General features: G+C 64.2%; 53 protein-coding genes (2 of these 53 running past the window's edge). 28 read left to right on the forward strand and 25 right to left on the reverse strand.

Annotated elements, in window-relative coordinates:
• Positions 1 to 774: the 3' portion of a type VI secretion system contractile sheath domain-containing protein gene (locus AC1DS5_RS11965; protein ID WP_477718482.1), read on the forward strand. The gene continues 291 nt to the left of window position 1, outside the view; 774 of the gene's 1065 nt are visible here — the last part of the coding sequence; its start codon lies beyond the left edge, outside the window; it ends in the stop codon at positions 772 to 774.
• On the opposite strand, the gene queG is transcribed toward AC1DS5_RS11965, so the two are convergent.
• Entirely contained in the window at positions 769 to 1818 is a 1050-nt protein-coding gene (gene queG, locus AC1DS5_RS11970) for a tRNA epoxyqueuosine(34) reductase QueG (RefSeq protein ID WP_477718625.1), read from the reverse strand. The genes AC1DS5_RS11965 and queG overlap by 6 nt on opposite strands.
• A 27-nt stretch (positions 1819 to 1845) precedes the next feature.
• On the opposite strand from queG, the gene tsaE reads away from it, so the two are divergent.
• From tsaE to AC1DS5_RS11985, 3 genes are all read left to right on the forward strand, one after another.
• Entirely contained in the window at positions 1846 to 2343 is a 498-nt protein-coding gene (gene tsaE, locus AC1DS5_RS11975) for a tRNA (adenosine(37)-N6)-threonylcarbamoyltransferase complex ATPase subunit type 1 TsaE (RefSeq protein WP_477718483.1), read from the forward strand.
• Complete coding sequence (locus AC1DS5_RS11980; protein ID WP_477718484.1) at positions 2340 to 3755, forward strand: N-acetylmuramoyl-L-alanine amidase; 1416 nt, start codon at positions 2340 to 2342, stop codon at positions 3753 to 3755. The genes tsaE and AC1DS5_RS11980 overlap by 4 nt, the downstream gene beginning before the upstream one ends.
• Before the next feature lie 196 nt (positions 3756 to 3951).
• On the forward strand, positions 3952 to 4167 hold the full coding sequence (locus AC1DS5_RS11985) for a glycine zipper 2TM domain-containing protein (protein WP_477718485.1): 216 nt from the start codon (positions 3952 to 3954) through the stop codon (positions 4165 to 4167).
• 237 nt (positions 4168 to 4404) lie between these two features.
• On the opposite strand, the gene AC1DS5_RS11990 is transcribed toward AC1DS5_RS11985, so the two are convergent.
• Together AC1DS5_RS11990 and AC1DS5_RS11995 are read right to left on the reverse strand one after the other, a co-directional pair.
• Positions 4405 to 5889, reverse strand: coding sequence for a PhoX family protein (locus AC1DS5_RS11990; RefSeq protein WP_477718486.1), 1485 nt, complete (start codon positions 5887 to 5889; stop codon positions 4405 to 4407).
• A 537-nt stretch (positions 5890 to 6426) separates the two neighbouring features.
• Positions 6427 to 7455, reverse strand: a complete 1029-nt coding sequence (locus AC1DS5_RS11995; protein ID WP_477718487.1) for a PfkB family carbohydrate kinase — start codon at positions 7453 to 7455, stop codon at positions 6427 to 6429.
• 150 nt (positions 7456 to 7605) lie between these two features.
• Between AC1DS5_RS11995 and AC1DS5_RS12000 the strand changes: the two genes are divergently transcribed.
• From AC1DS5_RS12000 to AC1DS5_RS12020, 5 genes are all read left to right on the forward strand, one after another.
• Positions 7606 to 8607 carry a substrate-binding domain-containing protein gene (locus tag AC1DS5_RS12000; RefSeq protein WP_477718488.1) on the forward strand — a complete coding sequence of 334 codons (1002 nt, stop codon included), beginning with the start codon at positions 7606 to 7608 and terminating at the stop codon, positions 8605 to 8607.
• Positions 8608 to 8693: 86 nt separating this feature from the next.
• Positions 8694 to 9650 (forward strand): ABC transporter permease, encoded by a 957-nt coding sequence (locus AC1DS5_RS12005; protein WP_477718489.1) that lies wholly within the window; start codon positions 8694 to 8696, stop codon positions 9648 to 9650.
• The gene (locus AC1DS5_RS12010) at positions 9650 to 10483 is read left to right on the forward strand and encodes an ATP-binding cassette domain-containing protein (protein ID WP_477718490.1); all 834 of its coding nucleotides are present in this window, start codon (positions 9650 to 9652) and stop codon (positions 10481 to 10483) included. The genes AC1DS5_RS12005 and AC1DS5_RS12010 overlap by 1 nt, the downstream gene beginning before the upstream one ends.
• A 38-nt stretch (positions 10484 to 10521) precedes the next feature.
• Entirely contained in the window at positions 10522 to 10974 is a 453-nt protein-coding gene (locus tag AC1DS5_RS12015) for an RbsD/FucU family protein (protein WP_477718491.1), read from the forward strand.
• Positions 10971 to 12215 carry an ROK family transcriptional regulator gene (locus AC1DS5_RS12020; protein ID WP_477718492.1) on the forward strand — a complete coding sequence of 415 codons (1245 nt, stop codon included), beginning with the start codon at positions 10971 to 10973 and terminating at the stop codon, positions 12213 to 12215. Before AC1DS5_RS12015 ends, AC1DS5_RS12020 begins: the two co-directional genes overlap by 4 nt.
• Before the next feature lie 21 nt (positions 12216 to 12236).
• Here AC1DS5_RS12020 and AC1DS5_RS12025 read toward each other — a convergent pair whose 3' ends face one another.
• Positions 12237 to 12884, reverse strand: a complete 648-nt coding sequence (locus tag AC1DS5_RS12025; RefSeq protein WP_477718493.1) for a VTT domain-containing protein — start codon at positions 12882 to 12884, stop codon at positions 12237 to 12239.
• A gap of 77 nt (positions 12885 to 12961) precedes the next feature.
• Entirely contained in the window at positions 12962 to 13618 is a 657-nt protein-coding gene (locus AC1DS5_RS12030; protein WP_477718494.1) for a hypothetical protein, read from the reverse strand.
• 228 nt (positions 13619 to 13846) lie between these two features.
• On the opposite strand from AC1DS5_RS12030, the gene mutL reads away from it, so the two are divergent.
• The 6 genes from mutL (at position 13847) to AC1DS5_RS12060 (ending at position 21535) form a co-directional block, all read left to right on the forward strand.
• Positions 13847 to 15793 (forward strand): DNA mismatch repair endonuclease MutL, encoded by a 1947-nt coding sequence (gene mutL, locus AC1DS5_RS12035; protein ID WP_477718495.1) that lies wholly within the window; start codon positions 13847 to 13849, stop codon positions 15791 to 15793.
• 32 nt (positions 15794 to 15825) lie between these two features.
• Positions 15826 to 16683, forward strand: a complete 858-nt coding sequence (locus tag AC1DS5_RS12040) for an alpha/beta hydrolase (RefSeq protein ID WP_477718496.1) — start codon at positions 15826 to 15828, stop codon at positions 16681 to 16683.
• Positions 16684 to 16818: 135 nt separating this feature from the next.
• Positions 16819 to 18072: a multidrug effflux MFS transporter gene (locus AC1DS5_RS12045; RefSeq protein WP_477718497.1), complete on the forward strand. Its 1254-nt coding sequence runs from the start codon at positions 16819 to 16821 to the stop codon at positions 18070 to 18072.
• Positions 18069 to 19070 carry a tRNA (adenosine(37)-N6)-dimethylallyltransferase MiaA gene (miaA, locus tag AC1DS5_RS12050; protein WP_477718498.1) on the forward strand — a complete coding sequence of 334 codons (1002 nt, stop codon included), beginning with the start codon at positions 18069 to 18071 and terminating at the stop codon, positions 19068 to 19070. Before AC1DS5_RS12045 ends, miaA begins: the two co-directional genes overlap by 4 nt.
• A 98-nt stretch (positions 19071 to 19168) precedes the next feature.
• A complete protein-coding gene (locus AC1DS5_RS12055) occupies positions 19169 to 20629 on the forward strand; it encodes a mechanosensitive ion channel (protein ID WP_477718499.1) in 1461 nt (486 codons plus the stop codon).
• Positions 20630 to 20890: 261 nt separating this feature from the next.
• A complete protein-coding gene (locus AC1DS5_RS12060; protein WP_477718500.1) occupies positions 20891 to 21535 on the forward strand; it encodes an ABC transporter ATP-binding protein in 645 nt (214 codons plus the stop codon).
• 101 nt (positions 21536 to 21636) lie between these two features.
• Here the strand turns inward: AC1DS5_RS12060 and AC1DS5_RS12065 are convergent, their stop codons facing one another.
• The 4 genes from AC1DS5_RS12065 to AC1DS5_RS12080 form a co-directional block, all read right to left on the reverse strand.
• Complete coding sequence (locus tag AC1DS5_RS12065) at positions 21637 to 22611, reverse strand: threo-3-hydroxy-L-aspartate ammonia-lyase (protein ID WP_477718501.1); 975 nt, start codon at positions 22609 to 22611, stop codon at positions 21637 to 21639.
• Between the two features lie 116 nt (positions 22612 to 22727).
• Positions 22728 to 23852 (reverse strand): 2-aminoethylphosphonate--pyruvate transaminase, encoded by a 1125-nt coding sequence (locus tag AC1DS5_RS12070; RefSeq protein ID WP_477718502.1) that lies wholly within the window; start codon positions 23850 to 23852, stop codon positions 22728 to 22730.
• 68 nt (positions 23853 to 23920) lie between these two features.
• Positions 23921 to 25651, reverse strand: coding sequence for a putative 2-aminoethylphosphonate ABC transporter permease subunit (locus AC1DS5_RS12075; RefSeq protein ID WP_477718503.1), 1731 nt, complete (start codon positions 25649 to 25651; stop codon positions 23921 to 23923).
• The gene (locus AC1DS5_RS12080; protein ID WP_477718626.1) at positions 25648 to 26790 is read right to left on the reverse strand and encodes a putative 2-aminoethylphosphonate ABC transporter ATP-binding protein; all 1143 of its coding nucleotides are present in this window, start codon (positions 26788 to 26790) and stop codon (positions 25648 to 25650) included. Before AC1DS5_RS12080 ends, AC1DS5_RS12075 begins: the two co-directional genes overlap by 4 nt.
• A 210-nt stretch (positions 26791 to 27000) precedes the next feature.
• Between AC1DS5_RS12080 and AC1DS5_RS12085 the strand changes: the two genes are divergently transcribed.
• The 7 genes from AC1DS5_RS12085 (at position 27001) to AC1DS5_RS12115 (ending at position 37089) form a co-directional block, all read left to right on the forward strand.
• On the forward strand, positions 27001 to 27795 hold the full coding sequence (locus AC1DS5_RS12085; RefSeq protein ID WP_477718504.1) for a phosphonate utilization associated transcriptional regulator: 795 nt from the start codon (positions 27001 to 27003) through the stop codon (positions 27793 to 27795).
• Positions 27792 to 29018, forward strand: coding sequence for a phosphonoacetate hydrolase (phnA, locus tag AC1DS5_RS12090; protein ID WP_477718505.1), 1227 nt, complete (start codon positions 27792 to 27794; stop codon positions 29016 to 29018). Before AC1DS5_RS12085 ends, phnA begins: the two co-directional genes overlap by 4 nt.
• A 51-nt stretch (positions 29019 to 29069) precedes the next feature.
• Positions 29070 to 30536 (forward strand): phosphonoacetaldehyde dehydrogenase, encoded by a 1467-nt coding sequence (gene phnY / locus AC1DS5_RS12095; protein ID WP_477718506.1) that lies wholly within the window; start codon positions 29070 to 29072, stop codon positions 30534 to 30536.
• A gap of 142 nt (positions 30537 to 30678) precedes the next feature.
• Positions 30679 to 31806 (forward strand): alanine dehydrogenase, encoded by a 1128-nt coding sequence (gene ald, locus AC1DS5_RS12100; RefSeq protein WP_477718507.1) that lies wholly within the window; start codon positions 30679 to 30681, stop codon positions 31804 to 31806.
• A 3-nt stretch (positions 31807 to 31809) separates the two neighbouring features.
• Positions 31810 to 33207, forward strand: coding sequence for an FAD-dependent oxidoreductase (locus AC1DS5_RS12105; RefSeq protein ID WP_477718508.1), 1398 nt, complete (start codon positions 31810 to 31812; stop codon positions 33205 to 33207).
• 191 nt (positions 33208 to 33398) lie between these two features.
• On the forward strand, positions 33399 to 34400 hold the full coding sequence (phnD, locus tag AC1DS5_RS12110; RefSeq protein ID WP_477718509.1) for a phosphate/phosphite/phosphonate ABC transporter substrate-binding protein: 1002 nt from the start codon (positions 33399 to 33401) through the stop codon (positions 34398 to 34400).
• A 46-nt stretch (positions 34401 to 34446) separates the two neighbouring features.
• Complete coding sequence (locus AC1DS5_RS12115; RefSeq protein ID WP_477718510.1) at positions 34447 to 37089, forward strand: ABC transporter permease; 2643 nt, start codon at positions 34447 to 34449, stop codon at positions 37087 to 37089.
• Positions 37090 to 37195: 106 nt separating this feature from the next.
• Here AC1DS5_RS12115 and AC1DS5_RS12120 read toward each other — a convergent pair whose 3' ends face one another.
• Positions 37196 to 37339, reverse strand: a complete 144-nt coding sequence (locus tag AC1DS5_RS12120; RefSeq protein ID WP_477718511.1) for a hypothetical protein — start codon at positions 37337 to 37339, stop codon at positions 37196 to 37198.
• On the opposite strand from AC1DS5_RS12120, the gene AC1DS5_RS12125 reads away from it, so the two are divergent.
• A complete protein-coding gene (locus AC1DS5_RS12125; protein ID WP_477718512.1) occupies positions 37338 to 37553 on the forward strand; it encodes a hypothetical protein in 216 nt (71 codons plus the stop codon). The genes AC1DS5_RS12120 and AC1DS5_RS12125 overlap by 2 nt on opposite strands.
• Before the next feature lie 112 nt (positions 37554 to 37665).
• Positions 37666 to 37920, forward strand: coding sequence for a hypothetical protein (locus AC1DS5_RS12130; protein ID WP_477718513.1), 255 nt, complete (start codon positions 37666 to 37668; stop codon positions 37918 to 37920).
• 132 nt (positions 37921 to 38052) lie between these two features.
• On the opposite strand, the gene AC1DS5_RS12135 is transcribed toward AC1DS5_RS12130, so the two are convergent.
• Positions 38053 to 38490, reverse strand: coding sequence for a universal stress protein (locus AC1DS5_RS12135; protein WP_477718514.1), 438 nt, complete (start codon positions 38488 to 38490; stop codon positions 38053 to 38055).
• A gap of 118 nt (positions 38491 to 38608) precedes the next feature.
• Here AC1DS5_RS12135 and AC1DS5_RS12140 point away from each other — a divergent pair, with 118 nt between their 5' ends.
• On the forward strand, positions 38609 to 39706 hold the full coding sequence (locus AC1DS5_RS12140) for a lipocalin-like domain-containing protein (protein WP_477718515.1): 1098 nt from the start codon (positions 38609 to 38611) through the stop codon (positions 39704 to 39706).
• A gap of 16 nt (positions 39707 to 39722) precedes the next feature.
• Here the strand turns inward: AC1DS5_RS12140 and AC1DS5_RS12145 are convergent, their stop codons facing one another.
• The 5 genes from AC1DS5_RS12145 to AC1DS5_RS12165 form a co-directional block, all read right to left on the reverse strand.
• Positions 39723 to 40283: an RBBP9/YdeN family alpha/beta hydrolase gene (locus tag AC1DS5_RS12145; RefSeq protein ID WP_477718516.1), complete on the reverse strand. Its 561-nt coding sequence runs from the start codon at positions 40281 to 40283 to the stop codon at positions 39723 to 39725.
• Positions 40284 to 40478: 195 nt separating this feature from the next.
• On the reverse strand, positions 40479 to 40766 hold the full coding sequence (locus AC1DS5_RS12150; RefSeq protein WP_477718517.1) for a DUF1330 domain-containing protein: 288 nt from the start codon (positions 40764 to 40766) through the stop codon (positions 40479 to 40481).
• 203 nt (positions 40767 to 40969) lie between these two features.
• Entirely contained in the window at positions 40970 to 41398 is a 429-nt protein-coding gene (locus AC1DS5_RS12155; RefSeq protein ID WP_477718518.1) for a hypothetical protein, read from the reverse strand.
• Between the two features lie 106 nt (positions 41399 to 41504).
• Entirely contained in the window at positions 41505 to 41891 is a 387-nt protein-coding gene (locus tag AC1DS5_RS12160; protein WP_477718519.1) for a RidA family protein, read from the reverse strand.
• 246 nt (positions 41892 to 42137) lie between these two features.
• A complete protein-coding gene (locus AC1DS5_RS12165; protein WP_477718520.1) occupies positions 42138 to 42368 on the reverse strand; it encodes a hypothetical protein in 231 nt (76 codons plus the stop codon).
• Positions 42369 to 42528: 160 nt separating this feature from the next.
• On the opposite strand from AC1DS5_RS12165, the gene AC1DS5_RS12170 reads away from it, so the two are divergent.
• Entirely contained in the window at positions 42529 to 43437 is a 909-nt protein-coding gene (locus AC1DS5_RS12170; RefSeq protein WP_477718521.1) for a LysR family transcriptional regulator, read from the forward strand.
• Between the two features lie 29 nt (positions 43438 to 43466).
• On the opposite strand, the gene AC1DS5_RS12175 is transcribed toward AC1DS5_RS12170, so the two are convergent.
• From AC1DS5_RS12175 to AC1DS5_RS12190, 4 genes are all read right to left on the reverse strand, one after another.
• Positions 43467 to 45035, reverse strand: a complete 1569-nt coding sequence (locus AC1DS5_RS12175) for a DHA2 family efflux MFS transporter permease subunit (protein ID WP_477718522.1) — start codon at positions 45033 to 45035, stop codon at positions 43467 to 43469.
• A 105-nt stretch (positions 45036 to 45140) separates the two neighbouring features.
• Positions 45141 to 46532 (reverse strand): EmrA/EmrK family multidrug efflux transporter periplasmic adaptor subunit, encoded by a 1392-nt coding sequence (locus AC1DS5_RS12180; RefSeq protein ID WP_477718523.1) that lies wholly within the window; start codon positions 46530 to 46532, stop codon positions 45141 to 45143.
• Between the two features lie 96 nt (positions 46533 to 46628).
• Positions 46629 to 48068, reverse strand: coding sequence for an efflux transporter outer membrane subunit (locus AC1DS5_RS12185; protein WP_477718627.1), 1440 nt, complete (start codon positions 48066 to 48068; stop codon positions 46629 to 46631).
• A 91-nt stretch (positions 48069 to 48159) separates the two neighbouring features.
• Positions 48160 to 48702, reverse strand: coding sequence for a MarR family winged helix-turn-helix transcriptional regulator (locus AC1DS5_RS12190; protein ID WP_477718524.1), 543 nt, complete (start codon positions 48700 to 48702; stop codon positions 48160 to 48162).
• Between the two features lie 77 nt (positions 48703 to 48779).
• On the opposite strand from AC1DS5_RS12190, the gene AC1DS5_RS12195 reads away from it, so the two are divergent.
• Entirely contained in the window at positions 48780 to 50576 is a 1797-nt protein-coding gene (locus tag AC1DS5_RS12195) for an ABC transporter transmembrane domain-containing protein (RefSeq protein WP_477718525.1), read from the forward strand.
• A 146-nt stretch (positions 50577 to 50722) separates the two neighbouring features.
• Positions 50723 to 52039, forward strand: a complete 1317-nt coding sequence (locus AC1DS5_RS12200; protein ID WP_477718526.1) for a Glu/Leu/Phe/Val family dehydrogenase — start codon at positions 50723 to 50725, stop codon at positions 52037 to 52039.
• Positions 52040 to 52312: 273 nt separating this feature from the next.
• Here AC1DS5_RS12200 and AC1DS5_RS12205 read toward each other — a convergent pair whose 3' ends face one another.
• The 5 genes in view from AC1DS5_RS12205 to AC1DS5_RS12225 are tightly spaced (at most 39 nt apart) and all read right to left on the reverse strand, a layout consistent with a single transcriptional unit that may run on beyond the window.
• Positions 52313 to 52837: a DUF1178 family protein gene (locus tag AC1DS5_RS12205; RefSeq protein WP_477718527.1), complete on the reverse strand. Its 525-nt coding sequence runs from the start codon at positions 52835 to 52837 to the stop codon at positions 52313 to 52315.
• Positions 52838 to 52858: 21 nt separating this feature from the next.
• Positions 52859 to 53473, reverse strand: a complete 615-nt coding sequence (locus AC1DS5_RS12210; protein ID WP_477718528.1) for an NUDIX domain-containing protein — start codon at positions 53471 to 53473, stop codon at positions 52859 to 52861.
• 39 nt (positions 53474 to 53512) lie between these two features.
• Positions 53513 to 53815, reverse strand: a complete 303-nt coding sequence (locus AC1DS5_RS12215) for a DUF2818 family protein (protein WP_477718529.1) — start codon at positions 53813 to 53815, stop codon at positions 53513 to 53515.
• Between the two features lie 10 nt (positions 53816 to 53825).
• Positions 53826 to 55328, reverse strand: coding sequence for an NADH-quinone oxidoreductase subunit NuoN (gene nuoN, locus AC1DS5_RS12220; protein WP_477718530.1), 1503 nt, complete (start codon positions 55326 to 55328; stop codon positions 53826 to 53828).
• A 13-nt stretch (positions 55329 to 55341) separates the two neighbouring features.
• Positions 55342 to 56436: the 3' portion of an NADH-quinone oxidoreductase subunit M gene (locus AC1DS5_RS12225; protein WP_477718531.1), read on the reverse strand. The gene runs 381 nt beyond the window's last position; the window shows 1095 of its 1476 coding nt (coding positions 382-1476); its start codon lies beyond the right edge, outside the window; it ends in the stop codon at positions 55342 to 55344.

Genomic DNA, 56436 nt, shown 5'->3' on the forward strand with positions numbered 1-56436 from the left:
TCGCTTCTGCTGCTGGACACCAGCAAACCGGAACTTTTGCAGGATCTGGGCCGCACGGGATTCATCGGTGACAGCCTTTTATTCAAGCGGATTCACCAAACCCAGTCGGGCACGTACGGGGGCCAACCCGCCAGCCTGTTGGTCAGCCTGCATGAATTCGGCAACGGTGCGGACGACCTTGTGCTGCTGTCGCGCCTGGCCCGGCTGGCGGCACAAACCCACACACCGCTGATTGCGCAGTCACCGTCCGCGCTGGCCAAAGAACCCGTTCGGCTGGGCTGCGAAGAAACGCGCTTCATTGCCCTGGTGAGGCCAAGACCGGCGGACGGCCACGCAGCTTGCTGGCTGACCGCGCTTGTTGCCAATGCCTTTTCGGTGCATGGCTGGCCTGTGGCACTCCAGGAAACCTCCCAGCTCAACCTTCTGGAGACACAACCCACGCAGCTGCCGCCGGGAGCCTCGCTGCCGCACCTGCTGGCTGCAACATGTTTTGCCCGGCATGTTCAGGCCATCCTGCGGCACAAAATCGGCAGCTTTCTGACCCGCAGCAACGTCGAAGCGTTTTTGCAAACCTGGCTTTCGCAATACGTGCTGCTGGACGACGACGCGCCACAGCAGGTCTGGGCCAGCATACCCTTGCAAGAGGCGCGCATTGTGCTGACCGACATGCCGGGCCATCCCGGCTCGTATCAAGCCACCTTGTTCATACGTCCCCGCTACGGGCTAACACCTCTTGCAGAGCCCATCCAGTTGCACATCACGCTGGCGTCATAGCGGGGCGAGCGCCCAGGCCACATGTTCACGCACCAACGCGCTGGGATGGTCTACACGGCTTTGGAGACCGCTCCGAATGGCTGTGGCGCCCGCATTCGCATGCAGCGCATTGCCCATGGCCACCGCCACATTGCGCAGCCAGCGCTCGTGCCCGATCCGCCGGATGACGCTGCCTTCGGTAAAGCGCAAGAATTCTTCCTCGGTCCAGGAAAACAGGGTCACAAGCTGCTGCCCCGTCAAACCCTGGCGCTCGTCAAAATCAGGCAGGGCGCTGCGTTGCGCGAACTTGTTCCAGGGGCAAATCAGCTGGCAATCGTCGCAGCCGTAGATGCGGTTACCCATCAAGGGGCGCAGTTCCAGCGGAATGGATCCGGCGTGTTCTATGGTCAGGTAGGAAATGCAGCGCCGGGCGTCGAGCTTGTACGGCGCAATGATGGCCCGCGTGGGGCAGATGTCGATGCAGGCGCTGCAGGTGCCGCAATGCGGTGCGACCGGTGCGCTGGGCGGCAGTGCCAGGTCCACATAGATTTCGCCAAGAAAAAACATCGAGCCCGCCTCGCGGTTGAGCAGCAGTGTGTGCTTGCCGCGCCAGCCCTGGCCGCTGCGGGCAGCCAGCTCAGCCTCCAGTACCGGCGCCGAGTCAGTGAAGGCGCGGTGGCCGAGTTTTTCGACGTGCGCGGCAATCCGCTCGCCGAGTTTTTGCAGGCGGGCACGCATGATCTTGTGGTAGTCGCGGCCCCGGGCATACACCGAGACGATACCTTCGGTGGGCCGCCCGAGCCGGCTGAACTCGATGGCCTGCCATTCACCCGGCACCGCCGACGTGGCGGCCGGTAAATAATCCATGCGTGCCGTGATGACGCTCACGGTACCGGGAATCAGTTCAGCCGGCCGCGCCCGTTTCAGCCCGTGCGCTTGCATGTAATGCATGTCACCATGAAAGCCTGCGGCCAGCCAGGCTGATAATCCAGGTTCCGCTGATGACAAATCGACACCGGCCACGCCAATTTGCGAAAATCCAAGCTCGCGCGCCCAAGTCTGAATTTGATTTACAAATTGATGATTGAATTGATGACTGTTCAGGTCCACCCGCTGATTGTAAAAAACATTGTCTGGCAGGACGAGGCCGCAACCCTTGTCTTTGCGCAGGCATTGGCGCGGCAACCGGCGATCGGGCAGGCGCTGATTGAGCTGCAAGGCGACCTCGGGGCAGGCAAAACCACGTTTGTGCGCCACCTGCTGGGGGCCCTCGGTGTCAAGGGCCGCATCAAAAGCCCCACCTATGCCGTGGTGGAGCCCTACACCTTGCCCTCTTCCGGCATGAATCCCTCGGGCCTGTCGATCTGGCACTTTGACTTTTACCGCTTCAATGATCCGCGGGAATGGGAAGAAGCCGGTTTCCGCGACATCTTTGCCAGCCCCGGGCTCAAGCTGGTCGAGTGGCCCGAGAAAGCGGGCGTCCATTTGCCGCCGCCCGACCTGCTGCTCAAGATGGAGGTGCTGAGTGACACGTCCCGTTCAGTCACAGCGACAGCTCACAGCGCCATCGGCGCAAAACTGCTGGCATGATGAATAAAAGCGGTCGCCACTTCAACCGGCGCAGCGCCTTGCAGCTGGGCGGCGTGGTTTTGTTGCTGGGCGCGCAGCACATCGCCCGCGGCGCCACCATCGTCGCCGTGCGCGTCTGGCCGGCCAAAGACTACACCCGGGTCACCATCGAGTCCGACGGTGAAATCAAGGCCCGGCAGTTCTTTGTGGCCGAGCCGCCGCGCCTGGCCGTTGACATTGAAGGCATAGACCTGATTCCGGCCCTGCGCGAGCTGGTGGCCAAGGTGAAATCGGACGACCCCAATATTTCAGGAATTCGTGTCGGACAAAACGCACCAGGCGTGGTGCGGCTGGTGATTGACCTGAAGCAGGCCATGCTGCCGCAGGTCTTCACGCTGCCGCCCGTGGCGGCTTACCAGCACCGGCTGGTGCTGGACCTGTACCCGGCGCAGGCCATCGACCCACTGGAGGCCCTGATCGCCGAGCGACTGGCCGACAAACAGGCCGGCGCCGGCTCATCCACGAGCGCAGCCCCCGACCCGCTGGGCGAGTTGATCGCCCGTCAGACCGGACGAGCCCCATCGGGCGCAGTGGCCGGTGGCGACAAGCCATCGGGCAGCCCACCGCTGGCTGGCTCTGCAGACGACCGCTTGCCCTTGCCCGCCGCCCGGCCGCCTGGCGACATGGCGGCCGCTGGCAAGGGGCGGACCGAAGGCAAGACAGACCGGCTCGTCATCGTGGCGCTGGACCCGGGACATGGCGGCGAGGACCCCGGCGCGGTCGGGCCCGGCGGCACGCGCGAGAAAGATGTGGTGCTGCAAATCGCGCATCGCCTGCGCGACCGCATCAACCAGCAACCGAACATGCGCGCCTACCTCACGCGCGATGCCGATTTTTTTGTGCCGCTGCACATCCGCGTGCAAAAAGCGCGCCGCGTGCAGGCCGATCTTTTCATCAGCATCCATGCGGACGCCTTCTTTACCGCCCGCCCGCAAGGCGCCAGCGTGTTTGCCTTGAGTGACAAGGGCGCCTCCAGCAGCGCCGCGCGCTGGCTGGCCGAGAAGGAAAATTCCGCCGACCTCGTGGGCGGCGTCAATGTGAAGGCCCGGGACGTGCAGGTCCAGAAGGCCCTGCTGGACATGAGCACCACCGCGCAGATCAATGACAGCCTCAAGCTGGGCAGCGCCATGCTGGGCGAGATCGGCCATGTCGGCAGGCTGCACAAGCCGCGGGTCGAGCAAGCCGGTTTCGCGGTGCTCAAGGCGCCCGACATTCCCAGCGTGCTGGTAGAAACCGCCTTCATCAGCAATCCGGAGGAAGAAGCCCGGCTGCGCAGCGATGACTACCAGATCCAGCTCGCGGATGCGCTGATGCGCGGCATCAGCCGCTACTTTGCCAGGAACCCGCCACTGGCGCGGAGTCGCGCGCTGTAATCCGTCCCCACAGACGACCTGGCCGGGGGTTTGTGCAGTCCCAACCGACAGCCAGCGACGCCCCTCTCCTACAGCTCCAGACCCTTCGCCGCCCTACATTGAAGGTACAGGCAAACGCCAAGGCAAAGCAAAGCAACGTGAAGAGACATGGATGTCGGTCGTGAAAGAGCCTGAAACTCTTAACAAAGGTATCTCTATGAATGCGAAACTCTTGATGTCGGCGGTAGCGGCTTGCCTGATTGCCCTGACCGGTTGCGGAACCAATCCCACCAATGCCCAAATCGGTACCGCCACGGGTGCAGTCATTGGCGGCGTAGCCGGCAGTGCCGTGACCGGCGGAAGCACGATCGGAACAGTGGGCGGCGCTGCCGCAGGTGCGTTGATCGGTAACGAGATCGGCAAAAACCGCTAAATAACAAGCCGTTGCCCTGTTGACGCGCTGTTGCGGGGTAAGCCGGCCCGCCTGCAAGCACCTGATGAACGGGGCAGATGGGCGGGCCAGTTCAGAGCGGATGGATCAGCGGGTTGAGGATCCTCTCGCTGCCATATACACAAAAGACACAAAGACAAGACCCAAAGACACAAAGACACAAAGGCGGCTCCTGAATTTCAGCGAGTCGCCTTCTTCTTGTTTGCCAATCGACCAGCTTTACAGCGTGCCGCGCGCCCATGGTCCCCAGATCGCAAAGGTAATACCCGGTGTCTGGATGTTGACGAACAGCGTCTGTCCCTTGGCATCGAAACAGGCGCCTGCGAATTCGCGATCGCGGTAGTCTTCCGGCACAACTTTCTTGCCGGAGCTGGTGATGTCCTGCGGCGTCAGGATGACATTGTTTTTCGCAAAAATGTAGCTTGCGCCGTTTGACATCAGGCCCATCAGACGATCGCCGAATCCGAACTCGTCCGCCACGCCACCACCGTCTTCGCACAACAGCACGCCGCCGCGAGGGCTGACGGTGATGTTGTCGGGGTTGTTGCCCGCAATAGCACTGCCGGACACGAAAACCGCCTTCAAACGCATCGTCGCCAGATCGAGCTCCCACACTGCACCCTCACCGCGTCCTGGCCGGCCGCCGGCATCCCTGCCCGTCGAGGTATCGACGAAATACATCTTGCGGTTGAAGTACCACGCACCTTCGCCGCGGCTCATACGCAGCGCGCCCTGGTCCCAGGCCTGCACAAAGGGGCCGGCAGCGAGGCCGGACGCATCCGGCACAAGGTACACCTGCGGGTCGGCGTCCGGATACTGGATGTTGACCCATTCCAGCTCGTACGTGTCACCCAGCGTTGCAACAATCAGGCTCGTTTTTGGTTGGCCTTTGACGCGCGCCGCCTGCAAAGTGCCGCCCTGCGCCAGAGCCCCCGGCTGCATGCTGGTATTGCGCGGGATAAAACGATACAGGCCCGACTTGTTGCGGTCATCCTGCGTCAGGTAAACAATGCTGGTGGCGGGATCGACTGCGACCGCTTCATGGCTGAAACGGCCCATTTCAACAATCGGCTGGCCTGTTGTCTGTGACGGGTCGGCTGTGACTTCGAAAACATAGCCGTGCTTTCTTCCGCCCACTGAAGTACGGTCCGCGATGGTTTCCTCGCAGGTCAGCCAGGTGCCCCATGGCGTGACGCCACCGGCACAGTTGACCAGCGTACCGCCAAGGCTCGGCACGGTGAGGGCCGGTTCCGAGGTGCCGTGCCGGAAAGTGATGTTGGTGGTTCCGCCTTGAACCTGGCTGCGGTCATACTGCGCGCCCGCACCGATGACTTCTGCGCCCTCACCCAGCTCGTGATTACGGATCAGCACGATTTCGGGGCCCTTTGGCCCGTTACGTTCTGCGACGACAGCCATACCGTCATGGCCGCGTGGCGTCGGCTGCCCGTTGGCCATCAGATCACCCGTCCATGACAGGCTGCGATAGCTGAATCCGGCGGGAAGCTGGAGCAGTTCCAACCCGGTACTCAGGTCCCTGCTTGGACGAATCGGACCATAAGGGCCGACGATCGATGATGGCGCTGGCTGCGCGGCGTCGGCGCGTTGTGCTGCAAAGGCCTGCAGCGTTGCGACGAACGGGATAGCGACAGCGGCCGTGCCGCCCTTCAAAAGACTGCGACGCGACGCATTGATGGTGTCTTCCATACGTTTCTCTCCGGGGTGTTTTTGGGACAATTCCCGATTCGATAAAAACACAGGCAGATGAAGTTGCTGTGACAGCATTGGCACCTCGCTGGCACCTCTTGTCAATGAAAGATCAACGCAAGATCAACGGAAGCACCCTGGCGCAATTGACAGTCACAATCGCTAAACGGACCACCGACGGACGACGGGATCGCGGCATCTGACCGTAGCGCTGCCCGCGAACCACCCCATTGATGAAAATCCCGTCATAGGGACATTGCCCGGGTTGACGCGCCCGGGTTATTTCTCACCCGCAGGCAAGGCCGGATTCACACAGGATTGCCGGAAACTTCAGCTTGCCGCACTGGCGTTGCGTCTGGCTTTCCACGCGCCATACAACACAAACAAGCCCGGAATCAAAATCATGGCCCAGATGATCTTGCCAGGTGCGTCTTCACAAACGGCACATTACCGAAAAAATAACCCGCCGTGACAATGGCGCCCACGCAGAGCGCCCCTCCCGCGATGTCGTACAGCGTGAATTCGCGGCGCGGCACATCAGGACCAGGCGCCGGGTAAGCCAAACGCGCAGGGCGCCTGCTTGACCCTGGCCTGCACTTGTACCCGTGTCGGCGGTACACAGCCGCGGCGCATGACGCAAAGGCTGGCGCTGGCAAGGGCATGCGCGAGCAGCCTGCGGCCCGCCGCGTCGTCCAGCGGCGCCCGCACAGCGGCAGCCGCAGCCAAGCCTCGCCCCATCTCATCTGGCGTTAGCAATGCGGCCAGCATGCCGGCTAGAAAGCAGTCGCCGGCACCCACGGTATCGACCACCTCCAGCGGTCGGGATTCGCGCGCCCGCCACTGCTGGCCGTCGCGCGTGAGCAGGCAGGCGCCCTGCGCACCGAGCGTCAGCACCAGCAGGCGGGCCGACGTCGCGTCCAGCAGGTGCTGGGCGCGCGCCAGCGCATCTCCTCCTGGCGTTGCGAGGTGCTCAAGGTCTTCGTCGCTGACCTTGAGCACGTCGGCCTGCTGCATCACGGCCTGGACATGGCGCCGGTACGCCTCCAGGTCCGGCATCACCGAGGGGCGCAGGTTGGCATCCACCACCACCAGCGTGCCCGCTTCACGCTGCGTGYGCAGCCAAGGCAGGTAGTGCTGGGCATCCTCCGGCGCCAGCGCCAGCGCCCCGGTGCAGACCATCTGCAGCGCCGGCGCTTGCCGGCACGACTGGATCAGCCGTTCCGCCGAGATCGCACGGTCCGCCACACCCTCACGGTAAAAGGCATAGTCGGGGTGACCCTTGTCGTCCACCCCCACCAGCGCCAGCGAGGTGCTTTGCATCACCGGCTGCGGATGGGCCAGCTGCACGCCGTCGCTGACGAGGGCCGCCGCCAGTTGGCGGCCGAAGCGGTCTCCCGACAGGGGGTTGAGGTAAAGCGTGCCAATGTCCTGTCTGGCCAGCGCCCGCGTCAGGTTGAAGACCGCGCCGCCAATGCAGGGCTCGTAGCGCCCGTCGGGCTGCAGGATCAAATCGATGAGCGCTTCGCCGGCCGTGGCCACCTGCGGAGTTTTATCAGGGTTTTCCATAATTAGAGGGTTTTCCATAACTAAAACAACTTGATTTAGTAACTACAGCGCCACTATAGTTCCCTCAAGCCCATTGGTAATGGGTACTTTCCCCCGGTCGCAAGCCCTGACCCCGACCATAGACATCAAATCAAGCCGGAGACAACTCGCATGAAACCAGCCATCGCCCGTACCGCCACCCGTCTCGCGCTGTCCAGCCTCGCGCTGGTCGCAGCCTCCGCATTCGCTGCGGGCGAGCCGGTGATCGGACTGATCACCAAAACCGAAACCAATCCCTTCTTTGTCAAAATGAAAGAAGGGGCCGAGGCCGAGGCCAAAAAACTCGGTGCCAAGCTGCTGACCGCGGCCGGAAAATCCGACGGCGACACCGCAGGCCAGATCACCGCCCTTGAAAACATGGCAGCTGCCGGTGCCAAGACCATTTTGATCACCGCCAGTGGCGATGCCATCGCCCCCACCGTCAAGAAACTGCAGGCCAAGGGCGTGCAGGTGATCGCGCTGGACAGCCCCTTTGCCGGCGCCGACGCGCTGTTTGCCACCGACAACTACCAGGCCGGCGTCCTGGTGGGTCAGTACGCCAGGGCGGCACTGGCCGGAAAACCCGCCCGGATTGTCACGCTCGACCTGCTGCCCGGCCATCCGGTGGGCGCGCAGCGGCACAACGGCTTCATGAAGGGTTTTGGCCTGCCCGCGGCAGACGCCAAGTCCAACGAACTGTCGCGGGACCCTGCCGTGGTGTGCATGGCCGACAGCTTTGGCGACCGGGCCAAGAGCCAGACCGCGATGGAAAACTGCCTGCAGAAAAATCCCGACATCAACGTGGTCTACACCATCAACGAGCCCGCCGCTGCTGGCGCGTTCAACGCACTGAAGAAGGCCGGCAAGGAAAAAGGCGTGCTGATCCTGTCCGTTGACGGCGGCTGCCAGGGCATCAAGGACCTGGCGGCCGGCATGATCACCGCCACCTCGCAGCAATACCCGCTGAAGATGGCGGCACTGGGCGTGGAGGCGGGCGTGAAATACGCCAAGGGCGGCCAGAAGTCCTCGGGCTACACCGACACCGGCGTCACCCTGATCGCGGCCAGGCCGGTCAGCGGCGTGGACAGCAAGGACATCAAGACGGGCATGGACCTTTGCTGGGGCGCCAAATGACCCGGCAATTGCCCGAAGCAGATCTTGGGTTGGCGGGACCGCCTGAGCGCACCCCCGTTCCTTCCATCACTTCGAGGGGCTCACCGATGAATTCAACTTCACGCCACATCCCGTGGGGGGCTCTCGGCCCCTGGCTGGCCCTGCTGGCCACCTGCATCTTTTTTACCACCCAGTCAGACCGCTTCCTGACCGGTGAAAACCTGTCCCTGGTGCTGCAGCAGGTGATGGTTGTGGGCATCCTGGCCATCGGCCAGACCCTGATCATCCTGACTGCCGGCATCGACTTGTCCTGCGGCATGGTCATGGCACTGGGCAGCATGATCATGACCAAGTTCGCGGTGAACTACGGCATCAACCCCTATCTGGCCATTGTCTGCGGGCTGGCGGTCACCACCGGCTTTGGACTCATCAACGGCCTGCTGGTCACCCGCGTCAAGCTGCCCCCTTTCATCGTGACGCTGGGCACCCTGAACATCGCGTTTGCCATCACCCAGATTTACTCCAACGCGCAAATCATTTCCAATCTCCCGGATGAAATGACCGCCCTGGGCAACACCTTCAGCCTGGGCAGCACCGAAGTCAGTCTCGGGACGGTCACGATGATTGCCCTGTACGCCCTCGCATGGTTCGTGCTGCGGGACACCGCACCGGGCCGCCACCTGTACGCCGTGGGCAACAACGCTGAAGCCGCGCGCCTGACCGGCATCCGGGTCGACCGCGTGCTGGTGACCGTGTATGCGCTGGCGGGGTTTTTTTACGGCATCGCCGCCCTGTTGTCGGTCGCGCGCACCGGCGTGGGCGACCCCAACGCCGGGCAGACCGAAAACCTGGATGCCATCACCGCCGTGGTGCTGGGCGGCACCAGCCTGTTTGGCGGGCGCGGCATCATCCTGGGCTCGCTGGTGGGTGCGGTGATTGTGGGCGTGTTCCGCAATGGCCTGACGCTGATGGGCGTCGCCTCCGTTTATCAAACGCTGATCACCGGCATCCTGGTGATCCTTGCAGTTGCTGCTGACCAAATGTCGCGCAAGGGGCCCCGCTGATGAATACCACCACATCACCCAACCAATTCACCAGCCATTCACCCGACGCCTCCGCGCCCCTGGTGATGCAGGCCAAGGGACTGGTCAAGCGCTACGGCCAGGTGACTGCACTGGACGGCACCGACTTTGAGCTGCGCGCCGGTGAAATCCTGGCGGTGATCGGCGACAACGGCGCCGGCAAGTCCTCCCTGATCAAGGCCTTGTCGGGGGCGACCGTGCCCGATGAAGGCGAGTTGCTGCTGGACGGCAAACCGGTGCGCTTCAAGTCCCCCATCGATGCACGCCGGGCCGGCATAGAGACCGTCTACCAGGACCTGGCCGTTGCCCCGGCCATGAGCATTGCCGAAAACCTGTTCCTCGGCCGCGAGCTCATCAAGACCAAAGGCCTTGGCAAGCTGCTGCACCTGCTCGACAAGAAGCAGATGCTGGAGCAGGCCATTGCCCGCATGCAGGAGCTCAAGGTCGGAATTCGCTCGATGACGCAAGCGGTCGAGACACTCTCCGGCGGCCAGCGCCAGTGCGTGGCCGTGGCGCGCGCCGCTGCCTTCGCGCAGCATGTGGTGATCATGGACGAGCCCACGGCCGCGCTGGGCGTGAAGGAAGGCAACATGGTGCTGCAGCTGATTCGCCGCGTGCGCGACAAGGGCCTGCCCGTGATCCTGATCAGCCACAACATGCCGCATGTATTCGAGGTGGCGGACCGCATCCATATCCAGCGCCTGGGCCGGCGTGCGGCCGTCGTCAACCCCAAAACCATCAGCATGAGCGATACCGTCGCCGTGATGACCGGCGCCAAGACGGCCGAAGAACTACCGCAGGCCGCGCTGGCCTGAACGCCTGTTCGCACTCAACGTGACCATGAGATTGCCCCATGCTTAAAGGCATCGACCCCCTCCTCACCCCCGAGTTGCTCAAGCTGCTGGCCGAAATGGGCCACGACGATGCGCTCGTGCTGGCCGACGCCAACTTCACCGCGATGAGCCTGGGAGAAGGCAAGCCCGTGCTACGCCTGCCCGGCCACGGCATGGCGCGGACGGCGCAGGCCGTGATCTCCCTGCTGCCCCTGGCCGAAGATGTGGACCACCCGGTGGCCTACATGCAGGTCAGTGGTACCGAGGCACCTTACTGCTCGGGATTGCAGCGCGAGGTGCTGGCGCAGCTGGCGCCGAACCTGCTGGCGCATCAGCAGGCCGAAGCCATCGAACGCCATGCCTTCTATGACCGGGTGCGCCGGGCCTATGCCATCGTGGTGACAGGTGAGCTGCAGCCCTTTGGCAACTTCATCCTGCGCAAGGGCGTGATCGGCGAGAATCTGCGGCCATGACACGAGCCAGCGCTTCACCCGCCCCCGGAGCCATTTCCCCTGCGCCGCCGCGCTTGCTGCGTCCGCGCGGCTCCAATCAGGTGGGCATGCGCCAGTTCAACGAGCGCGTGGTGCTGCAGGCCCTGCGCCTGCACGGGAGCCTGCCCAAAGCCGACCTGGCCCGCCTGACCGGCCTGACCGCCCAGACCATAGGGCTGATCACGGCCCGGCTCGAGGAAGACGGCCTGTTGATCCGTCAGGACCGCGTGCGTGGACGGATCGGCCAGCCGTCGGTGCCCCTGGCGCTGAATCCGGACGGCGCCTTTTCTGTCGGTATCAAGATAGGCCGGCGCAGCACCGACTCCCTGCTGGTGGACTTCACCGGCAAAGTCCGGCAGCGGCTGTCGGTGACCTACCCTTTTCCCGAGGCCGGTACGCTGATTCCCACCATAGGCCAGCACCTGCGCACCCTGCGCGAGCAGCTCGGTCCGCTGACCCCGCGCCTGGTCGGGGTCGGCGTCGCCGCACCGTTCCAGTTCGGCGGCTGGCACCGGATGCTGGGGCTGTCGGACGACCAGTCGGACGCCTGGAACCGCATCGACCTGGGCACTGAAGTCCAGGCCATGGCCGACCTGCCGGTGAACTTTGCCAAGGACACATCGGCCGCCTGCGTGGCCGAACTGGTGGCCGGCCGCGGACGCGACCTGAAGAGTTTTCTGTACCTGTTTGTGGACACCTTTGTTGGCGGGGGCTTGGTCATCAACTCCCACCCCCATGCCGGTATCCATGGCAACGCCGGTGCCGTGGCCTCGCTACCCCTGCAGGTGGCGCAGGGGCCCGACGCGCCGCCCCAACTGATCAGCCAGGCCTCGCTGTGGGAGCTGGAGCAGCGCCTGGTGGCACACGGGCTGGACCCGGCCGCGGCCTACGACGAGCGGGCCCTGCTGCCCCCGTTTGACCAGGAGACCAGCGCCTGGGTGGCCAGTGCCGCGAATGCGCTGGCCCACTGCGTGGTCAGCGCCACGGCCTTCCTGGACATTGATGCCGTGGTGATGGACGGCTCGTTCTGCCGGCCCCTGTTGCTGCAGCTGATCGAGCGCACCCGTGAAGCCTTGGGCCGCTACAACTGGGAAGGCCTGTGGCCAGCCACGGTGATCGCCGGCGACATGGGCCCGGACGCCCGCGCGCTGGGCGGCGCCCTGCTGCCATTGCACGCCAACTTTGCACCCGATCCGGACCTGTTTCTCAAGGTCGGCGGCTGAGCCGGGCCGAGCCGGGGTGCCTCAGGCCTGCGACGCCTGGCGGCGGGCCTTCCACGCGCCATACAACACAAACAAGCCCGGAATCAGAATCATGGCCCAGATGATCTTGTCCAGGTGCGTCTTCACAAACGGCACATTACCGAAAAAATAACCCGCTGTGACAATGCCCCCCACCCAGAGCGCCCCTCCCGTGATGTCGTACAGCGTGAATTTGCTGCGCGTCATCTGCGACACACCGGCCACGAAAGGGGCAAAAGTCCGCAGAAAAGGCATGAAGCGCGCTGCAATGATGGTGATGCCGCCATAGCGCTCGTAGAAGGCGTGCGCCTGGTTGAAGGCTTTTTTGTTGAAGAATTTTGAATCTTCCCACTGGAACACCTTGGGCCCGAAGTAATGGCCGATGGTGTAGTTGGACTGGTTGCCCAACACCGCTGCCGCAAACAGCAGCCCCAGCGTCAGCGGATAGCTCATCAGGCCCACGCCGCACATCGCGCCCACCACAAACAGCAGCGAGTCGCCGGGCAAAAACGGCATGACCACTACGCCGGTTTCCACAAAAATAATCAGGAATAACAGGGCGTAGACCCATGCACCGTAGCTGGTGACAAAGACTTCCAGATGCTTGTCGACGTGAAGGATGAAATCGATGAGAAAGGTAACTAGTTCCATGCCGGGGATTTTGACAGGTATGAAACCGTCCCCACGGGGGGGGGTCGGCGCAGCCGGCTGGTGCCGGAACCCGTGCTTCAGCGGCCGCCCGCTCGCGTCATGACATGCGTCAGGCCCTTGCCGGGTACATAGATATAGCCATAGCTCAGGCCGCTGCTGGTTTTCCAGCCGTACTGCACGGCGCCAGGCACGCCCTCATACGTGCATGAGAGTTTTTCAATTTCGACCGTCGAGGTCTCGTTGCGCACGCCTCGCGGCGAAAAATAGCTGGTGTTGTAGCGGCGCGTCTGGCCTTGCGCCCACACCCCGACCGGAAACTTGCCTTCGTTGACGGCGTTGCCAAAACGCTGGTCGTACACGCGGCCAATGGCCGTGCGGTCGGGCGTCAGCGCAAAGCGCTCGTGCGCACGCGGCACCTTGCGCTCGTAGATTTCATATACCGTGCCGCCCTGGCCCTCCCATGACATTGGCCCTTTGAGCGCGGCTTCACCCTTGCCCAGCGAGCCGTCCGGCAGCTCGTCCACAAAAGGATACGCCCGGTCGACCGGCGCAAAAACCAGTTCGCGGGTTTCTGTCATCGGGTTGCCGGTGAGCAGCTCCACGGGCAAAAAACGCTCCTTAACACTTTCGTCGTGCACGCACACGGGCGCCTGGGCGCTTTGCGCCAGGGCCGCCGTGCCGGCAAGCAGGAGCAGGGGGATCAAGGCGGTGGGAACAAGTAATTTTGACAACATGGCTTCCTTTGGATTCTTGGAGTTAGCAGGCAGGTTTGGCAGGACTGCAAACTGCGTTAGGGTGCAGGCAACAGAATATTACAACTTGCGCAAACAAGCCCTTGATGCCCAGCCCTTGGTTCCTTGGTTCCTTGGTTCCTTGGTTCCTTGGTTCCTCGGTCCTTGGTTATTACCAGGCTCTGCAGCCTTTCCCATCGAAAAAAAGGTGACCCTCTAAAATCCCAGGCAATGAGCACTCCGACCCCCCGCCGCCCCATTCGCGAACTCCCCGACGAGCTGATCAGCCAAATTGCGGCGGGCGAAGTGGTCGAACGGCCTGCCTCTGTGGTGCGCGAGCTGGTAGACAACGCGCTGGATGCCGGAGCCACGCAGGTGACGGTGCGGCTGCTGGCGGGCGGCGTGCGGCTGATTCTGGTGGAAGACGACGGCCAGGGCATTCCGCGCGAGGAATTGCCGGTCGCCCTCAGGCGCCACGCCACCAGCAAGATCGCCTCGCTGCAAGACCTGGAAGCCGTCGGCACCATGGGCTTTCGCGGCGAGGCGCTGGCGGCCATCAATTCGATTGCCGACATGAGCCTGCTGTCGAGAACGCCCGATGGCGCCACCGGGAATGCTGGCGAGGCCGCCCATGCCTGGCAGCTCGATGGCCGCACCGGCGAGTTGAAGCCGGCCGCGCGCTCCCGGGGCACCAGCGTGGAGGTGCGCGAGCTCTTTTACGCCACCCCGGCGCGCCGCAAGTTTCTGAAAACCGACGCCACCGAACTGGCCCATTGCATTGAAGCCGTGCGCCGCCATGCGCTGGTGCGGCCCGACGTTGGCTTTGCCATCTGGCACGAGGGCAAGCTGGTCGAACAATGGCGCGCCTGCCACGGCGAGCCGGCCGCGGCCCACGCGCAGCGTCTGGCCGATGTGCTGGGCAGCGACTTTGTCGAGCAATCCGTCGCAGTCCATTACGAAAGCGCGGCGCGGCGGGCCGACGGGCTGCCCGCGGTGCGCGTGTGGGGCCGCGCCGGCATTCCGGATGCCGCGCGCTCGCGGGCCGACCAGCAGTTTGCCTATGTCAATGGCCGCTATGTACGCGACAAGGTGCTGACCCATGCGGCGCGCAGCGCCTATGAAGACGTGCTGCACGGCCATCGCCAGCCGGTGTATGCGCTGTATGTCGAGATGGACCCGGCCCGCGTCGACGTGAACGTGCATCCCACCAAAATCGAAGTGCGCTTTCGCGACAGCCGCGAGGTGCATCAGGCGGTGCGCCACGCGACCGAAAACGCGCTGGCCGCGCCACGCTCGGCTGCTGCGGCCGGCCCCGACGGCGCTGCGGCCGAAGCGGCCTTCCCGCCGGTTTCCGGCGAATCTTCAGCATCAGGCTTCGGTAGTCCCGGTTTTGCCCAGAAATCGTGGGCACAACCAGCTATCAATTTCGCAGCGAACGGCGGCAGCCGTGCGTCGGACTTCGAAGCCATGTGGCCCGCGCCAATGCAGCCGGGCGGCCCAGCGGCAAGCAACAGCTTTTCACCCTCGCCGGCCAGCCCCCCTGCCGCCTATTCTGCTGGCCCGGTAGATACCCTGCCGCCCGGCGACTGGCCGCTGGGCCGCGCCATCGCCCAGCTGCAGGGCATTTACGTGCTGGCCGAGAACGCGCAGGGCCTGGTCATTGTGGACATGCACGCGGCCCACGAGCGCATCGTCTACGAGCGGCTGAAAAACCAGATGGACAGCAGCGAAGGCGCCCGCATCGCCAGCCAGCCGCTGCTGATTCCGGCCACCTTTGCCGCCAGCCCACAGGAAGTGGCCACCGCCGAAGCCTGCATCGAAACGCTGGCCACCCTGGGCCTGGAAATCACGCCGTTTTCCCCCAGGACCCTGGCTGTGCGTGCGGTGCCGACCAGCCTGGCGCAGGGGGACGCTGTGGAGCTGGCCCGCAGCGTGCTGGCCGAGCTGGCCCAGCACGACGCCAGCACCGTGATCCAGCGGGCCCAAAATGAGCTGCTCTCCACCATGGCCTGCCACGGCGCCGTGCGGGCCAACCGCAAGCTCACGACGGACGAAATGAATGCCCTGCTGCGCCAGATGGAAGCCACCGAGCGCTCCGACCAGTGCAACCACGGTCGACCCACCTGGCGGCAGGTGAGCATCCGGGAGCTGGACGCCCTGTTTCTGCGCGGGCGCTGAACTTTCCGACCGCCAACGTATCAGTTACCTTCATGAAACGCTGGCACCTCTTCGCTACCTTCTGCACGGCGCTGGCGTTGATGGTCGGCTGCGCCACGCTCGACGAAAAGCAGCGCGACTGGATTTTCCAGCCCAGCGACCGTACCTGGAGCGGAGGCGCCGCAGCCGCCGAAGGCATGGAGGACGTCTGGATCAAATTCAACTCCAGGATCAACGACCAGAACATCCGCCTTCATGGGCTGTGGCTGCCCGCCGACACGGACAGGGACAGGCCGGCAGCCGGCGAAGCACCGGTCATGCTTTACCTGCACGGCGCGCGTTACAACGTCACCGGCTCCGCCCCGCGCGTGCGGCGCATGCAGGAACTGGGCTTTTCGGTGTTGGCCATCGACTACCGCGGCTTTGGCAAAAGCACCCACGAGCTGCCTTCCGAGGCATCGGCCTACGAAGACGCCCGCGCCGCCTGGGACTGGCTGGCGCAAAAGTACCCGAACCGGCCCCGCTATATCTTCGGCCACTCGCTGGGCGGGCCCATTGCCATCAACCTGGCCAACGAAGTCACCGATGAAAGCGGCACGATCGTTGAAGGCACCTTCACCTCGATTGCCGACGTGGTGAGCAGTTCCAAATGGGGCTGGATGCCGCTGTCCCTGCTGATCACCCAGCGCTTTGAAGCCGTGCGCAAAGTGGGGCAGATCGGTTCGCCCCTGCTGGTGGTCCACGGTGGGGAAGACCGCCTGATCCTGCCCGACCTGGGGCGCAAGCTGTTTGACGCAGCGGCCGAGCCCAAGCTGTTCATGCTGGTCGAGGGCGGCTCGCACCACAACACCAACCTGGTCGGCCAGCCGCAATACCGGCAGGCGCTGGCACAGCTTTTCCATCTGCAATAAGCTGGCCGGCCGCAAAGTGCCCCCCGCCCCGGTATGGCTGCGGCACATAGGGGCCGAGCGTAGGGCCGCGTGCGCGGTGGAGCGTACGGCGGGCAATCTGATACCCTCAGACGGATGTCCGCCCCCTCCCGAAAAATGTCTTCAGATGCTGCGTCGCCCACTGCCGCCAGCCCTGTAGCGTCGCCGTCCATGTCGGCCGGCCTGATCGTGCTGATTTTGTCGATGCTGCTGGGCATTCAGCCGGTCACCACCGACCTGTACCTGCCCGCCCTGCCGGCGCTGACCGAAGGCTTTGGCGCCCCGATGTCGCAGGCGCAGCTCACGCTGAGTGCGCTGCTGCTGGCTTTCGGCGTCTCGCAGCTGATCTGGGGCCCGCTGTCCGACCGCTTCGGCCGGCGCCCCATCCTGTTGTGGGGCCTGGCCACTTACACGCTGGCCTCGATCGGCAGCACGCTGGCGCCTTCCATGGCGCTGCTGATCGTCTGGCGTGTTGTGCAGGGCGCGGCCATGGGCGCTGTCGTGATGTGCGCGCGCGCCATCATCCGGGACCTGTACCAGCCGCAGGAAGGCGCCCGCATCATGTCCAAGGGCCTGAGCGGCCTGGGTGTGCTGGCCTGCGTCAGCGCGCCGCTGGGCGGCCTGCTGTCGGAGTTTGGGGGCTGGCGCGTCGCGCTGATGGCCGTGGCCGTATTTGGCGCCTGCACCCTGACGCTGGTCGCCCTGCGCTTTGAAGAAACCCTGCGGCAGAAAAACCCACGGGCGCTGCATCCCGCCGCGCTGCGCCACACGTGGATGCATATCCTCGGCAACCCCACCTTTATGGTGTTTTCGGCGCTGTCCGCCGCCTCGTATGGCGGGCTGTTCACCTTTCTCGCCACGTCCTCATTTGTTTTCATCAAGGTGCTGGGGCTGAGCAAAACGCAGTACGGCCTGGTGATGTTTTCCATGTGCTTTTGCTACCTGACGGGCACCTTTATCTGCCGCCGTCTGCTGCCGCGTTTTGGCGTGCGCAAGTCGGTGGCGATTGCGGCAGGCCTGAGCCTGGCGGGCGGCACGCTGATGGGCGTCTTTGCCTGGGCCGGCCTGCACAACGTCTGGGCCATCATGCTGCCCTACTACCTCTTCATGCTGGCCCACGGCGTGCACCAGCCCTGCGGCCAGAGCGGCGCGGTGGGGCCCTTCCCGCATGCGGCAGGCGCAGCCTCGGCCATGAACGGCTTCCTGATGATGGTGGTGGCTTTTGGCATGGGCGGCTGGCTGGGCACACACATGGATGGCACCGTCCTGCCGCTGACCAACGGCGTGTGGTTCTGGAGCATCCTGATTGCCGCCAGCGCCTGGACCGTGGTGCAGAAATACGGAGAGCCTGCCCATGAGGCCGCCGCATGAACGAAGTGAAAAGCGTGGGGGCCACATACATTGCTCTCGCCGGGCCAACAGCCTCCGGCAAAACGGCCGCCGCCATGGCCATTGCGCGGCAGCATGACGTCGAGATCATCAGCGTCGATTCGGCGCTGGTCTACCGCGGCATGGACATCGGCACAGCCAAACCCACGGTCGATGAACTCGCGGCCGTGCCGCATCACCTGATCAATATCCGCGACCCCCTGCAGGCCTACAGCGCCGCCGAGTTTGTGGCCGATGCCCGGCACCTGATCAACGACATCGCCGCGCGCGGCAAGCTGCCGCTGCTGGTGGGCGGCACCATGCTGTATTTCAAGGCACTCTTTGACGGCCTGGACGACATGCCCAAGGCCGACCCGGCGGTGCGCGCCGAACTGGCCAGCGAAGCCGCCGCCAAAGGCTGGCCTGCGCTGCATGCCGAGCTCGCAACCGTTGACCCGGTCACCGCCGCCCGGCTGGCCCCCCATGACTCACAGCGTATCTCGCGCGCGCTGGAAGTGTTCCGGGTGTCCGGGCAGCCGCTGTCATTCTTTCATCGGCAAAACGCCGCAAAAACCATAGTTGATGGCGGCCGGGACGAGAAGACTGCACTCCTTGTTTCCCTTGAACCACAAGAGCGCAGCTGGCTGCACCACCGCATTGCCGAGCGCTTTGACGTCATGCTGGCGGCCGGTTTTCTCGAGGAAGTCAAAGCCCTGCGCGCGCGCGGCGACCTGACGCCGGATTTGCCGTCCATGCGCTGCGTCGGCTACCGCCAGGCCTGGGAATTGCTGGACGCGCAGGAGGCGCGCAGCCCCGGCGGCAGCTTCCCGATGAACGAGCTGCGCGACAAGGGCATCTTTGCCACGCGCCAGCTGGCCAAGCGCCAGATCACCTGGCTGCGCTCCATGCCGCAGCGCCACATCATCGCCTGCGATACCGACCAGGCGCTGCCGCTGGTTCTGCAGGCAGTGGCTCAACACATCGAAAAGTCCAGCCGATAGCCGGCTTGCTTGTGGTGACCGCCGGTGCCAGAATGGGGCGCGCGTCCGGCGCGCGAGTCTTGCCTGCCTCAAGTAATAACAAACAAGGAGAGCGCATCATGGACCTGTCAACCTTCGTCACCTCGCTGCAAGCCAGCCTGGGCGCGAATCTCCCCAAAGTCCTCGGCGCTGTCGCCATCCTGGCCCTGGGCTGGCTGCTGGCTGTTGCGGCGCGCGCGGGCATGCGCAGGCTGCTGCGGCTGCTCAAGGTCAATACCCGCGTCGAGGAAAGCACGGGCGTGCAACTCGATGCTGAATCGCCGGTGGCAGTGGGCGTGTTCTGGCTGATCCTGCTGGCCACCCTGGTCGCCGTGCTCAATGTGCTGGACCTCTCGCTCCTGACCAACCCCTTCGCCGCCATGATGGGCGACATCATCGGCTACCTGCCCAAGCTGCTCGCCGGGGCCGTGCTGTCATTGGTCACCTGGCTGCTCGCCACCGTGCTGCGCGCGCTGGCTGCCCGGGCGCTTGCCGCCACGACACTCGATGAAAAGCTCTCCACCGAGGCCGGCATGGCGCCTATGAGCCGGAACGTGGGCAATGTGCTGTTCTGGCTGGTGATTCTCATGCTGTTGCCGGCCATCCTGAACGCCTTCCAGCTCAATGCCCTGCTCGAACCAGTGATCGGCATGCTCAACAAGCTGCTGGCCATGGTGCCCAACGCGTTCGCAGCCTTGCTGATCGGCGGCGTGGGCTACATCGTGGCCCGCGTGCTGCGCGGCCTGGTGACCAACCTGCTGGCAGCGGCCGGCGCCGACAGCCTGAACCAGCGGGTCGGGCTCGACAGCTCCATTCGCCTGTCGGCCCTGGCGGGCACACTGGTCTTTATCTTCGTGTTCGTGCCCTCGCTGATCGCTGCGCTCGACGCGCTCAAGATCGATGCCGTGTCGCGTCCGGCCTCGCAAATGCTCGACCTGATGTTTGCCGCAGTGCCGCACATCGTGGCGGCGGCCGTGATCCTGCTGCTGACCTGGTACATCGCGCGCTTCGCTTCGCGCCTGCTGGCCAGCCTGATGGAAAGCGCCGGGGTCGACAACCTGCCGCAAAAAATGGGCATACAGCATGTGCTGTCGGGTGCCGCCCGGCCCTCGCGCCTGGCGTCAGCGCTCCTGATGTTCTTTGCCATGCTGTTCGCCGCCACCGAGGCCGCCAGCCAGCTCGGTTTCGGCCAGATGCGGAACATGGTGTCCTCCTTCATCGGGTTTGCTGCGGATGTGCTGCTGGGCGGCGCCATCCTGGCCGTCGGTTTCTGGATTTCCAACCTGGCCTATGACGCCATCCACAAGGCCGGCGGCAAACACGCGGCCGGCCTCGCAGAGATTGCCCGCATTGGCATCCTGGGCCTGGTGCTCGCCATGGGGCTGCGCGCCATGGGCCTTGCCAACGAAATCGTGCAACTGGCCTTCGGCCTGACGCTGGGCGCGGTGGCCGTTGCCGTGGCGCTGTCGTTCGGGCTGGGCGGCCGCGAGGCCGCAGGCAAGCTGGCAATGCGCTGGCTGGAGCGCTGGCACAAGGATTAGCCCCCACGTTCGCTCACTTCGTGTAGCTCTCTGYCCCCCRAGGGGGCGCTGCGCCTGCGGCCCGGCGAAGCCGGTTCCGCGGCCCCTGTTGGTGGAAGCGCTCTCACCCCGGTTCACTGCGCTTAGCCCCCACGTTCGCTCACTTCGTGTAGCTCTCTGTCCCCCGAGGGGGCGCTGCGCCTGCGGCCCGGCGAAGCCGGTTCCGCGGCCCCKGYTGGTGGAAGMGCTCTCACCCCGGTTCACTGCGGGTAGCATAGGGCGATGCTGCAGGTCCGCAATCTCGCCAAACGGTATGTTGAAACCCCGGTGTTCACCGGCGTTTCGTTCGATGTCGCGCCCGGTGAGTTTGTCGCCGTCATCGGCGAGTCGGGCGTGGGCAAGTCCACGCTGCTGAACTGCATGGCCGGGCTGGACACCTGGGATGAGGGCTCGGTGTGGCTCAATGGCACGGATCTGGGCACGCTGACCGATGACCAGCGCGCGCTGCTGCGCCGCAAGCACGTGGGTTTTGTGTTCCAGGCCTTTCATGTGCTGCCGCACCTGGACGTGGCGCAAAACGTCGCACTGCCGCTGCTGCTGCTGGGTCAGCCCGATGATGCTCGGGTGCAGGCCATGCTGGATGCCGTGGGCCTCGCCGGCCTGGGCAAGCGACTGCCGCAGCAATTGAGCGGCGGGCAACTTCAGCGCGTGGCAATTGCCCGCGCGCTGGTGCACCGCCCCACCCTGCTGCTGGCCGATGAGCCCACCGGCAACCTCGACCCCACAACTGCTGCGAAAGTAATGGACGCGCTGATTGCGCAAACCCGCCAGCATGGCGCCTCGCTGGTCCTTGTCACCCATTCGGAGGCGGCCGCCGCACGGGCGGACCGCCGGCTGCACCTGAGCGCCGGCGGCATCAAGGCCTGATTGCCGCCGGGGAGGACGTTGAACAGGTTTGCGTTGATGTTGACGCCGCGCTGATCAAAAACCAAAAACACATTTTCAGTGCGTGGCGGCCCGGGAATCCATCAGCGTGCAGTCAGCAGCTCCGCGTAGCGCGCCAGGTCGACGTTGCCGCCGCTCACAATGACGCCGACACGCCTGCCTTTGAGGGCCGGATCAGCTTGAAGCGCCGCGCAGGCCCCGGCAAACGCCAGGCAACCCGTAGGCTCCACCACCATCTTCATGCGCTCGGCAAAAAAACGCATGGCCTCGACCAGCTGCGCATCGCTCACCGTGAGGATGTCATCGACATCCCGCCGGATGATGCCGAAGGTGTACTGGCCCAGGTGCTGGGTCTGCGCGCCATCGGCAATGGTTTTGGGCGTCTCGATATGCACAATCCGGCCCGCACGCAGCGACTGCTGGCCATCGTTGCCGGCTTCGGGCTCCACGCCATACACCTTGCATTGCGGCGCCAGTGCCCGCGCCGAAAGCGCTGAGCCGCTGGTCAGTCCGCCACCGCCCAGGCACACGTACAGGTGGTCGAGCGGGCCGGTCTCTTCAAGCAACTCCTTGGCGGCCGTGCCCTGGCCGGCAATCACGTCGGGATGGTCATAGGGCGGAATCAGGGTCATGCCCCGCTCGGCCGCAAGCCGCTGCGTGAGCGCCTCGCGGTCTTCGCTGAAGCGGTCGTACAGCACCACCTCGGCGCCGTAACCGCGCGTCGCGGCCAGCTTGGCGGCCGGCGCGTCCTGCGGCATCACGATCAGCGCGGGCATGCCGAGCAGCCGCGCCGACAGCGCCACCGCCTGCGCATGGTTGCCCGATGAAAACGCGATCGCCCCGGCCCGGCGCTGGCTCGCGTCAAACTTTGACAGCGCATTGAATGCACCGCGAAACTTGAACGCGCCCATGCGCTGGAAGTTCTCGCACTTGAAGAAAAACTGCGCACCCCAGCGGGCATCGGCCGTGGCAGACCTCAGTACCGGGGTGCGATGTGCGTGGCCCTCAAGCCGCGCAGCGGCGGCGAGGACATCGTCGTAAACAGGAAGTTGCAGCATGACAGGAAGCGCTTTCGTTCGAATAAGGCGGGAAAAGCCACAAGGGCCACAAGAAAAAACAACAGCGTACCAGTTCCGTCAAATACTTGAACGCGCCCCCGGGATGCCGCGCCCCATCACTCGGCGCTCGCGACCTCCAGCCCCATTTCCTGCAGCGCATCGCGCACCGCTTCCACAGCACCCGCCATGCCGCGCGGGCCGAGTTGGCCCATGCAACCGACGCGGAAGGTCTCCATCGACGTCGGCTTGCCGGGGTAAAGAATGTAGCCGCGCTGCTTGACCGCGTTGTAGAAAGCCTTGAACTCGTAGGCCGGGCTGGCCGGCGCGTGAAAGGTCACGATGATGGGCGCCTGGATCGCCGCGCGCAGGAAGCTGCGCAGGCCCAGCCCGGCCAGGCCGCTGATGAGCTCGCGGCAATTTGTGACATAGGCGCCGCCGCGCGCGGCCAGCCCGCCCTGCTCGAAATACTGCGTGAGCGCGGCGTCCAGCGCGGCGACCACATGGGTCGGCGGCGTGAAGCGCCACTGCGTGGTCTTGTTCATGTAGGCCCACTGGTCGTACAGGTCCATCGCCAGCGAATGGCAGTTACCCTCGCAGCGCTCCAGCGCGGCGCGGCGCGCCAGCACAAAGCCCATGCCGGGAACGCCTTCCAGGCACTTGCCCGACGCGGCAACCACGGCGTCGAACGGCGTCTTGCGTGCATCGATTTCCAGCGCACCAAACGAGCTCATCGCATCGACGATCAGGCCCTTGCCGTGGCGCTGAACGACCAGTGCAATTTCGTGCAACGGGTTCAGAATGCCGGTGCTGGTTTCGCAGTGCACCAGCGCCACGTGGGTGATGGAGGGGTCCTTGCTGAGCAGCCGGTCAATGTCTTCGGGGCGGATTTGCGCATCTTCCGCATACTCGAAGGTGGTGAGCTTGCGGCCCAGCACCTTGCAGATTTTGGCGATGCGCTGGCAATAGGCGCCGTTGACCGGCACCAGCACATGGCCCCCTTTTTCGGCCGGCGGCACCAGCGTGCCAATGGCCGCCTCGACGGAAAAGGTACCGCTGCCCTGCAGGGGAACGCACTCATGCGTGCCTTCGCCGTGCACGATGCGCAGCAGGCCCTGGCGCAGGCGCACGGTGATGGCATTGAAATCCGTGTCCCAGGAGCCCCAGTCGCGCAGCATGCTTTGCTTGGTGCGGCTGGACGTAGTCAGCGGTCCGGGGGTCAGAAGAATGGCGTCGGTGGTCATGAAAGCTCCTTGGGTGTTTTGGAAAAAATGGAAAACAAAAAAAGTGGACGGCAGGAAGGGATCAGGCCTCAGTGGCGGGCGACGTTTCGCCACGCCTGGGTTTTTCGCAGCAGCACGCGCGTCGCCACCGCATACACCAGGCACACCGCGACAGAAGTCAGCACGGTCAGGCTGGCCAGCGCCGCCGCCGGGCCGATGTCGCCGGCCTCGTCAAGGTTCATGATGGCCACGGCCCCGAGGATGGTGTCGGGCGAGTACAGGAAGACGACACCCGACAGCGTGGCCATGGACACGACGAAGTAGTAGCGCGCGATGTCCAGCACCGCTGGCAGGCACACCGGCAAGGTCACGCGAAAGAAGGTCTTGTAGAACGGCACCTTCAGCGAAGCCGACACGGCCTCGAATTCATTGTCGATCTGCTTGAGCGCCGTCACCGCGGTCAGATGGCTGGAGGTGTAGTAGTGCACGATGACCGACAGCACGAGTAAGGTCATGGTCGAGTACAGGAAGCCCAGCGGATTGTTGGGATGGTTGAAGAACATGATGTAGCCCAGGCCTAGCACCAGTCCCGGCACGGCCATGGAGAGCATGGCCAGCAGGTGCATCAGCGGGCGTATCAGTTCCAGCCCGCGGGTCTTCTCGGTCAGGTAAGCGCCAATGAACACCGTGAGCGAACCGAAGAAAGCCACGCACACCGCCATCTTCAGGCTGTTGGTGTAGGCCGAGGCCAGGTCGCCATCGACCAGCGCGAACTCGTAATGGCGCAGGCTCAAGGAGAGGTCATACGGCCAGAGCTTGATGAAGGACGTCCAGATCGCCATGCCCACCACGGCCAGCAGCAGCGCGCACACCAGCGTGCAGTAGGCCGTCATCAAGGTATCGAAGCCCCGCTGCGGCTTGGCCGCGTAGGGCACGGAGCGCGCCGACAGCTGGGCCCGCAGCTTGCGCCGCACGCGGCTGTCGATCAGAAAGGAGGCGATCGAAGGCAGCAGCAACAGCAGGCCCACTACTGCACCGCGGCCGAAGTTCTGCTGGCCGACGACCTGCTTGAACACGTCCAGCGACAGCACGCTGAAGTTGCCGCCTATCACCTTGGGTGCGCCGAAGTCGCTGATCACATAAGTGAAGACCACGGTGGACGCACTGATCAGCCCGTATTTGCAGGACGGCAGCGTTATGGTGAAGAACTTGCGCACGGTCGAGGTGCCGAACGAATCGGCAGCCTCGTACAGCCGTCCGTCGGCCAGCGACAGCGCCGTCAGCAGGATCATGAGCGCATGCGGAAAGGTGTTGTAGACCTCCGACAGGATGATGCCCGGCGCGCCGTAGATCGAGCCCAGCCCGATCAGCTCGAGCACCGGCTTGAGCACGCCCTGGTTGCCAAACCACTGGATGAAGGCGATAGCCGACAGCAGCGAAGGCGCCAGCAGCGGGATCAGCGCGATCAGCCGGAACGTGCCCTTGAAGGGCGCGCAGCTGCGGGCCAGCGCATAGGCGAAGGTGAAGGCCAGGGGTACCGAAATCATGACCACGGTGGCGGCCACCCAGATTGAGTTCCAGGCTGCGCCCAGCAGTGCCGGGGTCTGCAGGTACTCGACAAAATGGGTGAAGCCGATGAAGTTGCCATCGTTGTCCTGCACGGCCCGCGCAAAGATTGACGCCATCGGCGCGAGCAGGAACAGCACCAGGAACAGCATCACCGTGAGCAGCACGCCGCGCGCAATGATGTCCTCTCGCGACAGGCCTTGGCGGCGCGCTGCAGGCGGCGGCCCGGCCAGCGTAGCGGCGCGGGCGTTCATAACTGAGCCCCGCCGGCCACCGCCGGAAACACCCGGATGCGTTCGCTGCGCAGCGCCAGGTCGATCCGCGCACCGGCCTGCACGCCCAGGTCGTGCAGCTGGTTCAGCGAAAAACACAGGTGCAGCGATTGCCCTTCGAGCTCGTCGATCTGCATTTCCGCCAGGCACGAGCTGCCCAGAAATTCAACCTTCAGGACCTCACCCCGGACGCGGTTCGGCTGCCCTTCGCGTTCATGGCCAACGGCCCGGTCTTCCGGGCGCAGGTAGAGCCTGACCGCCTGGCCGGCCGTGTAGTCGCCATGCTCGCCGCTGCAATGCAGTTCCAGGCGGCCGGCGCGAAAACGCCCCTGCCCGAGCGCGATGGCCGGCAACACATTGACCTTGCCGACAAAGTCCGCCACGAAAGGGGTGGCGGGGCGCTCATAAATATCGTTCGGCGTGCCGATCTGCTCAATCACCCCATGGTTCATCACCACAATGCGGTCGGCCATGGACAGCGCCTCCTCCTGGTCGTGCGTGACCATGATGGCGGTCACGCCCAGCTGTTGCTGCAGCCGGCGGATCTCGCCGCGCAGGCGGATGCGCTCCAGCGCATCGAGCGCCGACAGGGGTTCATCCAGCAGCAACAGGCGCGGGGCGGTCGCCAGCGCTCGCGCCAGTGCCACGCGCTGCTGCTGCCCGCCCGACAGCTGGGCCGGGTATTTCTCGCCCGACGTCGGCAGGCCCACCAGTTTGAGCAGTTCCACCACGCGGGCGCTGATTTCGGCCCGCGGTTTTTTCCGGCTCACCAGGCCATAGGCGACGTTCTCGGCGATGGTGAGGTTCGGGAACAGGGCGTAGGACTGGAACACGATGCCGTAGTCACGCTTGACCGGCGGCAGCCAGGAGATGTCGCGGCCGTTCTGCACGATGCGGCCGCTGGTCTGCGTTTCCAGTCCGGCAATGATGCGCAGCAGCGTGGTTTTCCCGCAGCCCGAGGGCCCGAGCAGGCACAGCATCTCGCCCTGCCGGACTTCCAGGTCTATGTGCTGGAGCACCGTGACCTTGTCAAAGCGCTTGTGCACGCCCTCGATACCCAGCGCAATGCCGGTCGTGTGATGCGGTGAGGCGAAGCTCGCCATTTCCGCTGGCAGTCTCATATCCATCTGCTATCTCCTTGTGTCGTTGTCGGTGGCGTGGAGCATGGGCCGGCCATGCCGGTGATTGCGTTCGTTTCGGTGGTCTTCCGGGAATTTCTGCAGCACCTTCGGCGAATAGTAAATTGCAGATCGTAATATGTCAATTGTTGACAATCTTCAATTTGCAGGATTTAATTGCCGTATCGACCAGAAAAGAAACCGGACTTCTTCATGAGCACCTCACCCGACCTCTCCGCCTTCTCTCCCCTCTATCCCCTGTCCCCCCTGCAAATGCTGCAGGCCAACACCCTGCCGTCACTGGTGCAGGCCGAAATCGAGCAAATGATCCTGCGCAGCGAGCTGCCCGGAGGCGCGCGCATCAATGAAAGCGACCTCGCCGCCCGCTTCGGCACCAGCCGCGGCCCGGTGCGCGAGGCACTGCGCGCGCTGGAAGAATGCGGCCTGGTCCGCTCGGAAAAGAACCGCGGGGTCTTCGTGCGGGAAATAACGCTGGCCGAAGCCGACGAAATCTACGACCTGCGCGAGGTACTGGATGACATGATCGGACGCCGCCTCGCCGTGCACATCACGACGCCGCAGCTGAAGGTGCTCAAGAGTCTGCTCTCCGAAATGGACGACGCCATGAGCCGCCAGGACATCAAGCGTTACCACGCACTGAACCTGGAGTTCCATGATGCGCTGGTCGGCTTTGTCGGCAACTCCCGGCTGAGCGACACCTACCGGCGCCTGACCAAGGAGCTGCTGCTGTTCCGCCTGCGCGGCCTGCAGGACGGGGGCGGCTTTGCGGTCTCTAACGCCGAACACAAGGCCGCCGTGCTGGCCATTGCCTCACGCGACCCTGAGCGCGCCGGCCGGACGCTGCGCGCCCATGCGGCCGACAGCCGGGCCCGCATGCACAAGGCTTTTGGAAGAGGCCCCAGCGAGCCGACCTCCCCTGCAATTTCCCGCAATTTCCCTGAAAAAACCACGGCCCATCATGGCCATCAACCCCTGAGGACATCATGAACAAAGACATTACCGTGAACGACAGGCGCTACCAATGGATGGACCACCCGGTGGTGGTGGTCTGCGTGGATGGCTGCCAGTACGAATACATCACCGCCGCCGTGGCGGCCGGCGTGGCACCCTTCCTGGGCAGGCTGCTGGCCGGGCGCGGCACCTGCTACATGGCGGACTGCGTCATTCCGAGTTTTACCAATCCGAACAATTTGTCCATCGTGACGGGTGCGCCGCCCTCGGTGCACGGCATCTGCGGCAACTATTTCTTCGACCGCGAACGGGGTGAAGAGGTGATGATGAACGACCCCCGCTACCTGCGCGCGGGCACCATCCTTGCAGCCTTCGCCGATGCGGGCGCCAAGGTAGCCGTGATCACGGCGAAGGACAAACTGCGCAAGCTGCTGGGCCACAAAATGGACGGCATCTGCTTTTCCTCGGAAAAGGCCGACCAGGTGAGCGTCGAGGAAAACGGCATTGACGACGTGCTCGGCATGGTCGGCATGCCGGTGCCTTCGGTCTACAGCGCCGAGTTGTCGGAGTTTGTGTTTGTCGCGGGCGTCAAGCTGATGGAGCGCGAGCGGCCTGACCTGATGTATTTGTCCACCACCGACTACATCCAGCACAAGGCAGCCCCCGGCACCACGATGGCGAACGACTTCTACGCCATGATGGACCGCAACCTCGCCCGGCTGGACATGCTGGGCGCCACCATTGTGCTCACCGCCGACCATGGCATGAACGACAAGCACGGTTCGGACGGGCAGCCCAATGTGATTTACCTGCAGGACACGCTGGACGAATGGATTGGCCAGGACCATGCGCGCGTAATCCTGCCCATCACCGACCCGTATGTGGTGCACCACGGCGCGCTCGGCTCGTTCGCGCTGGTCTATGTGCCGGAAGATGTGGACGCCAGCGCACTGCGTGACCGCATTGCCGCGCTGCCGGGCATTGAGACGGTGCTGTCGCGCCTGGAGGCCTGCGACCATTTCGAGCTGCCGTTCGACCGGGTGGGAGACATCGTGGTGGTGGCCAGCCAGGACACGGTGATCGGCACCAACGCCGCGCGCCATGACCTCTCCGGGCTGGACGTGCCGCTGCGTTCCCACGGCGGCCTGTCTGAACAAAAGGTGCCGCTGGTCGTCAACCGCCAGGTGCCACAGGCCTTCCCCGACCGGCGCTGGCGCAATTTTGACGCCTTCGAACTCGGCCTCAACCTGGCCCGCTAACCCGCCAAAAAAATCATCGAACCGCCACAGAAACAGAAACAAGGAACCAACATGTCTGCCGTACTTGCCGATGCCCCCTCCCAGGCACTTCCTTCCCGGGTGCTGTATGAATCGCTGCGCATTGCCGGTGAAAAAGTTTCGCGCGACCGCGTCATCGAGGTGAAACACCCTTACAACGGCAAGATCGTCGCGACCGTGCCCAAGGCCACGCTGGACGATGTCCGGCGTGCGCTGCGCATTGCGCGCGACTACCGTTCCACGCTGACCCGCCACGACCGCTACCGCATCCTGATGAAAGCCGGCGAGCTGGTCGCCCAACGCCGCGACGAGATTGCGCGCCTGATCACGCTGGAATCGGGCCTGTGCCTGAAGGACACGCAGTATGAAGTCGGCCGCGCTTCCGATGTGATGCTGTTCGCGGCCAACCAGGCGCTGGTGGACGACGGCCAGGTGTTCTCGTGCGACCTGACGGCGCACGGCAAGAGTCGCAAGGTCTACACGCTGAAAGAGCCGCTGCTCGGCGCCATCACCGCCATCACCCCGTTCAACCACCCGCTCAACCAGGTGATCCACAAGATCGCGCCGGCGGTAGCCACCAACAACCGCGTGGTGCTCAAGCCCAGCGAGAAAACGCCGCTGGCGGCCTACCTGATTGCCGACATCCTGTACGAGGCGGGCCTGCCGCCGCAGATGCTGTCGGTCGTGACCGGCGATCCGGCCGAGATCGCCGACGAGCTGCTGACCAGCCCCGACGTGGACCTGGTGACATTCACCGGCGGCGTGGCCATTGGCAAGTACATCGCCGGCAAGGCCGTCTACAAGCGCCAGATTCTCGAGCTCGGCGGCAACGATCCCATCATCGTGATGGACGATGCCGACATCGAGGAAGCGGCCACCCTGGCGGCCAGCGGGTCGTACAAGAATTCGGGCCAGCGCTGCACCGCCATCAAGCGCATCCTGGTGCAGGAGAGCGTGGCCGACCGCTTTGTCGAGCTGCTGGTGGAAAAAACCCGGGCGCTGAAGTACGGTGACCCCTTTGACCCGGCCATGGACATGGGCACCGTGATCGACGAGCCCGCCGCGATCCATTTTGAAAAGGTGGTCAACGAGGCCATCGCCCAGGGCGCGAAGCTGCTGGTGGGCAATGTGCGGCGCGGCGCGCTGTATTCCCCCACCGTGCTGGACCATGTGCAACCCGGCATGACCGTGGTCAGGGAGGAAACCTTCGGCCCGGTGTCGCCGGTGATCCGCTTCAAGACACTGGATGAAGCGATTGCCATCGTCAACGGCACGGCCTATGGCCTGTCGTCGTCGCTCTGCACCAACCGGCTCGACACCATCACCCGCGTGGTGCAGGAGCTGCATGTAGGCAGCATCAACGTGCGCGAGGTGCCCGGCTACCGCCTGGAAATGACGCCCTTCGGCGGCATCAAGGACTCGGGGCTGGGCTACAAGGAAGGTGTGCTTGAAGCGATGAAGAGTTTTTGCAACACCAAGACCTACTCGCTACCCTGGTAAGCCGCAGCCGCCGCTTATCCCTGCCCTTACCCGTGCCCTTATCTGTGCCTCTGCCTTTACCCCTTCTTTTAGCCCCTTCTTGCTTTATTGCTTTTATTGCCTTATTACTTCATTGACTTCATCGATCCAGGAGACAAACACCATGCTCATCGGAATTCCCAAGGAAATCAAGAACCATGAATACCGCGTGGGCCTGACACCGTCGTCCGTGCGTGAGCTGGCGGCGGCCGGCCACCGCGTGATCGTGGAGCGCAACGCAGGCTCCGGCATCGGTGCCAGCGACGCCGAGTACGAAAAGGCGGGTGCCGGTATTGTCCAGGGTGCTGATGAAGTGTTTGCGCGCGCCGACATGGTGGTGAAGGTCAAGGAGCCGCAAGCCTCGGAGCGCGCGCAGCTGCGGCCGGGCCAGTTGCTCTTCACTTACCTGCATCTGGCGCCCGACCCGCAGCAATGCAAGGAACTGGTTGACAGCGGCGCGGTCTGCATCGCCTACGAAACCGTGACCCAGGCCGGGGGCGGCTTGCCTTTGCTGGCGCCGATGTCCGAAGTCGCCGGCCGCATGTCGGTGCAGGCGGCCGCGCACAGCCTGGAGCGGGCCCATGGCGGCCGCGGCATATTGCTGGGAGGCGTGCCCGGTGTGGCGCCGGCCAAAATCGTGATCCTCGGCGCGGGCGTTGTCGGCTCCAATGCTGCACAGATCGCCGTGGGCACCGGTGCCCAGGTGGTGGTGATAGACCGCAGCCTCGATGCGCTGCGCCGCATGGACCGCCTGCTGGGCGCGCGTGTGATCACGCTGTTCTCGAATCGGGACAACATCGAGGAGCAGGTGCTGTCGGCAGACGCCGTGATCGGCGGTGTGCTGATTCCCGGCGCGGCCGCACCCAAGCTCGTGTCGCGCGAGCTGCTGTCGCGCATGAAGCCGGGCTCGGTGGTGGTTGATGTGGCCATTGACCAGGGCGGCTGCTTTGAAACCTCGCACGCCACCACCCACGCCGACCCCACCTACGTGGTGGACGGCGTCGTGCATTACTGCGTGGCCAACATGCCGGGCGGCGTGCCGCGCACCTCCACCTACGCCCTGAACAACGCCACCCTGCCCTTTGTGCTGGCCCTCGCGAACAAAGGGTGGCGGCAAGCGCTGAACGATGACGCGCACCTGCGCAACGGCCTCAACGTCGCTGACGGCAAGGTCACCTGCCTGGAGGTGGCAAATGACCTGCGCTACACCTACCATGCCCCGCAAACCCTGCTGGCCCTGCTGGCGGCCTGAGCGATGGAGCAACGCCCTTACTGGCTATCGCAGGCGCTCGCTACCGACGATGGCGGCCCGGCCCCGGCGCTGGCGAGCGACACACGCGCCCAGCTGTGCATCATCGGCGGCGGCTTCACCGGCCTGTGGACCGCCATCCTCGCCAAGCAGGCCAGGCCCGAACTTGATGTGGTTGTGCTGGAGGCCGATGTCTGCGGCGGCGGCGCCAGCGGACGCAATGGCGGCTGCGCACTGACCTGGTCGACGAAGTTCTTCACCCTGCAGCGGCTGTTCGGTGACGCCGAAGCCGTGCGCCTGGTGCGCGCTTCCGAGCAGGCGCTGCTGGATATCGAGGCGTTTTGCGCCGAGCACAGCATCGACTGCGAATGGCGGCGCCACGGCACGCTGTTCACCGCCACATCGGCTGCGCAGCTCGGGGCCTCCGATGCGGTGGTGGCCGCGCTTGAAGCGCACGGCATCAATTCCTGGCAGAAGATGCCCCCGCACGAGTTGCAGCGCCGCGCCGGATCCCGCGCCCACCTCGAGGGCTGGTACTCGCCGGTGGCCGCCAGCGTGCAGCCCGGCAAGCTGGTGCGCGGGCTGCGCAGGGTGGCGCTCGGCCTGGGCGTGCGGCTGCATGAAGGAACGCCGATGCAGGGCCTGGAAGAGGGCTCGCCCCCGGTGGTTCGCACGCCGCACGGCAAGGTCACGGCCGACCGCGTGGTGATTGCGATCAACGCCTGGATGGCCAGCAGCTTCCGCGAGTTCGAGCGCAGCATTGCCATCGTGTCCAGCGACATGGTGATCACCGAGCCGGCCGCGGCCGCGCTGGCCGCCTCGGGCCTGGACGGCGGCATCTCGGTGCTCGACTCGCGCATCTTTGTGCACTACTACCGCAGCACGCCGGACGGCCGGCTGATGTTCGGCAAGGGCGGCAACACCTTTGCCTACGGCGGGCGCATGCTGCCCGTCTTCAACCAGCCCTCGCCCTACCGCGAGGAGCTGACCGGACGCCTGCGGGGCTTCATCCCGGAACTGGCCGGCACGCCGGTTGCCGCCAGCTGGAACGGTGCCTCCGACCGCTCGGTCACCGGCCTGCCCTTCTTCGGCTGCCTGCGCGGCCGCCCCGACGTGTTCTACGGCTTCGGCTACTCGGGCAACGGCGTCGGCCCCAGCCGCATGGGCGGCGAGCTGCTGTCCTCGCTGGCGCTGGGACTGGACAACGAATGGACGCGCAGCCCGCTCATTCGCGGACCGCTCGGCCGTTTTCCGCCGGAGCCGATCCGCTACGTCGGCTCGCTGATGGTGCGCAATGCCATCCGGCGCAAGGAAGCCGCCGAAGACAGCGGACGACGTCCCTTTCTGCCCGACGTGATGCTGTCGCGCTTCGCCGCGGCAGCCGGCAAGGCGGACAAAGCCTGAGCCACCGCCCCGGCGCTGCTCCGTTGATTCCGGCAGCGCTGGAGTTTCAGTTCCAGTCGAAGCCGCTCAGTTGAAGCCGCACACCCGGTCGTTTGCCAACGCTGGCCGCTTGCTTTTGCCCATCCCGGCACTCACCCCCCACTCACCACTCACCACTCACCACTCACCACTCACGACAGGAGTTTCCCCGGATGAAAAACCATCTCCCTGCCCTCGTCATGCTGAGCCTCATGCTGCTGGGCTCGCTCCCGACCGCCTACGCCGCAGACGCGCCAGCCCCGCTCACCTTGGGCATCATCGCAGCAGGCGCCACCGAGGAGCAGACACTGGAGATATGGAAGCCCCTGACAGACGCGCTCTCCAAAGAACTCCAGACGCCCGTGCGCGCAGTCGCCTCGAAGAACTATGCGGACATTTCCACCGGCATCAAGGAGGGCCGGATCCAGGTGGCGTGGATCAACAACAAGCTGGCGGTCGAGCTGGTGGAGACAGAGCAGGCGCAAATCTTTGCCCAGATGGTCAGGCTCGACAAGACCCGGGGCTACAAGTCGGTACTGATCGTGCCGAAAAACAGCCCTGTGCGTAACGTGGGCGATGCGCTCGCCCAACCCGGCACGTATACGCTGGGCCTGGGCGCAAAAAATTCCACGTCGGGCTACCTGGTGCCCTACTACTACGTGTTCCAGAAGGCAAAGATTGACCCGGCGAAACATTTCAAAACCGTCACCTACGGCACGCACCGCGAAAACTTTCTCGCGGTGGCCGAAGGCCGGGCTGACCTGGGCACCAACAACACCGAGGATTTGCCCCGGTTCCAGGCCGAGCTGCCGGAGAAGTTCGAGCAGGTCAAGGTCATCTGGGAGTCGCCCCTGATCCCCAACGACCCGCTCATGTACCGCAAGGACCTGCCCGCCGCCACACAACAGCGCGTCAGGAAGTTTTTTATCGCCTACGGGAAAACCGGGGCGGAAAAGGCCACGCTCAAGAGCATCAATGGCTTGTCGGGCTTTATCGCCTCCTCCAACCACCAGTTGCGCCCGATTGTGGAACTGGAACTGTTTGATGCCTTGACCAAGGCCATGGTGGGCGGCTCCGGCGCTTCGGGCAATTTCAGCAGTGTGATGGACCAACTGACCAAACGCGCAGCACGCCTGGACACCCTGTTGAACGCCACACGCTTTGACGCCAACTAACAACCTGGCGCTTTGATCGAAGGGCATCCCTCACAATGCAGGAACTGTGTTCGCCCTTTTGCAAACATTCTCCTGGAAGGAACTGCGCTACCACCCATGGCGCAACGGCGCCGCCGTGGTCGCCGTCATGCTGGGCGTGGCCCTGGCGTTTTCGGTGCACCTGATCAATGCTTCGGCGCTCAGCGAGTTTTCCCAGGCCGTGCGCGCCGTCAACGGCCAGCCTGACCTGGAACTGCGGGCTGTGCAGGGCGGCTTTGATGAAGCGCTTTACCGGCAGGTGGCCAACCATCCCCAGGTGGCACTCGCCAGCCCGGTGCTGGAACTGGCCACCTACGCACTGGGCGGCAAGGGAGAGCGGCAGGCCCTGCGCATCGTCGGCGTCGATGCACTGGTGGTGGCCGGCATTGCCCCGGCGCTGATGCCGGTTCCGGCTTCGGATGCCGCGGTCGCGGCGACGGACCGTTTTGCGCTGTTTGCGCCGGACACGATTTTTCTCAATCCCGCCGCCCGCCAGGTGTTCAAAGGCGCCCAGTTGCAACTGCAAAGCGGCCTGCAATGGAAAAGCGTCACGGTCACCGGCAGCGTGAGCACGGGCGGCGGCCCGCTGGGCGTGATGGACATCGCCGCCGCACAGGACCTGTTTGGCAAGGGCGGCCAGCTGTCGCGAATTGACGTGCGCCTGAAAGCCGGCAGTGATGCGGCAAGCTTCGCCGCCTCGCTGCAGCTGCCGCCCCACATCACCGCGACCGCCCCCGGGGACGCCGCGCAACGCGTGAGCAACCTGTCGCGCGCCTACCGGGTCAACCTGACCGTGCTGGCGCTGGTGGCCCTGTTCACCGGTGCGTTTCTGGTGTTCTCGGTGCTGTCGCTCAGCGTGGCCAAGCGCGCCCAGCACTTCGCACTGCTCGGCGTGCTGGGCCTGACGGGCCGCGAACGCCTGCGGCTGGTGCTGGCTGAATCGCTGCTGCTGGGCTTGGTGGGCAGCGCCGCGGGCATTGCGCTGGGCAGCGCGCTGGCCGATCTGGCGCTGCGTCTTCTGGGCGGGGACCTGGGTGGCGGTTATTTCGCCGGTGTCGCCCCCACCCTGCAGTGGAACGGCTGGGCAGCCCTGGTCTATGGCGCGCTCGGCGTGGCGGCGGCCGGCGTGGGCGGCTGGTGGCCGGCGCGCACCGCCCAGCGGTTGCCGCCGGCACAAACCCTCAAGGGGCTGGGACTGGCCACCGGCGCCGGCTCTGCGCGCTGGTTGAGTGTCATGTTGATAGCTGCCAGCGCCCTTCTGGCAATGGCGCCGCCGGTATTTGGCATTCCGCTGGCGGCTTACCTGTCTGTCGGCGCCTTGCTGGTGGGCGGCATCACCGCCCTGCCCTGGCTGATTGCGCTGCTGTATGGCAGGCTCAGCCCCTGGGTGGCCCACCGCCTGCTGCCGCTGCTGGCCGTCGAGCGCGCGCGCCGTGTGCGCGAAAGCGCGGCCGTGGCCGTCAGCGGCGTGGTGGCGTCGCTAAGCCTGGCCGTGGCGCTGACCGTGATGGTGGCGAGTTTCCGCGACTCGGTCACGCACTGGCTGGACGTGGTGCTGCCCGCCGACCTGTATGTGCGCACGGGTCTAGGCGGCCCGGCCAGCGACACCGCCTATTTCCCGCCCGGCTTTGTCGAGGCGCTGGCCCGCCTGCCCGGCGTGGCGCGCGTGAGCGCCCTGCGCACCAGGCAGTTGCTGCTGGACCCGGGAAAACCAGCCGTCACCCTGATTGCGCGCGCTATCGGCGATGCGGCCACCACGCTGCCGCTGGTGGGCAGCCCGCTGCCGGTGCCACCCGGGCATGCGGGCATCTATGTCAGTGAAGCGATGGTGGATCTGTATGGCGCCCGGCCGGGCAGCGTGTTTCTTCCACTTTCACAGGCTTTTGGCGCTTACACCCCGGAAAACCGGGCACCACCAGCTCCCGATTCGCCTGCAAACTCAACCCGCCCGGCAGCTCCGGGTGCCGCGCCATTTACCGCGCCATTGGCCACGTCATTTGCCACGCCATTTTTTGTGGCCGGCGTCTGGCGTGATTACGCGCGCCAGTTTGGCACGATCGTGATGGCGCAGCAGGACTTTGAGCGCCTGACCGGCGACCGGCGCGTCAACGACGTGGCGCTGTGGCTGAACGGTGATGTGGGCGAGGCCCAGGTGCAGCAGGCAGTACGCCGGCTGGCCGAGCAGCAGCCGGGAGCGGGCACCCTGCTGGAGCTGGCGTCCGTCAGCCAGCTTCGCGCCATCTCGCTCAGGATCTTTGACCGCAGTTTTGCAGTGACCTACTGGCTGCAGGCCGTGGCGATTGCCATCGGGCTTTTTGGCGTGGCCGCGAGCTTCAGTGCACAGGTTCTGGCACGCCGAAAGGAATTTGGCCTGCTGGCGCATCTGGGTTTGACCCGGCGGCAAATCCTGACGGTGGTGGCGGGCGAAGGAGCGGCCTGGACGGTGGTCGGCGCGCTGGCTGGCCTGGCGCTGGGCCTGGCGGTGTCCACCATACTGGTTCACGTGGTCAATCCGCAAAGCTTTCACTGGACCATGGACCTGATGCTGCCATGGCTGCGGCTGCTGGCCCTGTGCGCGGCGGTCGTGGTGGCGGGCACGCTGACCGCCTGGCTGGCGGGGCGGGCGGCGGCTGGCAAGGATGCCGTGCTGGCCGTCAAGGAAGACTGGTAGCCCGCCGGGTAGTCCGTCCCTGGCAGCCCTGCGGCCGCCGCGCCGGCCGCGCCCTCGCCGTCTGGCGACGGCTAATTCACCTTTGCAGGTGCATGCCCGTTTTCTTTTATTTACGCTCGTCACAGTTCTGACGCTGAATTGTCATCATGGCATCGCCTGATGCCTTCACAATGGCGGTGATGCGCAGGTTTTCATACCTTTGAGTCTTGTCTGGTTTTGAGATGGTTTTAATTGAGGAGGTCTTCGTCATGTCGTCCGCCCAATTCCGCATTGAAAGCAGAGACCCGCTCAGCGGCAGCCTGCTGCCGTGTTCGTCGTTCAAGCCGCTGTACGGGAACTGCTCGCTGGCGGTCGCCGTGGCAGTCAAAAGCGTGGCCGATCCGACGCGCCAGCAAGTCCGGGTCATTCATGTGCCCAGCGGCGAAATTGTTTTCCAGACTGCGCCGCCGGGCCAGAGCGCGTAAAACCCAAAAGACCGGACCGCAAAATTCGGGTGCACAACACCGCCAACAGGGGTAGCATGCGGGCATCTGCTAGCGCATGCAGATCAAGCTGTTGGCTTTTAGGAGGTGTGCAATGAACATCCTGTTTGCGGCAATTGTTCTGGCCCTGCTGTGCCTGCTGGTCATCTGGCTGGTGCCGAACTGGGACGCGCTGAGTGCGCAACTGAATGCCTATTTTTCAGGCCCTCCCCAGACCCGGGCCGCCGTGGCCAGAATCCAGCCGGCGCCGCCACCGCGATCGCGCAAACACCTCCATGACGACCAGCCGGCAAGGCCGCAAACCGGCCAGCGCCACACTGTGGTGCCCCACCAGGCGCGGGGCCGCTAATTCCATTTCCAAATCAAACGTGCACTTTGTCGGCCCGCCTTGCCGTGCTATAGCACTGTCTGCGGCGAGCCTTCGCGTTCACGCTTGATTTGGAAACGGGATAAGGCGGCGCGGAGCCGCAGACCCAGCGGCTCAATGAATGATGACCACGAGCACACTGCAGGGTGCGTGCTCGATCAGCGATTTTGAAACCGAGCCGCGCCACCAGCGGGCAGCCCACCCGTCCAGATGCTTGTGGCCCACCACGATCAGGTCGGCCTCTATCTTTTTGGCATATTTGGTGATTTCATCCACGGTTTCACCGAGTAGCACTTCCCCACGAGCCTGGTAGCCGGCGCTGACCAGCTGGTTCAAGCCTTCGTCCAGAATGGCCTGGTACTTTTCTTTCTCCTGCTCGGCAAGGCCGCTGTCATAAATGCCGCCTTCGACGCCCATCACCTGCATGTAGAGCGGTGTGACGGCAATCAGGTTTACTGATGCCTGGCTCCACTGCGCAATTTCCCGACAGTCCAGCAAGGCCTTTTGCCCTGACTTGGAGCCGTCGTACGCCAGCAAAATCCGCTTGTACATGGTGCACCTCCTGACTAGAGTGACTCGTGCAGTTTCAAGCATAGACCTTCCAGTGGCTCCATGCAACTACGCCGCCCGGCCGCTGCCACGCCAGGCGCACTGCTGCGAGAATCAAGACATGAGCCCTCCCACGACGCCCGCCTGCATCACGCACGGCATGCCGCGGCGCCGCTTCCTGCTGGCGACCGGCCTGGCGGGCCTGGCCTGGACCGGGCCGGCGTGCGCCTTACCGCTGAGAGCAATGCAGTTTCCGCGCGACTTCGGCTCGCACCCGGACTTTCGCACCGAGTGGTGGTACATCACCGGGCACGCGACCGCAGGCGGCGGGCGGGAGTTCGGTTTTCAGCTCACATTTTTCCGCTCACGGGTTGAGGGCACCCAGGGCATGGCGTCAAGGTTTGCGGCCAGGCAACTGCTCTTCGCGCATGCGGCCATCACCGACGTGCAGGGCAAAAAGCTCTGGCATGACCAGCGCATTGCGCGTGACGGCTTTGGCGTGGCTTTTGCCAGCGAAGCGGACATGCACATCAAGCTGCGCGACTGGTCGCTGCAGGGCCAGGCCAGCCGCTACAGCGCGGAGTTGCCGGCTTCAGACTTTGCCCTGAAGCTGCAATTTGAAGAAACCCAGGCCGTGCTGCTGCAAGGCAGGCAGGGGCTTTCGCGCAAAGGGCCGCAGGAACAGCAGGCAAGTTACTACTACAGCCAGCCGCAGCTGGCCACCCGCGGGAAATTGGAACTCAAGGGCCAGGTGTTTGACGTCACGGGCAAGGCCTGGCTGGACCATGAGTGGAGCGAGGAACTGCTGCATCCCGGCGCGACCGGCTGGGACTGGATAGGCATGAACCTGGACGATGGCAGCGCCCTCACCGCCTTCCAGCTGCGGCACAAGGACGGCAGTGCGCTATGGGACGGCGGCTCGTTCAGGTCGCCGAAAGCCGGGCTGCACACCTTCAGCCGGGGTGAAGTGATTTTCAAACCCGTGCGCAGCTGGAAGAGCCCGCTGACGCAAACGACCTACCCGGTCGAATGGATAGTCCGCACACCCGCCGACTTTTACACCGTCAGGGCCGTGATAGACAACCAGGAACTCGACAGCCGGCTGTCAACCGGCGCGGTGTATTGGGAAGGCCTGAGCGAGCTGATCGACAGCAACGGCAAACGCGTGGGCCGCGGCTACCTGGAGATGACGGGTTACGCACAGCGGCTTCGGCTGTAGCGGGCCGGCGGTGAGGTCATCCGACGCAGGCCATGAACTGGCCGAACCAGACCAGCCCTTGCGGCCAGAGACCGAGCTTTTCCGCCGATCCGATATGGCCCAGGGATCCGACGTCGATGAGGCGCGAACCCCAGGCGGTCGCGAAGGCTTGGGCCCGCTCGAAAGTGACGCGGTCATCGTTGCGACTGGCAAGCACGACAGACGGAAACGGAAGCCGATTCATGATGATGGGGTCAAAGCCGCGCATAAACTGCCCGGGCGTTCCGGCGAGTCGGTCGATGTCGGACGTAGCGACCAGAAAGGCCCCGGCTACCGCCTCGGTGTCCGCCTCCTGCGACCAGCGGGTGGCCAGCGCCGTCCCAAGACTGTGGGCGACCAGCAAAACGGGCCGCTCGCAGCGGCTGACGGCCTCGGTGAGCCGGCGGGACCAATCCGCGTAGACGGGCGCCTCCCAGTCGTCCTGCTCGACACGGTGCATGTTGGGGAACGCCGCTTCCCAGTGCGTCTGCCAGTGATCGGGCCCCGAGTTGTGCCCGCCAGGCAGTATCAGAATGTCAAAGTCGTTGATATCACGCATTCCGGGCTCCTTTCGCTGAAGCGGGAAAGGCACACATCAAGGTGGTACGCCGTCACGGGGCACCTCCACCTTGCGTTGGTCGTTGGTCGTTGGTCGTTGATATTGGGGAGCTCACTTGGGCCACAGCCTGCACGCTTTGTTGAACGTCGCTAAACATGCTTACACGTCGTTCAAGGCCGGTACGGAGGGTTCGGGCTAGCAGCCTTCAACGGCAATGAGATGATCGGTTGCTGCCGGTTGACGCATGGCGAGCAGGGGCGCGTACTCCGGCGAGTGATACCAGGCCTTCAATACCTGCATGCTCGGGAACTCGATCACCACGAGGCGCTGCACCGGAAGATTCCCCTCGAGAAGTTCGTGGTGACCGCCGCGCACCAGAAACCTCCCGCCAAACTTTGCAACCAAAGGCGCCACTTGTCGCTTGTATTCGTCGTAGATCTGAGGGTTGGTGATGTGGGTGTCGGCAATGAGGTAGGCAGACATGATTTTTCTCCCGAAAGAAGGCCATACATCGTGCGGCAAACCGGGTTGGCTGTCCAGCGTGGCTGCCCACGGGTTGATACACCGTTGCGTTGAATGCTGTACCTGATACTGGCTCAGTGCTACTCAGCGCTCATCGACAATCGGGCACGTCCCTCCCGCGGCATGCCCGCTCAGTCGGGGACGATTCGAGCTGTTGCACCGAATCAGGGTTGAGCCCTTTGGCATTGGGCCTTGTTTTCGAACCAGTAGGCAACATTACCTGCGACAACGATGGGCCCGGAAACCACCACCGAGGCTGCAGTGAAGATGCCGGCGCCAACAACGAGGGCGATGCAAGCTTCGTTGGCGCAGCTATGGATGGCCGCCACCTGGACCTCCTGCAGGACCATGTGGTTGGACACCCTCTGGCACTCGGGGTCGAAGACCTGCGTCGTTCGGGGTACATACACACAGCCTTGCAGGACAACGGCGAGGCCGAGGGTGAGGGCGAGAGTGGGCAGTTGCAGGATTCGATACTTCAACACGGAGTGATTTTCTGCGGCCTGCCGCAATGCCTGCCGCAAAACCTGCGGAATTTGACCGTATAGGTGAAACCTGCGCCACATCTGTGCCACGTTTTGCGCTTGCTTCATGTCGCAGCAGCTTCATGTCGCACCAGCGCAGGAAGCACCGTCGCCGGAAAAAAGAATCGAATGCCGCGCCCGACTGCGTGGAGCATGCCAGAAAACAGAAAACGGGTCAGGCGGTGACTCTGGCTATGACGTCGATCTCCACCAGCGCGCCCAGCGGCAAACGGGACACTTCAACACATGACCGGGCAGGAAATGCACTCGGAAAGTACCGGGCATAGACCGCATTCACTGCGGCAAAGTCGTCCATGTTCGTCAAATACACCGTGGCACGGACGACTTGCCCGAGACTGGACCCGCCGGCCTTCAGAATGGCCTCGATGTTGCTTAAAGCGCGGTCTGCCTGCGTCGCCGCATCCTGCCCAACGATTTTCCCGGTTGAAGGATCCAGTGCGACCTGGCCGGATGTCCAGATCCAGCCATCAAGAACTAACCCCTGCGAATAAGGGCCTACAGGGGCTGGCGCCTCGTCGGTCCGCACAATTGTCTTGCTCATGGCTACCTCCGCACAAACTGGTCGGGGAAGACAAACGGCTCAAAGAGCCGCGTTCATGACGCCTCGGGGAGGGTCATCACGAGCATTATTCCCATTCCGGCGCGCATCGCCAAGATGCGTTCGCAGGCGGCCTGAGTCCGGCCCGAACACCGTCACCGGCACTTGAGCTACAACGGGAAGGAAGGCAGGAAGGTGCGCAAAGGCCGGCCAGCGGCACCATGCGCGGTCAGAAACGGCGGAAAACGTTCAGTAATCTGCGCGCATCAGGCGGCGAGCGCGGGCGCCCATGTTGCGCTGGATACGGTCAGACAGCCAGGGATGGGCCTGGCTGGCATCGCGCTGGCGTGGCGCCAATGCAACAAGCAGGCCCTTATTGATCAGTTGCACGACCTTGTGGACGAGCAAGGAAGCCGACGGCTGGCCCAGAGGCGCATGGTCGACCGAGGCATTGCTGGCGAAAAGTACGGTACGGTTCATGGAAGTTCCTTTCTGGTGGGCATGAGGGCAACGGGGCGTTGCCGGACAGGGGCCACATCGCAATTATAGGGTTTACCATTAAAAAATAAGATGACTTATATTGCTTTTCAATGCATAAAATTTGCTTTATATAGCCATTTCCCGGCGCTGGAGCCCCTCTGTGGATATCAACCTCGCCCGCACTTTCCTCGAGATCGTCTCCTGCCACAGCTTTGCCCAGGCCGCCGAACGCCTGCATGTCACCCAGACCGCGATCAGCGCGCGGGTGAAAACGCTGGAGGAGCTGCTGGGGCGCACGCTCTTCGTGAGAAACCGCGCCGGGGCATCGCTGACGTCGGCCGGTGAGCAGTTCGTTCGCCATGCCATGACGATGGTGCAGGTCTGGGAGCGGGCCCGCCAGCAGATGGCGGTGCCGCCGGGGCGCCGCGCGCTGGTCACGGTGGGCTGTGAAATCAGCCTATGGGATCCGCTGATGCTCGACTGGCTGCTCGGGATGCGCGACAGCGCGCCGGATCTCGCGCTGCGCGCAGAGGTCGGCGTCGCGGAGGATTTGCTGGAGCGCGTAGCCAACGGTACGCTGGACATCGTCATCGCCTATGCACCGCGGCAGCGGCCCGGCCTGCGGATCGAGCTGCTGATCGAGGAAAAGCTGGTGCTGGTCACGACGACCCCCGGCGCCCAGGCGCCGCAGGCGGCCGACTATGTGTACGTGGACTGGGGCAGCGAGTTTGCCGCGCAGCACAGCCTGGCCTTTCCCGGGCTTTCGAGCGTCGGCGTGTCGTCCAGCCTGGGGCCGCTGGGACTGGGCTACCTGCTTACCGTCGGCGGGGCGGGCTATTTCCGGCAAAACGTCGTGCGTAGCCACCTGAAGGAAGGACGACTGCACCGGGTGCCCGGGGCGCCCGAATTCCTGTACCCGGCTTACGCCGTTTATGCGGCAGACGCAGACATGGCAGTGCTGGAACCCGCCCTGGCCGGCCTGCGGCAGGCCGCCAAAGGCGCCGTGGGCAACCAGCAGGCGGCCCGGCCTTCAAAAACGGGAAATGTCGGGAAGGCCGGGGAAGCCTGAAAAAAGTGGCCGTTGGCCCATGTCGTTCCTCAATGCGCCCCCGCCGCAGCATCCGAACTCCCTGCCCCGGCCTTGGCGTGCCGCGTCAAATACACCAGCGGAATCAGCAACAGGAAAATCAGCGCGGACACATAGAACACATCATTCGCCGCCAGCATGTAGGCCTGCTGGTCCACCAGGCGATTGATGGTGCCCAGCGCCTGGTCGGGCGTCAGCCCGGCCCCGGCCAGGCCCGTCAGTGCACTGTTGGTAGCGGTGCTGCCCTGGTTGACGTATTCGCTGATCTGGGCATGGTGCATGGCCGCGCGGTCTTGCCAGATCGTGGTGGCGATTGAGGTGCCGAAGGAGCCCGCCGTGATGCGCACGAAGTTCGACAGGCCCGAAGCCGCCGGAATCTTCTCGGGCGAGATGCCCGACAGCGTGATGGTGACCAGCGGGATGAAGAAGAAAGCCATGGCCACACCCTGGATGATGGTGGGTATCAGGATGGTGTTGAAATCAGCCTGGGTGTTGAAGTTGGAACGCATCCACAGCACCAGCGCGAAGACCACGAAGGCAAAAGCCGCGAAGCGGCGCGGGTCCACCCTGGCGATGTTTTTGCCGACCAGCGGTGACAGCAGCAGAGCCATGGCCCCCACCGGCGCCATCACCATGCCAGCCTGTGTGGCGGTGTAGCCCATGTACTGCTGCAGCCACAGCGGGAGCAGCACCACGTTGCCAAAAAAGAGGCCGTACCCCACCGACAGCGCCACCGCGCCTGCCCAGAAGTTGCGCCGCTTGAACAGCGTCAGGTCAACCACCGGATGCTCTTCGGTGAGTTCCCAGATGACGAAGGCAATCAGGCCCACCAGCGAAACAATGCCCAGGGCCACCACTTCACCGGAGTGAAACCAGTCGAGCTCCTTGCCCTTGTCGAGCATGATCTGCAGCGCACCCACCCAGATCACCAGCAGCGCCAGGCCGACCGAGTCGATCGGCAGCTTGCGGGTCACGCTTTCGCGCTTCCTGAAGATGCTCCAGGTGATGAAGGCCGCGCCAAAGCCCACGGGAATGTTGATGTAAAAAATCCAGGGCCAGGAAATGTTGTCGGTGATCCAGCCGCCCAGCAGCGGCCCCATGACAGGCGCGACCAGCGTGGTCATGGACCAGAGCGCCATGGCCAGCCCCGCCAGCGCCTTGGGGTAGCTCGACAGCAGCAGTGACTGCGACAACGGAATCATCGGGCCCGCCACCAGCCCCTGCAGGACACGAAAGAAGATCAGCGTGGTCATGTTGGGGGCCAGGCCGCACAGCCATGACGTGAGCACAAACAGCATGACGCTGGCCGTGAACAGGCGCACCTGGCCGAACCGCTGCGACAGCCAGCCGGTGAGCGGCACGGCGATCGCGTTGGCCACGCCAAAGCTGGTGATGACCCAGGTGCCCTGGTTGGGACTCACGCCCAGGTCGCCGGCAATGGCCGGCAGGGAGACGTTGGCAATCGACGTGTCGAGCACGTTCATGAAGGTGGCGGCCGACAGCGCCAGCGTGCCCCACAGGCGGGCAGAGCCCGTCAGCGGCGGCGGCTGGATGTAGGCAGGGGCAGGTGCTGAAGCCATGAAAACCCAATGAGTAAGCAGCAGGAGCAGGACAAGGCAGGCCGTGGAGGTTGCGCGCCGTGCGGAGCTGCGGGAAATAACAGGGGAACGGGGCTCGAACGGGGCTTAGTGCGCCTGCCGCTGCGCCGCGCGGCTGCTGGCAACCGACAGCGCCTGCGTGAATGGCAGGCCCTGCGCTTCGCTGCCGATCTGATCCGCCGTGGGGGCATCGCCCGGTGGTTGGGCCGACGTGCCGACGGCGGCGGCCTTGGCCGGTTTGAGCGCCTTGCCGCTGTTGGCCGCAATCACGCGCCGCACATCCGCATTGGCGGCGTCGTCCTGCCTGCCATAGGTCTGCGTGTGCGCCTGGGCCGCATCGCGCGGCGCGTCGGCCAGCGTTTTGCCATCCTTGTGGCTGACGTCGACTTCCGCGTCCATCGACAAACCCACCCGCAGCGGGTTGTCGGCCAGTTGCCTGGCGTCGAGCGCAATGCGCACCGGCACGCGCTGCACCACCTTGATCCAGTTGCCGGTGGCGTTTTGCGCCGGCAGCAGCGAAAAGGCCGCGCCCGTGCCGACACCCAGCCCCGCTACCGTGCCTTTGTATTGGATTTTTTTGCCATACAGGTCGGCCACCAGCGTCACCGGCTGGCCGATGCGGATATTCCGCAATTGCACTTCCTTGAAGTTGGCATCCACCCAGACCTGGTTGAGCGGAATGATGGACATCATGGGCGTGCCGGCCGCCACGCGCTGGCCGAGCTGCACTGTGCGCTTGGCCACGTAGCCGTCCACCGGAGCGAGCAGGCCGGCGCGCTGTGTGGCGAGGTAGGCCTCGCGCACCTTGGCGGCGGCCACCTGCACGCTGGGGTGCTGCTCGATGCTGGTCCCCTCGGTCAAGGCCTGGTTGCTGGTGAGCTGCTCGCGCGCGGCCACCACGCCGGCTTGCGCTGCTGCCAGCGCGCTTTTGGCGTTGGCCAGCTGCGTCTGCGCGTGGTTGAGTTCTTCTTTCGACACGGCGCCGTTGCCGGTGAGCGACTGGCGGCGGTTGAGGTCATCGGTGGCGCGGGCAATATCGCTGCGGGCCCGGGCCACGTCGGCGTCACGCAGCGCAATCTGGGCGGCCAGCGTGCCGTTGTTGGCGTAGAGCGTGCGCACCTGGCGCACCGCCTGGGCCAGCGCGGCTTCGGCCTGGTCGAGTGCCACTTTGGCGTCGGCCGGATCGAGCTGCACCAGCGTCTGGCCGGCCTTCACGAAGTCGGTGTCGTCGGCCATGATGGCCATGACGGTGCCGCCGATCTGCGGCGTGATCTGGATCACGTTGCCTTGCACGTAGGCGTTGTCGGTCGACTCGTAATGGCTGGCCACGAGGTACTCGTAGGCGGCCCAGCCCAGGCCGGCGACCAGCACCACGCTGGCCAGCGCGGTCAGCGCTTTCTTGCGCCGGGGGTTGCCGGCGGCCGGTTGCAAGGGTGCGTCAGAAGAAGCTGCGGATGGCGAGGATTCTGGAGTTGTCATGATGTTCCTGATCAATTAAGTCAATTAGGTCTATTAGGTCAACTAGGTCAACCAGGCCTCTGGCCCAACAAACACGGACGAAAGAAGCTACGGGTTTTATAGCGCTCGGGTAGCGATTACTGACGTTGGCGTGTAACCGCCACCCAGTGCGCGCATCAGCGCCACCTGCGTGTCCAGCGCGCGGGCGGCCAGGTCAACCGCCAGGCGGCGCTGGGTCAGCACGCTGGTTTCGGCCGTCAGCACATTGAGGTAGTTGCCCAGGCCAGCCTGGTAACGCTGCACGGCAATTTCATAAGCGCCCTCTGCGGCCTCCTGCGCGGAACGCTGCTCGGCCTGCTGACGGCCAATGGCCTGCGATGAGGCCACCTGGTCGGCCACGTCACGCACCGCATCAATCACGGCGGCGTTGTAGCTTTCGACGGCGGCATCAAGGTCGGCGGTCTTGCCGCGCAGGTTGGCGCGCAACCGGCCCGCATCAAAAATCGGCAGGCGCAGCGCCGGGCCTACGCCCCACTGCTGGCTGCCGGCGTCAAGCAGACGGCCCAGGCCAATGCTGGAAAAACCGGCAAAGGCAACGAGGTTGATATTGGGATAGAACTGTGTCTTCGCATTCACCACGTCTTTGGACGCGGCTTCGACACGCCAGCGCGCGGCGGCAATGTCGGCCCGGCGGCCTAGCAGGTCTGCCGGAATGGTCGGCGCCAATGCTACAGTTTTAATAGCTGCCAGTGCGGTTGGATTCTGGGCCAGGGCGCTGCCGGTTTGCCCAACCAGGGCCGCCAGCGCGTTGCGCGTCAGGGCGATCTGCTCCTTCACCGTCTCCAGTTGCAGGCGCGCCTCCGGCAGGCCGCCCTCGCTCTGGCGCAGCTCGAGCCGGGTGTCGAGCCCGGCAGCGACGCGGTCCTGCACCAGCTTGAGGGTTTCTTCCCGCTGCGCCAGCGTGCGGCGCGCAACAAAGGCCTGCTCGTGGAGGCGAGCCAGCTGAAAGTAGCTGCGGGCTACATTGCTGGCAAGCAGCACGCGCGCGGCCTGTGCGTCGGCCTCGGCCGCATGGGCGCTGCCCAGGGCGGCATCCAGTGCGGCGCGGTTTTTTCCAAAGAAATCAAGTTCCCAGCTGGCGTTGAGCTGAACCGTGCCGCTGTCGCGGATGGCGCCCGCCAGCGGTGGGGGCACCGCGCCGTTGGCGGTGTAGCGCTGGCGTGTCAGGTCGATCTGGCCATTGAGCTGCGGCAAGGTGGCGGCATCCGCCACTTCCATCACGGCCTGGGCCCGTGCCAGGCGGGCCTGTGCAAGCTTCAGGCTGGGGCTGCTTTGCAGCGCCTGGGCAATCAGGCCATTGAGTTGCTCGTCGCCAAAGTCGCGCCACCACTCGGCGGCGACGCCTGTCTGCCCTGCTGCCGCATCGGCGTTCAGGCCCAGCGAAGGCGCATCGCGCAGGCTGGACTGCGGCGCGATGCCGGACATGTCGGCGCAGCCGGTGAGGCCCGTGGCCATCAGGCTCGCGGCCACCAGGCCGGCCGCCGTCACCAGGGCCATGCGCACGGACGCATGCCAGAGCGGCAAACGCTTTGACCTGCCCTCGGGCGCAGTCACCGGGCCGGTTATTGAAGGTGAAGGGGCGTTTGTTTCACTTCTCATTTTTTTCCACCGAGGCTTGAATGGTTTGCGCGTTGTCAAGAATGCGGCGCAAATAGCTTTTGAGGGTTTGCCATTCCTCGACCGAGAAGCCGGCAAGATGAGCGTTCTGGACGCGGCTGAGGATGGCGGGGATTTCCTGGGCAGCGGTGCGGCCCGCGTCTGTCAACTCCAGATTGACCACCCGCCGGTCGTCCGAGGAGCGAACCCGGCGGCATAGCTGCTTGGCCTCCAGCCGGTCCAGCAGGCGCGTCATGGAGCCGGCATCCAGCTCGCACGTGCGCGCCAGTTCGGCCACCGTCGAAGCCCGGCCCATGTAGAGCTTGAGCAGCGGCACCCACTGCGCGTTGGTCAGGCCCTTGGGCTCAAGTTCGCGCTCCACGCCCTGGGCAATCAAGGCAATGATGCGGCGCATCAGGTAGCCGACGCTGTCGTCCGGCTTGTAGCCTTCGGCACGGTAAAACTCCACCAGCGGGCACGAAAGCGCGTCGACGAATGGGTTTGAGTTGTCGGTTGATTTGCTTTTTGAAGCCATGGGCAAATAATACATGCCTAAGCAAATATTGTCAAGGCTGTGTTTGCGATGGCATCTTTAACGGCTAGACTTGCAGGATGGCTACCTCCTCCTCATCGATGACCCGTTCCGCTGCAACCAAGGGCTCGCCCCGCTCCCTGTCGGGCCTCGTGCCCTTTCTGCGCCCTTACCGCGGCCGGATTGCGCTGGCGCTGTTTTTTCTCGTCATGGCGGCCGTGGCCACGCTGGTCTTTCCGCTGGCGCTGCGCAGCCTCATCGATGGCGGCCTGAACGTGACGGACAAGGGCTCCCAACTGATGGCGCTGCGCACCCACTTTTTCGAGTTGTTTGCCGTTGCCGCCGCGCTGGGGCTTTTTTCTGCAGGCCGCTTTTACATGGTCAGCTGGCTCGGCGAACGGGTCACGGCCGACCTGCGCAATGCGGTGTACTCGCATGTGGTGCGGCAAAGCCCCGAATTCTTTGAAACCACGCAAACCGGCGAGGTGCTGTCGCGCCTGACCGGCGACACGACACTGGTGCAGACCGTGGTGGGCTCGTCGCTGAGCATGGGTTTGCGCAACGCCGTGATGGGTGTCGGCGCGCTGGGCATGCTGGTCTACACCAACCCCTACCTGATGGTTCAGGTGCTTGGCGTCCTGCTGCTGATCGTGGCGCCCTCGGTGTGGTTCGGGCGGCGCGTGCGCAAACTCTCGCGTGCCAGCCAGGACCGGGTAGCCGACTCCAGCGCGATCGCAGCGGAGGTGCTGAATGCCATTCCCGTGGTGCAGAGCTATACCGCCGAGTCACGGGAGGCCGCGCGTTTCGACCTGTCCACCACCAACGCCTTCAACACCGCCATACGGCGCACCAGGGCACGCTCGGTGCTGGTGGCGTTCATCATCATTGCCACGTCGGCGGCCCTGCTCTGGGGCCTGTACCAGGGCACCCAGGCGGTGATGCGCGGCGACATCAGCGCCGGCCACCTGGGCCAGACCGTGGTCTATGTGATCATCCTGGCCAGCGCCTCGGCGGTGCTGGGCGAGGTCTATGGGGACCTGCTGCGCGCGGCCGGTGCGACCGAGCGCCTGATGGAGCTGCTGGCATCCCGCTCGCCGGTTGTTTCACCGTCGAAACCAGCCGCGCCCCCCGAGATACGCTCAGGCAGCGCCATTAAATTTGAAGCCGTGACGTTTCATTACCCGTCGCGCCCGGCGCAGGCGGCCTTGAGTGAGCTCACTCTGAGCGTGGCGCCCGGCCAGACCGTGGCCATTGTGGGGCCCAGCGGCGCCGGCAAAAGTACCGTGTTCCAGCTGCTGCTGCGCTTTTATGACCCGGCCTCGGGCCGCATTGAACTGGACGGTGTTGCAACGTCTGACATGGCACTGCAGGACCTGCGCCAGCGCATCGGCATCGTGCCGCAGGACGCGGTGATTTTCTCCACCAGCGCGCTGGAGAACATCCGCTATGGCAAGCCCGGCGCCAGCGATGAGGAAACCAGGGCGGCGGCGCGCGCGGCCTTTGCGCATGAATTCATCAGCGCGCTGCCGGAAGGCTACGACACCTTTTTGGGCGAGCGCGGCGTGCGGCTGTCGGGCGGGCAGCGCCAGCGCATTGCGATTGCGCGGGCCATGCTGAAGAATTCGCCGCTGCTGCTGCTGGATGAAGCCACCAGCGCACTGGATGCGGAAAGCGAGCGCATGGTGCAGGCCGCACTGGAGTCGGCCATGAAGGGGCGGACGACGCTGGTGATTGCCCACCGCCTGGCCACGGTGCAGCAGGCCGACCGCATCGTCGTGCTCGACCACGGCCGGCTGGTCGAGCAAGGAACGCATGCCGAACTGGTGAACCGTGGCGGCGTGTATGCACGGCTGGCGGCGCTGCAGTTCAACGTCTGAGCTGGGCTGGGCAGCCTGTCCAGGCCCGGGAATCGCAAAATCGCATCTATGCATTTTTTGCATGACGATGACCGAACAATGCCTTGGACAGTTTGACTCGCGGCTTCTAAGCTTGGCGACCTGACTGTTCCACAAGGAGATTTTGCATGTCACGAGCATCCACCCCCAGCGCAAGCGCCGCACCAGGCACCCATTCGCTTCCTTCTTACCTGCAGGCCGACAAGCTCGGGCCCTGGGGCAACTACCTACAGCAGGTGGATCGCGTGATACCGCACCTGGGCAGCCTGGGTCGGTGGGCAGAAACGCTCAAGCGGCCCAAGCGCATCCTGGTTGTCGATGTGCCCATCAACATGGACGACGGCACCATTGCGCACTTTGAGGGCTACCGGGTGCAGCACAACGTGTCGCGTGGTCCCGGCAAGGGCGGCGTGCGCTTCCACCAGGATGTGACACTGTCGGAAGTGATGGCGCTGTCGGCCTGGATGTCCATCAAGAACGCGGCGGTGAACGTGCCTTTCGGCGGCGCCAAGGGCGGCATACGCGTCGATCCCAAAACCGTCTCGCTGGGCGAGCTGGAGCGTATCACACGGCGCTACACCAGCGAGATCGGCATCATCATCGGCCCCACCAAGGACATTCCGGCGCCCGATGTGAATACCAACGAGCAGGTCATGGCGTGGATGATGGACACCTACTCGATGAACACGGGCTCCACGTCAACCGGGGTGGTCACCGGCAAGCCGGTCGATCTGGGGGGCTCACTGGGGCGCCGCGATGCCACCGGCCGCGGCGTGTTCACGGTGGGTATGGAAGCGGCCAAGCACATCGACCTGGACGTCAGCAAATCGCGGGTCGCGGTGCAGGGCTTCGGCAACGTGGGCGGCGTCGCCGGCAGGCTGTTCCATGAAATGGGGGCGCGTGTCGTGGCCGTCCAGGATCATGGCGGCACGATTTACCGCGAAGCCGGTCTGGACGTGCCAGCCCTGATCAGGCATGTGGCCGAAACCGGCAGCGTGGGAGGCTTCCCGAACGCGGAAGTGATTGCCAATGATCTGTTCTGGGAAGTCGACTGCGACATCATGATTCCGGCTGCGCTGGAAGAGCAGATCACGGCCGCCAACGCCGGCCGCATCAAGGCACGCATGATCATCGAAGGCGCCAACGGCCCGACCACGCCCGAAGCCGACGACATCCTTCAGGAACGCAATGTACTGGTGCTGCCCGACGTGATTGCCAACGCCGGTGGCGTGACCGTCAGTTATTTTGAATGGGTGCAGGACTTTTCCAGCTTTTTCTGGGACGAGGGCGAGATCAACGCACGCCTGGTCCGCATCATGAAAGAGGCTTTCGCAGGTGTCTGGCAAGTCGCGCAGGACCACAAGGTAACGCTGCGTACCGCGACGTTTATCGTAGCCTGCAAACGCATCCTGCATACCCGCCAGCTGCGCGGTCTGTACCCCTGAGTCGCTGAGTCAAGAGGAGCCCATCGCGCCAAAGAGCTGAGTGCAATGAACGACTTTGGCGGCTCGACACTTTAAGCAAGGGCCGCGGAACCGGCTCAGCCGGGCCGCAGGCGCAGCGGCCCCCGAGGGGCTGGAGCTACACAAAGTGAGCGACCGTGGGCGACTCCCTCTTCACCAGCAGGGGCCGCGGGACTGGCTTTGCCAGACCGCAGGCGCAGCGGCCCCCTCGGGGGGCAGGGAGCTACACGAAGTGAGCGACCGTGGGGGCCAATTTCACTGCAGGGTTTCCTTGACGGCCAGGGGCAGTGGCAAGGGCATGACATCAATGCCCTCTTCCACCAGCTCCACGGCTTCGCGCGCGCTGGCCTGGCCGCGAATGCTGCGTGCCTCGGCCTCGCCGTAGTGCATGCGCCTTGCTTCGTCGGCAAAGCGTTCACCAACGTCCTCGGTATGAGCCACTACATGGCGCAACGCTTTGAGGAAGGCGGCCTGTTCGGCAGGGCTTGCACCGGCCACCACACTGGTCAGGGCGTCCCCGCGAGATGCTGCAGCGCCTTCCCGGACGCGCGGAGCAGGCGCGGTGGATTGTGCCTCCTGCGGCCCCTGGCCCACTGCGGCCGGGGCCGGGTGCCCGCCGAGATTGAGCCGTGGTGCGCTGGGCAGCTTGTGAATGCCCTTGTCGGCACACATCGGGCATTCAACCAATCCACGCGCCAGTTGCGTCTGAAAATCGTCCTCAGACGCAAACCAGCCTTCAAAGGAATGCTGGTGCGCACACTGGAGATTCAGGACTTTCATGAGCGGATTATCGCAAGGTCGCTACGGCGCGGTGGTTTGCCAGTCCAATGCCCATAGCCCCGACAGCACGTTTTGCAACCACAAGGCGCCGGTGAGGGTCTTTGCATCGGTCACCCGCCCATTGCCGCACCAGGCCAACAGTTCGGCCGGCGTCGCGGTGAACACTTCGAGGAATTCGCCGCTGTCCAGTTGCCGGCTTCCCAGCGTGAGGTCGCGGGCAAACCAGATGTCAATGAATTCGGTAGAGTAGGAAATCACCGGGTGCAGCACACCGGCTCGCGCCCACTGCCGCGCGGTATAGCCGGTCTCCTCCAGCAGCTCACGCTGCGCACACGCCAGCGATGCCTCGCCGGCATCCAGCTTGCCGGCAGGAAACTCAATCATGACGGAGCCCATCGGATAACGGTATTGGCGCTCCAGCACCAGCCGGCCATCATCGAGTTGCGCCACGATCATCACAGCGCCAGGGTGGATAACGTACTCGCGCTCAGTGTGGGTGCCATCAGGCAGTCGGACGGTATCGCGGCGGACATGAAGAAAATTCCCCTTGAGGATGTCTTCGGAGCCGACTGGCGTCTCGGTCAGATGGCTGAATTCGCTCAATTTACTCACTTCGCTCAATTTGCTGGAGTCCATGCTGCTTTCCTTGCCTGCGACAGCAGGCTCATGAGCGATTCATGAGCGATGCCTGAACAGGTAACGCCAGGTGAAACCGGGAAATGCAAAGGTAATGAAGAGTGTGCCCGTGATGGCATAAAACTCCCAGCCCTGCGGCGCGATTTGACCGGCGCGTTGCTCCAGAAAAAGACCCACACCGCCCGTGATCAGGTACCAGACCAGCAGTTCCAGCAATCGCACCGCCAGATTTTTGGGTGTCTTGAGCGCAAACACCCCGAAAAGGCGGTTGCTGACGAAGGGCAGATTGGCCAACAGCAAAGCCAGCAACACAACCACCCAGACTGAAACGGTCTGGCTCATGAGGGAAGGCCTAGCTTCCCAGCGACTTGACGATGCTGCTGACGGACTGTGCGCACAAGGTCATCAGGCCACCGGGGACAATGCCCAGGATCAGAATGAGCGCGCCATTGACAGCCAGCACGGCCTTGGCGTCTGCCGGCGCCGAGATCGGCTGCGCATTGTGGCTCTCGGGCGCATCAAAGTACATCACCTTGACCACACGCAGGTAGTAGAACGCGCCGATCAGCGACATCATCACCGCAAAAATGGCCAGCAACAGATAGCTGGTCAGCTGCGATGAAATCAGCGCTTGCAGCACCGCCAGCTTGGCATAAAACCCGACCAGCGGCGGCAGCCCGGCCAGCGAGAACATGGCAATTGCCATGACCCCGGCATACAGCGGGCTGCGCTGGTTGAGGCCGGCGAGGTCGGTGATTTCTTCAGACTCATGCCCGGCACGGGCCAGCAACAGGATGATGCCGAAAGCGCCCAGCGTGGTGAGCACATAGGTCACCGCATAGAACATTGCCGCACTGTAGGCCGTTTCGGTATTCATCTGGTTGCCGTTGACCACGCCGGACAGCAGGCCGAGCAGAAGGAACCCCATCTGCGAAATCGTTGAGAACGCCAGCATGCGCTTGAGGTTGGATTGCGCCACGGCAGCCAGGTTTCCAATGAGCAGCGAGCCGATGGCCAGCAACGCCAGCATCTGCTGCCAGTCAATCGCCAGGGGCAACAGACCTTCCACCAGAAGGCGAATGCAGATTGCAAAGGCCGCCAGCTGCGGCGCACCGCCAATCAGCAGGGTGATAGCAGTCGGCGCGCCGTGGTAGACGTCGGGCAACCACATATGGAAAGGCACGGCGCCGAGTTTGAACGCCAGGCCAGCCACGATGAATACCAGGCCAAACACCAGCACCTGGTGCTTCACCTGCCGGCTGGCGATGGCATTGAAGACCTCATTGAGGTCCAGCGAGCCGGTCGCGCCATACAGCATCGACAGGCCGTACAACAGAAAGCCGGACGCCAGCGCACCCAGCACAAAGTACTTCATGGCAGCTTCCGTGGCGGTGGCATTGTCACGGCGCAAGGCGACCAGGGCGTAACTGGACAGCGTCATCAGCTCCAGGCCCATGTAGATCACGAGGAAGTTATGACCCGAGATCATCACGAACATGCCCAGCAAGGCAAACAGGCCCAGCGTGAACAGCTCGCCACCGCGCAACATGTCGCGATCGGCGGCATAAGGCCGGCTGTAGACCAGCGTGACCATCAGGCTGATGCTGGCAAAACACTTGAGCCAGCCGCCCATCGGGTCGCTGACCACCATGTTGCCAAAGCCGTAAAAAGTCTGACCGCCCAGCGCATAGAAAGCTTCCATGGCAGCGACCACGGCCAGGGTCAGCAAGGTCAGTACATAGGTAACGGTGCGGCGCGGGGTTTTCACCCCGAGATCCAGTAGCGCAATCACGCAGGCCATGACCACGAGGACGATTTCAGGATAAACCGTGATCCAGGAGAGTTTGTCAATCATCTGAATTCTTTGCCTAGTTCAGTTTCGATACGGCCACATGCTTGAGCAGGTCCGCCACCGAGGTGTCCATCACGTCGGTAAACGGTTTGGGATAAATACCCATGTACAGCACGGCGATCGCCAGCAAGGCAAGCGTCAAAAATTCACGGCTGTTGATATCGGTCAGGGCCTTGACGTCATCGTTGGCGACCGGCCCGAGGTAGACACGCTTGAACATCCACAGCGTGTAGGCGGCACCAAAAATCAGTGCCGTCGCGGCGGCGGCGCCCATCCAGAAGTTGGACTTGACAGCGCCCAGAATGACCATCCATTCGCCGACAAAACCGGCCGTGCCCGGCAAGCCGCAGTTGGCCATGGCAAACAGCAAGGAAAACGCTGCAAACTTGGGCATGGTGTTGACCACGCCGCCGTAGCTGGCGATCTCGCGCGAGTGAACGCGGTCGTACAGCACGCCGATGCACAGGAACATGGCGCCCGACACAAAACCGTGGGAGATCATCTGCACGATACCGCCTGAAACACCCAGGTCACTGAAGATGAAGAAACCCAGAGTGACAAAACCCATATGCGCCACCGACGAATAGGCCACCAGTTTTTTCATGTCTTGCTGCACCAGGGCTACCAGCCCGACATAAATCACGGCAATCAGCGACAAGCCAATCATCAGCCAGGCCCATTCGTGGGTGGCGTCCGGTGCGATCGGCATTGAAAAACGCAGGAAACCATATGCGCCCAGCTTGAGCATGATGGCAGCCAGCACGGCCGAGCCGCCTGTGGGGGCCTCGACGTGCACGTCGGGCAACCAGGTGTGGACGGGCCACATCGGCACCTTCACCGCGAACGCGGCAAAGAGGGCGAAGAACAGCAGGGTCTGCACCGTACCGCCCAGCGGCAGCTTGTGCCACGTGAGAATGTCAAAACTGCCGCCCGACTTGTTGTACAGAAAAATCAGCGCAACCAGCAACAACAGTGAGCCAATCAGCGTGTACAGGAAAAACTTGAAAGCGGCGTAGATCTTGTTCGGGCCACCCCAGATACCGATGATCAGGTACATCGGAATCAGCGTGGCTTCGAAGAACACGTAAAACAACAGGCCGTCCAGCGCGGT

This window comes from Polaromonas sp. P4_H1 (genome assembly GCF_056400945.1).

Coding starts and splice junctions, on each gene's coding strand:
- AC1DS5_RS12105 (WP_477718508.1), top strand. CDS start 31,810: ATGGAGCAACGCCCTTACTGGCTATCGCAGGCGCTCGCTACCGACGAT.
- AC1DS5_RS12120 (WP_477718511.1), bottom strand. CDS start 37,339: ATGACGAAGACCTCCTCAATTAAAACCATCTCAAAACCAGACAAGACT.
- AC1DS5_RS12130 (WP_477718513.1), top strand. CDS start 37,666: ATGAACATCCTGTTTGCGGCAATTGTTCTGGCCCTGCTGTGCCTGCTG.
- AC1DS5_RS12005 (WP_477718489.1), top strand. CDS start 8,694: ATGAATTCAACTTCACGCCACATCCCGTGGGGGGCTCTCGGCCCCTGG.
- tsaE (WP_477718483.1), top strand. CDS start 1,846: ATGACTGTTCAGGTCCACCCGCTGATTGTAAAAAACATTGTCTGGCAG.
- AC1DS5_RS12000 (WP_477718488.1), top strand. CDS start 7,606: ATGAAACCAGCCATCGCCCGTACCGCCACCCGTCTCGCGCTGTCCAGC.
- AC1DS5_RS12140 (WP_477718515.1), top strand. CDS start 38,609: ATGAGCCCTCCCACGACGCCCGCCTGCATCACGCACGGCATGCCGCGG.
- phnD (WP_477718509.1), top strand. CDS start 33,399: ATGAAAAACCATCTCCCTGCCCTCGTCATGCTGAGCCTCATGCTGCTG.
- nuoN (WP_477718530.1), bottom strand. CDS start 55,328: ATGATTGACAAACTCTCCTGGATCACGGTTTATCCTGAAATCGTCCTC.
- AC1DS5_RS12070 (WP_477718502.1), bottom strand. CDS start 23,852: ATGACCACCGACGCCATTCTTCTGACCCCCGGACCGCTGACTACGTCC.
- AC1DS5_RS12125 (WP_477718512.1), top strand. CDS start 37,338: ATGTCGTCCGCCCAATTCCGCATTGAAAGCAGAGACCCGCTCAGCGGC.
- AC1DS5_RS11990 (WP_477718486.1), bottom strand. CDS start 5,889: ATGGAAGACACCATCAATGCGTCGCGTCGCAGTCTTTTGAAGGGCGGC.
- AC1DS5_RS12135 (WP_477718514.1), bottom strand. CDS start 38,490: ATGTACAAGCGGATTTTGCTGGCGTACGACGGCTCCAAGTCAGGGCAA.
- AC1DS5_RS12200 (WP_477718526.1), top strand. CDS start 50,723: ATGTCACGAGCATCCACCCCCAGCGCAAGCGCCGCACCAGGCACCCAT.
- AC1DS5_RS12190 (WP_477718524.1), bottom strand. CDS start 48,702: ATGGCTTCAAAAAGCAAATCAACCGACAACTCAAACCCATTCGTCGAC.
- AC1DS5_RS12205 (WP_477718527.1), bottom strand. CDS start 52,837: ATGAAAGTCCTGAATCTCCAGTGTGCGCACCAGCATTCCTTTGAAGGC.
- AC1DS5_RS12030 (WP_477718494.1), bottom strand. CDS start 13,618: ATGTTGTCAAAATTACTTGTTCCCACCGCCTTGATCCCCCTGCTCCTG.
- AC1DS5_RS12215 (WP_477718529.1), bottom strand. CDS start 53,815: ATGAGCCAGACCGTTTCAGTCTGGGTGGTTGTGTTGCTGGCTTTGCTG.
- AC1DS5_RS12150 (WP_477718517.1), bottom strand. CDS start 40,766: ATGTCTGCCTACCTCATTGCCGACACCCACATCACCAACCCTCAGATC.
- AC1DS5_RS11985 (WP_477718485.1), top strand. CDS start 3,952: ATGAATGCGAAACTCTTGATGTCGGCGGTAGCGGCTTGCCTGATTGCC.
- AC1DS5_RS12145 (WP_477718516.1), bottom strand. CDS start 40,283: ATGCGTGATATCAACGACTTTGACATTCTGATACTGCCTGGCGGGCAC.
- AC1DS5_RS12045 (WP_477718497.1), top strand. CDS start 16,819: ATGTCTTCAGATGCTGCGTCGCCCACTGCCGCCAGCCCTGTAGCGTCG.
- AC1DS5_RS12210 (WP_477718528.1), bottom strand. CDS start 53,473: ATGGACTCCAGCAAATTGAGCGAAGTGAGTAAATTGAGCGAATTCAGC.
- AC1DS5_RS12155 (WP_477718518.1), bottom strand. CDS start 41,398: ATGAAGCAAGCGCAAAACGTGGCACAGATGTGGCGCAGGTTTCACCTA.
- AC1DS5_RS12160 (WP_477718519.1), bottom strand. CDS start 41,891: ATGAGCAAGACAATTGTGCGGACCGACGAGGCGCCAGCCCCTGTAGGC.
- ald (WP_477718507.1), top strand. CDS start 30,679: ATGCTCATCGGAATTCCCAAGGAAATCAAGAACCATGAATACCGCGTG.
- AC1DS5_RS12085 (WP_477718504.1), top strand. CDS start 27,001: ATGAGCACCTCACCCGACCTCTCCGCCTTCTCTCCCCTCTATCCCCTG.
- AC1DS5_RS12060 (WP_477718500.1), top strand. CDS start 20,891: ATGCTGCAGGTCCGCAATCTCGCCAAACGGTATGTTGAAACCCCGGTG.
- AC1DS5_RS12175 (WP_477718522.1), bottom strand. CDS start 45,035: ATGGCTTCAGCACCTGCCCCTGCCTACATCCAGCCGCCGCCGCTGACG.
- AC1DS5_RS12075 (WP_477718503.1), bottom strand. CDS start 25,651: ATGAACGCCCGCGCCGCTACGCTGGCCGGGCCGCCGCCTGCAGCGCGC.
- AC1DS5_RS12055 (WP_477718499.1), top strand. CDS start 19,169: ATGGACCTGTCAACCTTCGTCACCTCGCTGCAAGCCAGCCTGGGCGCG.
- AC1DS5_RS12185 (WP_477718627.1), bottom strand. CDS start 48,068: ATGGCCCTGGTGACGGCGGCCGGCCTGGTGGCCGCGAGCCTGATGGCC.
- AC1DS5_RS12015 (WP_477718491.1), top strand. CDS start 10,522: ATGCTTAAAGGCATCGACCCCCTCCTCACCCCCGAGTTGCTCAAGCTG.
- miaA (WP_477718498.1), top strand. CDS start 18,069: ATGAACGAAGTGAAAAGCGTGGGGGCCACATACATTGCTCTCGCCGGG.
- AC1DS5_RS12010 (WP_477718490.1), top strand. CDS start 9,650: ATGAATACCACCACATCACCCAACCAATTCACCAGCCATTCACCCGAC.
- AC1DS5_RS12195 (WP_477718525.1), top strand. CDS start 48,780: ATGGCTACCTCCTCCTCATCGATGACCCGTTCCGCTGCAACCAAGGGC.
- AC1DS5_RS12165 (WP_477718520.1), bottom strand. CDS start 42,368: ATGAACCGTACCGTACTTTTCGCCAGCAATGCCTCGGTCGACCATGCG.
- AC1DS5_RS12180 (WP_477718523.1), bottom strand. CDS start 46,532: ATGACAACTCCAGAATCCTCGCCATCCGCAGCTTCTTCTGACGCACCC.
- mutL (WP_477718495.1), top strand. CDS start 13,847: ATGAGCACTCCGACCCCCCGCCGCCCCATTCGCGAACTCCCCGACGAG.
- phnA (WP_477718505.1), top strand. CDS start 27,792: ATGAACAAAGACATTACCGTGAACGACAGGCGCTACCAATGGATGGAC.
- AC1DS5_RS12080 (WP_477718626.1), bottom strand. CDS start 26,790: ATGAGACTGCCAGCGGAAATGGCGAGCTTCGCCTCACCGCATCACACG.
- AC1DS5_RS12020 (WP_477718492.1), top strand. CDS start 10,971: ATGACACGAGCCAGCGCTTCACCCGCCCCCGGAGCCATTTCCCCTGCG.
- AC1DS5_RS11980 (WP_477718484.1), top strand. CDS start 2,340: ATGATGAATAAAAGCGGTCGCCACTTCAACCGGCGCAGCGCCTTGCAG.
- AC1DS5_RS12040 (WP_477718496.1), top strand. CDS start 15,826: ATGAAACGCTGGCACCTCTTCGCTACCTTCTGCACGGCGCTGGCGTTG.
- AC1DS5_RS12025 (WP_477718493.1), bottom strand. CDS start 12,884: ATGGAACTAGTTACCTTTCTCATCGATTTCATCCTTCACGTCGACAAG.
- phnY (WP_477718506.1), top strand. CDS start 29,070: ATGTCTGCCGTACTTGCCGATGCCCCCTCCCAGGCACTTCCTTCCCGG.
- AC1DS5_RS12065 (WP_477718501.1), bottom strand. CDS start 22,611: ATGCTGCAACTTCCTGTTTACGACGATGTCCTCGCCGCCGCTGCGCGG.